51 protein-coding genes (2 of these 51 running past the window's edge) are annotated in these 57,671 nt (G+C 72.5%); 13 read left to right on the forward strand and 38 right to left on the reverse strand.

Features of this window, described 5'->3' with window-relative positions; genetic code table 11:
* The 4 genes in view from ACFY1H_RS25265 to ACFY1H_RS25280 are tightly spaced (each overlapping or abutting the next) and all read right to left on the reverse strand, a layout consistent with a single transcriptional unit that may run on beyond the window.
* Positions 1-544, reverse strand: partial view of an anti-sigma factor gene (locus ACFY1H_RS25265; protein ID WP_366582162.1) — the 5' portion only. 221 nt of this gene lie to the left of the window's left edge; 544 of the gene's 765 nt are visible here — the first part of the coding sequence; its start codon is at positions 542-544; its stop codon lies off the left edge, out of view.
* A complete protein-coding gene (gene sigK / locus ACFY1H_RS25270; RefSeq protein WP_366582163.1) occupies positions 541-1,149 on the reverse strand; it encodes an ECF RNA polymerase sigma factor SigK in 609 nt (202 codons plus the stop codon). Before sigK ends, ACFY1H_RS25265 begins: the two co-directional genes overlap by 4 nt.
* A complete protein-coding gene (locus tag ACFY1H_RS25275) occupies positions 1,142-1,876 on the reverse strand; it encodes a DUF1365 domain-containing protein (protein ID WP_366582322.1) in 735 nt (244 codons plus the stop codon). The genes sigK and ACFY1H_RS25275 overlap by 8 nt, the downstream gene beginning before the upstream one ends.
* Positions 1,870-3,153 (reverse strand): NAD(P)/FAD-dependent oxidoreductase, encoded by a 1,284-nt coding sequence (locus ACFY1H_RS25280; protein ID WP_386950111.1) that lies wholly within the window; start codon positions 3,151-3,153, stop codon positions 1,870-1,872. The genes ACFY1H_RS25275 and ACFY1H_RS25280 overlap by 7 nt, the downstream gene beginning before the upstream one ends.
* A gap of 94 nt (positions 3,154-3,247) precedes the next feature.
* Here ACFY1H_RS25280 and ACFY1H_RS25285 point away from each other — a divergent pair, with 94 nt between their 5' ends.
* Positions 3,248-4,525 (forward strand): class I SAM-dependent methyltransferase, encoded by a 1,278-nt coding sequence (locus ACFY1H_RS25285; RefSeq protein WP_386950114.1) that lies wholly within the window; start codon positions 3,248-3,250, stop codon positions 4,523-4,525.
* Positions 4,525-5,310, forward strand: coding sequence for a DUF1295 domain-containing protein (locus ACFY1H_RS25290; RefSeq protein WP_386950526.1), 786 nt, complete (start codon positions 4,525-4,527; stop codon positions 5,308-5,310). Before ACFY1H_RS25285 ends, ACFY1H_RS25290 begins: the two co-directional genes overlap by 1 nt.
* Here ACFY1H_RS25290 and ACFY1H_RS25295 read toward each other — a convergent pair.
* Positions 5,297-5,806, reverse strand: coding sequence for a DinB family protein (locus tag ACFY1H_RS25295; protein WP_366582166.1), 510 nt, complete (start codon positions 5,804-5,806; stop codon positions 5,297-5,299). The genes ACFY1H_RS25290 and ACFY1H_RS25295 overlap by 14 nt on opposite strands.
* A 134-nt stretch (positions 5,807-5,940) precedes the next feature.
* On the opposite strand from ACFY1H_RS25295, the gene ACFY1H_RS25300 reads away from it, so the two are divergent.
* Both ACFY1H_RS25300 and ACFY1H_RS25305 read left to right on the forward strand, forming a co-directional pair.
* Entirely contained in the window at positions 5,941-6,375 is a 435-nt protein-coding gene (locus ACFY1H_RS25300; RefSeq protein WP_366582167.1) for an OsmC family peroxiredoxin, read from the forward strand.
* Between the two features lie 432 nt (positions 6,376-6,807).
* Positions 6,808-8,016, forward strand: a complete 1,209-nt coding sequence (locus ACFY1H_RS25305; protein ID WP_386950118.1) for an MFS transporter — start codon at positions 6,808-6,810, stop codon at positions 8,014-8,016.
* Here the strand turns inward: ACFY1H_RS25305 and ACFY1H_RS25310 are convergent.
* From ACFY1H_RS25310 to ACFY1H_RS25380, 15 genes are all read right to left on the reverse strand, one after another.
* Entirely contained in the window at positions 8,013-8,846 is an 834-nt protein-coding gene (locus ACFY1H_RS25310; RefSeq protein WP_386950121.1) for an NAD(P)H-binding protein, read from the reverse strand. The genes ACFY1H_RS25305 and ACFY1H_RS25310 overlap by 4 nt on opposite strands.
* An 83-nt stretch (positions 8,847-8,929) precedes the next feature.
* Positions 8,930-9,799 (reverse strand): cell division protein FtsQ/DivIB, encoded by an 870-nt coding sequence (locus ACFY1H_RS25315; RefSeq protein ID WP_386950124.1) that lies wholly within the window; start codon positions 9,797-9,799, stop codon positions 8,930-8,932.
* A complete protein-coding gene (gene murC, locus ACFY1H_RS25320) occupies positions 9,796-11,205 on the reverse strand; it encodes a UDP-N-acetylmuramate--L-alanine ligase (RefSeq protein WP_366582171.1) in 1,410 nt (469 codons plus the stop codon). The genes ACFY1H_RS25315 and murC overlap by 4 nt, the downstream gene beginning before the upstream one ends.
* Entirely contained in the window at positions 11,198-12,322 is a 1,125-nt protein-coding gene (gene murG / locus ACFY1H_RS25325) for an undecaprenyldiphospho-muramoylpentapeptide beta-N-acetylglucosaminyltransferase (protein WP_366582172.1), read from the reverse strand. The genes murC and murG overlap by 8 nt, the downstream gene beginning before the upstream one ends.
* Positions 12,319-13,821 carry a putative lipid II flippase FtsW gene (gene ftsW, locus ACFY1H_RS25330; RefSeq protein WP_366582173.1) on the reverse strand — a complete coding sequence of 501 codons (1,503 nt, stop codon included), beginning with the start codon at positions 13,819-13,821 and terminating at the stop codon, positions 12,319-12,321. Before ftsW ends, murG begins: the two co-directional genes overlap by 4 nt.
* The gene (gene murD / locus ACFY1H_RS25335; protein ID WP_386950529.1) at positions 13,808-15,211 is read right to left on the reverse strand and encodes a UDP-N-acetylmuramoyl-L-alanine--D-glutamate ligase; all 1,404 of its coding nucleotides are present in this window, start codon (positions 15,209-15,211) and stop codon (positions 13,808-13,810) included. Before murD ends, ftsW begins: the two co-directional genes overlap by 14 nt.
* Before the next feature lie 21 nt (positions 15,212-15,232).
* Positions 15,233-16,315: a phospho-N-acetylmuramoyl-pentapeptide-transferase gene (gene mraY / locus ACFY1H_RS25340; RefSeq protein WP_364052315.1), complete on the reverse strand. Its 1,083-nt coding sequence runs from the start codon at positions 16,313-16,315 to the stop codon at positions 15,233-15,235.
* Complete coding sequence (murF, locus tag ACFY1H_RS25345) at positions 16,312-17,868, reverse strand: UDP-N-acetylmuramoyl-tripeptide--D-alanyl-D-alanine ligase (RefSeq protein WP_386950131.1); 1,557 nt, start codon at positions 17,866-17,868, stop codon at positions 16,312-16,314. The genes mraY and murF overlap by 4 nt, the downstream gene beginning before the upstream one ends.
* A complete protein-coding gene (locus tag ACFY1H_RS25350) occupies positions 17,865-19,409 on the reverse strand; it encodes a UDP-N-acetylmuramoyl-L-alanyl-D-glutamate--2,6-diaminopimelate ligase (protein WP_386950532.1) in 1,545 nt (514 codons plus the stop codon). Before ACFY1H_RS25350 ends, murF begins: the two co-directional genes overlap by 4 nt.
* Before the next feature lie 315 nt (positions 19,410-19,724).
* Positions 19,725-21,644: a penicillin-binding protein 2 gene (locus ACFY1H_RS25355; protein ID WP_366582176.1), complete on the reverse strand. Its 1,920-nt coding sequence runs from the start codon at positions 21,642-21,644 to the stop codon at positions 19,725-19,727.
* Complete coding sequence (locus tag ACFY1H_RS25360) at positions 21,644-22,366, reverse strand: hypothetical protein (RefSeq protein ID WP_366582177.1); 723 nt, start codon at positions 22,364-22,366, stop codon at positions 21,644-21,646. Before ACFY1H_RS25360 ends, ACFY1H_RS25355 begins: the two co-directional genes overlap by 1 nt.
* A complete protein-coding gene (gene rsmH / locus ACFY1H_RS25365; protein ID WP_366582178.1) occupies positions 22,363-23,319 on the reverse strand; it encodes a 16S rRNA (cytosine(1402)-N(4))-methyltransferase RsmH in 957 nt (318 codons plus the stop codon). The genes ACFY1H_RS25360 and rsmH overlap by 4 nt, the downstream gene beginning before the upstream one ends.
* A gap of 214 nt (positions 23,320-23,533) precedes the next feature.
* Positions 23,534-23,965: a division/cell wall cluster transcriptional repressor MraZ gene (gene mraZ / locus ACFY1H_RS25370; protein WP_285965701.1), complete on the reverse strand. Its 432-nt coding sequence runs from the start codon at positions 23,963-23,965 to the stop codon at positions 23,534-23,536.
* Between the two features lie 927 nt (positions 23,966-24,892).
* Positions 24,893-25,996, reverse strand: coding sequence for a lysylphosphatidylglycerol synthase transmembrane domain-containing protein (locus ACFY1H_RS25375; RefSeq protein WP_366582179.1), 1,104 nt, complete (start codon positions 25,994-25,996; stop codon positions 24,893-24,895).
* A gap of 99 nt (positions 25,997-26,095) precedes the next feature.
* Positions 26,096-26,881 carry a hypothetical protein gene (locus ACFY1H_RS25380; protein WP_366582180.1) on the reverse strand — a complete coding sequence of 262 codons (786 nt, stop codon included), beginning with the start codon at positions 26,879-26,881 and terminating at the stop codon, positions 26,096-26,098.
* Between the two features lie 18 nt (positions 26,882-26,899).
* Here ACFY1H_RS25380 and ACFY1H_RS25385 point away from each other — a divergent pair, with 18 nt between their 5' ends.
* Entirely contained in the window at positions 26,900-27,454 is a 555-nt protein-coding gene (locus ACFY1H_RS25385) for an Lrp/AsnC family transcriptional regulator (protein ID WP_386950137.1), read from the forward strand.
* A gap of 349 nt (positions 27,455-27,803) precedes the next feature.
* Here ACFY1H_RS25385 and ACFY1H_RS25390 read toward each other — a convergent pair whose 3' ends face one another.
* From ACFY1H_RS25390 to ACFY1H_RS25405, 4 genes are read right to left on the reverse strand one after another with little or no spacing between them, the layout of a single operon-like run.
* On the reverse strand, positions 27,804-28,523 hold the full coding sequence (locus ACFY1H_RS25390) for an ESX secretion-associated protein EspG (protein WP_386950140.1): 720 nt from the start codon (positions 28,521-28,523) through the stop codon (positions 27,804-27,806).
* Complete coding sequence (locus ACFY1H_RS25395; RefSeq protein WP_366582183.1) at positions 28,520-29,086, reverse strand: PPE domain-containing protein; 567 nt, start codon at positions 29,084-29,086, stop codon at positions 28,520-28,522. The genes ACFY1H_RS25390 and ACFY1H_RS25395 overlap by 4 nt, the downstream gene beginning before the upstream one ends.
* Positions 29,087-29,119: 33 nt before the next feature.
* Positions 29,120-29,656 (reverse strand): DUF3558 family protein, encoded by a 537-nt coding sequence (locus tag ACFY1H_RS25400; protein WP_386950144.1) that lies wholly within the window; start codon positions 29,654-29,656, stop codon positions 29,120-29,122.
* On the reverse strand, positions 29,649-30,029 hold the full coding sequence (locus tag ACFY1H_RS25405) for a hypothetical protein (RefSeq protein WP_366582184.1): 381 nt from the start codon (positions 30,027-30,029) through the stop codon (positions 29,649-29,651). The genes ACFY1H_RS25400 and ACFY1H_RS25405 overlap by 8 nt, the downstream gene beginning before the upstream one ends.
* 389 nt (positions 30,030-30,418) lie before the next feature.
* On the opposite strand from ACFY1H_RS25405, the gene ACFY1H_RS25410 reads away from it, so the two are divergent.
* The 3 genes from ACFY1H_RS25410 to ACFY1H_RS25420 are packed head-to-tail and all read left to right on the forward strand — an operon-like array spanning position 30,419 to position 35,250.
* A complete protein-coding gene (locus ACFY1H_RS25410; protein WP_366582185.1) occupies positions 30,419-31,378 on the forward strand; it encodes a MoxR family ATPase in 960 nt (319 codons plus the stop codon).
* Positions 31,379-31,411: 33 nt separating this feature from the next.
* Positions 31,412-32,683: a DUF58 domain-containing protein gene (locus tag ACFY1H_RS25415; protein ID WP_386950149.1), complete on the forward strand. Its 1,272-nt coding sequence runs from the start codon at positions 31,412-31,414 to the stop codon at positions 32,681-32,683.
* Positions 32,680-35,250 (forward strand): DUF3488 and transglutaminase-like domain-containing protein, encoded by a 2,571-nt coding sequence (locus tag ACFY1H_RS25420; protein ID WP_366582187.1) that lies wholly within the window; start codon positions 32,680-32,682, stop codon positions 35,248-35,250. Before ACFY1H_RS25415 ends, ACFY1H_RS25420 begins: the two co-directional genes overlap by 4 nt.
* 275 nt (positions 35,251-35,525) lie before the next feature.
* Here ACFY1H_RS25420 and ACFY1H_RS25425 read toward each other — a convergent pair whose 3' ends face one another.
* From ACFY1H_RS25425 to ACFY1H_RS25435, 3 genes are all read right to left on the reverse strand, one after another.
* Positions 35,526-35,930 carry a DUF3040 domain-containing protein gene (locus tag ACFY1H_RS25425; protein ID WP_366582188.1) on the reverse strand — a complete coding sequence of 135 codons (405 nt, stop codon included), beginning with the start codon at positions 35,928-35,930 and terminating at the stop codon, positions 35,526-35,528.
* Between the two features lie 232 nt (positions 35,931-36,162).
* Positions 36,163-37,380, reverse strand: coding sequence for a DNA polymerase IV (locus ACFY1H_RS25430; protein ID WP_386950535.1), 1,218 nt, complete (start codon positions 37,378-37,380; stop codon positions 36,163-36,165).
* A 103-nt stretch (positions 37,381-37,483) separates the two neighbouring features.
* The gene (locus ACFY1H_RS25435; protein ID WP_386950152.1) at positions 37,484-38,221 is read right to left on the reverse strand and encodes a methyltransferase domain-containing protein; all 738 of its coding nucleotides are present in this window, start codon (positions 38,219-38,221) and stop codon (positions 37,484-37,486) included.
* A 117-nt stretch (positions 38,222-38,338) separates the two neighbouring features.
* Here ACFY1H_RS25435 and ACFY1H_RS25440 point away from each other — a divergent pair, with 117 nt between their 5' ends.
* From ACFY1H_RS25440 to ACFY1H_RS25455, 4 genes are all read left to right on the forward strand, one after another.
* Positions 38,339-39,220, forward strand: a complete 882-nt coding sequence (locus ACFY1H_RS25440; RefSeq protein ID WP_386950155.1) for a ParA family protein — start codon at positions 38,339-38,341, stop codon at positions 39,218-39,220.
* Between the two features lie 3 nt (positions 39,221-39,223).
* Positions 39,224-40,027: a DNA-formamidopyrimidine glycosylase family protein gene (locus ACFY1H_RS25445; RefSeq protein WP_386950157.1), complete on the forward strand. Its 804-nt coding sequence runs from the start codon at positions 39,224-39,226 to the stop codon at positions 40,025-40,027.
* A gap of 527 nt (positions 40,028-40,554) precedes the next feature.
* Complete coding sequence (locus tag ACFY1H_RS25450) at positions 40,555-41,121, forward strand: GNAT family protein (RefSeq protein ID WP_366582192.1); 567 nt, start codon at positions 40,555-40,557, stop codon at positions 41,119-41,121.
* A gap of 83 nt (positions 41,122-41,204) precedes the next feature.
* On the forward strand, positions 41,205-42,236 hold the full coding sequence (locus tag ACFY1H_RS25455; RefSeq protein WP_386950160.1) for a quinone-dependent dihydroorotate dehydrogenase: 1,032 nt from the start codon (positions 41,205-41,207) through the stop codon (positions 42,234-42,236).
* Positions 42,237-42,361: 125 nt separating this feature from the next.
* Here ACFY1H_RS25455 and atzF read toward each other — a convergent pair whose 3' ends face one another.
* The 9 genes from atzF to ACFY1H_RS25500 form a co-directional block, all read right to left on the reverse strand.
* Entirely contained in the window at positions 42,362-44,107 is a 1,746-nt protein-coding gene (atzF, locus tag ACFY1H_RS25460) for an allophanate hydrolase (RefSeq protein ID WP_386950163.1), read from the reverse strand.
* Between the two features lie 348 nt (positions 44,108-44,455).
* Positions 44,456-45,439, reverse strand: a complete 984-nt coding sequence (locus tag ACFY1H_RS25465) for a hypothetical protein (protein WP_366582195.1) — start codon at positions 45,437-45,439, stop codon at positions 44,456-44,458.
* A 35-nt stretch (positions 45,440-45,474) separates the two neighbouring features.
* Positions 45,475-46,320, reverse strand: coding sequence for a PspA/IM30 family protein (locus ACFY1H_RS25470; protein WP_360602562.1), 846 nt, complete (start codon positions 46,318-46,320; stop codon positions 45,475-45,477).
* Positions 46,321-46,560: 240 nt separating this feature from the next.
* The gene (locus ACFY1H_RS25475; protein ID WP_366582196.1) at positions 46,561-47,031 is read right to left on the reverse strand and encodes a helix-turn-helix transcriptional regulator; all 471 of its coding nucleotides are present in this window, start codon (positions 47,029-47,031) and stop codon (positions 46,561-46,563) included.
* A gap of 100 nt (positions 47,032-47,131) precedes the next feature.
* Positions 47,132-47,608: a CinA family protein gene (locus ACFY1H_RS25480; RefSeq protein WP_366582197.1), complete on the reverse strand. Its 477-nt coding sequence runs from the start codon at positions 47,606-47,608 to the stop codon at positions 47,132-47,134.
* Complete coding sequence (gene pgsA, locus ACFY1H_RS25485; protein WP_386950168.1) at positions 47,608-48,318, reverse strand: CDP-diacylglycerol--glycerol-3-phosphate 3-phosphatidyltransferase; 711 nt, start codon at positions 48,316-48,318, stop codon at positions 47,608-47,610. Before pgsA ends, ACFY1H_RS25480 begins: the two co-directional genes overlap by 1 nt.
* Positions 48,315-49,763: a 30S ribosomal protein S12 methylthiotransferase RimO gene (gene rimO / locus ACFY1H_RS25490; RefSeq protein ID WP_386950171.1), complete on the reverse strand. Its 1,449-nt coding sequence runs from the start codon at positions 49,761-49,763 to the stop codon at positions 48,315-48,317. The genes pgsA and rimO overlap by 4 nt, the downstream gene beginning before the upstream one ends.
* Positions 49,764-49,881: 118 nt before the next feature.
* Entirely contained in the window at positions 49,882-52,623 is a 2,742-nt protein-coding gene (locus ACFY1H_RS25495) for an AAA family ATPase (protein WP_386950174.1), read from the reverse strand.
* A 527-nt stretch (positions 52,624-53,150) separates the two neighbouring features.
* Positions 53,151-55,199: an acyltransferase family protein gene (locus tag ACFY1H_RS25500; protein WP_386950177.1), complete on the reverse strand. Its 2,049-nt coding sequence runs from the start codon at positions 55,197-55,199 to the stop codon at positions 53,151-53,153.
* A gap of 167 nt (positions 55,200-55,366) precedes the next feature.
* On the opposite strand from ACFY1H_RS25500, the gene ACFY1H_RS25505 reads away from it, so the two are divergent.
* Positions 55,367-55,891: an amino-acid N-acetyltransferase gene (locus tag ACFY1H_RS25505; protein ID WP_366582201.1), complete on the forward strand. Its 525-nt coding sequence runs from the start codon at positions 55,367-55,369 to the stop codon at positions 55,889-55,891.
* Between the two features lie 96 nt (positions 55,892-55,987).
* Here the strand turns inward: ACFY1H_RS25505 and ACFY1H_RS25510 are convergent, their stop codons facing one another.
* Both ACFY1H_RS25510 and ACFY1H_RS25515 read right to left on the reverse strand, forming a co-directional pair.
* Positions 55,988-56,431, reverse strand: a complete 444-nt coding sequence (locus tag ACFY1H_RS25510) for a hypothetical protein (RefSeq protein WP_386950180.1) — start codon at positions 56,429-56,431, stop codon at positions 55,988-55,990.
* Between the two features lie 47 nt (positions 56,432-56,478).
* Positions 56,479-57,671, reverse strand: the 3' portion of a protein-coding gene (locus tag ACFY1H_RS25515) for a DNA translocase FtsK (RefSeq protein WP_386950183.1). It continues 1,138 nt past the right edge of the window; the window shows 1,193 of its 2,331 coding nt (coding positions 1,139-2,331); its start codon lies off the right edge, out of view — the gene reads right to left on this strand; the stop codon is at positions 56,479-56,481.

Raw genomic sequence — 57,671 nt, forward strand, 5'->3', positions numbered from 1 at the left:
GCAGGTCGGACTCCATGAACATCATGCGGTCGAGCTGCTTCGACACGACGACCGTGCCGCCTCCCCCGCCGGGCGCGGTGCCGTGGATCGCCTGCGCGTCCGGGGCGGCCAGGATCTCCGCGACGGGCTGGTAGCGCACGCGCGCCTGGTCCAGCTGCGACTGCGCGGCGTCGAGGCGCCCCTGCGTGGTCGCGGCGAGTCCGCCGAACACGCCGGCGAGCGCGAGGCCCACCACCGCGGCCGCCGTGGCCAGGATCAGCGGCCAGCGGCGCCGCCCGCGCGAGCGCTCCCCCGGCTCGGGTCCGGACAGCGGCGGCAGCTGCGGCGTCGAGCGCATCTCGGCGAGCACTCGCTGCTTCAGCGACGCGGGCGGCTCCTCGGCCATCGCCGAGCCGAGCCGGCCCGCGGTGGCCCGCAGCTCGCGGACCTCCTGCGCGCAGGCCTCGCACTGCTCGAGGTGCCGGCGGAACAGGGCGCGCTCGGTGTCGGACAGGGCGTCGAGCGCGTACGCACCGGTCAACGTGTGCATCTCCGGCGAGTTCACGCGGTCACCCCCAGGCAGTCGCGCAGCCGGATCAGCCCGTCGCGCACCCTCGTCTTGATCGTCCCCTGCGGGGTCGCCAGCACGTCGGCGACCTCCCGGTAGGTGTAGCCCTGGTAGTAGGCCAGCAGCACCGACTCGCGCTGCAGCTCCGTGAGCGACTTGAGGCAGCGGCGCACCTGCGAGCGCTCCAGCCGGGCGGTGACCGACTCGGCCACCTCGTCGAACGGCCGGCCGCGCGCGGCCTCGAACGTCGCCTTCTGCTCGCGTTCGGTGCCGGCCCGCGCGGAGCGCACCCGGTCGACGGCGCGGCGGTGCGCCAGGGTCATCGCCCAGTTGAGCGCGCTGCCCTTCTCGGGCGAGTAGCGCGTGGCGGTCTTCCAGAGCTCGACGAGCACCTCCTGCGTCACCTCCTCCGACTGCGCGGAGTCGCGCACGATCCGCCGCACGAGGCCGAAGACCGGCCCCGCGAGCCGGTCGTAGAGCAGCTCGAACGCGCGCTCGTCGCCCTTGGCGACCTGGGCCATGAGGTCCTCGGCCGTGGGCGCGGCCTGCTCGTCGCCCGCCGGCACGGCCGCGACCGGGCGCGGGCGGGCGGTCTCATCCATGGCGCGCTCCTGACGAGTTCTGCGGGGTCCGGGTGGCCACCGGGGCCTTGCGCAGCCACAGCGCGACGCCGTGGCGGCGGATCAGTGCGGCCACGCGCTGCGGCTGCAGGGGCCGGCCGAGCACGAGCCGCGCGAGCGAACGCGCGCCGGCCGGTCTCCGGACTCCTCGCAGCGTAGCGAGCAATGGTGTCTTCGCGCCCTGGTGCAACGCGACCGTGAGGTCGAGCAGCGCGTCGGGCCGCGGCAGGCGCATGCGGTACTCCCCCGTCATCTCCTGGAACGGCGACACGTAGAACTCCTTCTCCGCGCGGGACTCGCCCGCCGCGTCGGGACGCAGCAGGTAGGCGTGCCGCCCGCCGTAGGTGTTGTGGACCTCGGCGACGACGCACTCGAGCGCTCCGTCCGGCGTGTGGCACCAGTAGACGGTGATCGGGTTGAACACGTACCCCAGCACGCGCGCCGACGCGAGCATCGTCACCGGCCCGCCGCGCAGGTCCACGCCGCGGTGGGCGAGCCAGCGGTCCAGTTTGGACCGGATGTCGCCCGCGTCTCCGGGCTCGAAGTGGTCGCGGCCGTCGAAGGACGCGAACGGCCGCAGCCACCACGGCAGCCGCGGCGGCGAGCCGAGGTCGGTCAGCCACAGGTACAGCTTGTGCACGAAGGCGTGCGGCGGGTCGGCGCGGCGCACGTGGCCGACCGTGGCGTCGTACAGCGCGGCGGTCACCAGCCCGCCCCGAAGCTCTCGGCCGCGCGGACACCCGACGAGCAGCCGTCCTCGTGGAACCCCCAGCCGTGGTAGGCGCCGGCGTACGCGACGACCCCGTCGTTCAGCGCCGCGAGCTTTCGTTGCGCGGCAACCGATTCGGGCGTGTAGACGGGATGTTCGTAGGTCATCTTCGCGACGACCGACGAAGCGTCGGGCTCGTCACGAGGGTTGAGCGTGACGACGTAGCCGGTGGGTTCGTCGAGGCGCATCAGGCGGTTCATGTCGTAGCTCACCTGCACGGCGTCGCTGCCGGCGCCGCACCCGGGCGTGCGGTAGTTCCAGCCCGACCGCGCGGCCGCGGCGTTCGGCAGCACGCTCGTGTCGGTGTGCAGCCAGGCGTCGTTGCGGGAGTAGCGGAACGCGCCGAGCACCTCGCGCTCGGCGGGCGTCGGGTCGGCCAGCAGCCGCAGCGCCTGGTCGGCGTGGGTGGCGACCACGACGCGGTCGACGCGGTGGCGGGTGTCGGCGTCGTCGCGGATCTCGATGCCGCGCGCGGTCCGCCGCACCGAGCGCACCGGCGTGGACAGGTGCACGGCGGTGAGCTGCTTCGCGGCCAGCTCCACGTACTCGCGCGAGCCGCCCTCGACCGTCCGCCACGTCGGCGAGTTCTTCACCGTGAGCATCCCGTGGTTGCGCAGGAACTCGAACAGGTAGCGCGCCGGGTACTTCAGCGTGTCGGCGCGGTCGGCCGACCAGACGGTGGACACGAGCGGCAGCACGAAGTGGTCCACGAAGTAGCGCGAGTACCCGCCGATCGCGAGGAACGCGCCGAGGCCCACGTCCCCGGCGTCCTCGCGCTGCAGCAGCCGCGCCGCGTGCCGGTGGAAGCGCTTGACCTCGGTGAGCATGCGCAGGTAGCGGTGGTCGGTGGCGTTGCGCCGCTGCGCGAACAGGCCGCGCACGCCCTTGGCGCCGGCGTACTCGAGGCCGCAGCCGTCGCAGCGGATGCTCATCGACATCTCGGTCTCGCGGGTGCGCACGCCGAGCTCGCCGAACAGGCGCAGCAACGTCGGGTAGGTGCGTTCGTTGTGGACGATGAAGCCCGAGTCGACGCCGATCGTGCCGCCGTGGGCGCTGGGCACGTCGTGGGTGTGGGCGTGCCCGCCGAGCCGGGGGTCGGCTTCGAACAGCAGCACCTCGTGACGGCGCTGCAGAAGGTAGGCGGCCGTGAGGCCGGCGACCCCGCTGCCGATGACGGCGATCCGGTGTCCTGTGGGGTGTCCCGTGGTCTGGTGCACGACAGGGATTCGGGACCGGTGCCGCCTTGGATTGGTGGCGGGCGGATCGAAAACCGGGACCCATCCGCGCCGCCGGGGGCTCCGAACCCCGGGTATGCCGAACAGCATCGCGAACCGCTTGGCCACCTTCGTCGAACGCCTCCTCGGCGCACCGCTGCCGCTCGCCGTCCGCGCGTGGGACGGCGAGCGCGTGGGCCCCGAGGGCCCGACCGTCGTCCTGAAGAACCGCCGGGCGCTGCGCCGGCTGCTCTACGCACCGGGCGAGCTGGGCCTGGCGCGCGCGTACGTGTCGGGCGACCTCGACGTGGAGGGAGACCTCGCCGAGGGGTTCCGGCGGATCTGGGCCCTGACCCGCTCGGGCGAGCTGAGGAGGGTGCAGCTCGCCCCGCGGGACTGGGCCGGCGCGGCCGGGCTCGCCGCGCGCCTGGGCGTGCTGGGCCTGCCGCCGAAACCGCCGGCGGAGGAGGCGAGGCTGACCGGCGTGCTGCACAGCCTGCGGCGCGACCGGTCGGCCATCGCCCACCACTACGACCTGTCCAACGCCTTCTACCAGCTGCTGCTCGACGACTCGATGGCCTACTCGTCGGGCTACTGGACCTCGGACGAGCCCGGTTACGGCCTGGCGCAGGCACAGCACGACAAGCTGGAGCTGATCTGCCGCAAGCTCGGCCTGCGCCCCGGCATGCGGCTGCTCGACGTCGGCTGCGGCTGGGGTTCGCTGCTGGTGCACGCGGCCAAGCACCACGGCGTGCACGCGGTGGGCGTGACGCTCTCGGCCCAGCAGGTGCAGCACGTGCGGGGGCGCCTGAAGCAGCACGACCTCGAAGACCGCGTCGAGGTGCGGCAGCAGGACTACCGGGAGCTGACCGACGCGCCGTTCGACGCCGTCGCGTCCGTCGAGATGGGCGAGCACGTCGGCGAGGAGAACTATCCGACGTACGCGAATACGCTGTTCCGCATGCTCAACCCGGCCGGGCGGCTCGTGCTGCAGCAGATGTCGCGTGGGCGCGCCGGGGACACCGCGCCCGGCGGCGGCGCGTTCATCGAGCGCTACATCGCGCCGGACATGACGATGCGGCCGCTGAGCCGCACGCTCGGGCACCTCGAGACGGCCGGGTTCGAGATCCGCGACGTGCACGCACTGCGCGAGCACTACGTGACGACCGTGCGCGAGTGGGCCGAGACGCTGGAGTTCCACTGGGCCGAGGCCGTCGCGCTGGTCGGCGAGGCCGAGGCCCGTGTGTGGCGGCTCTACCTCGTGGGCGGCGCGCTGGCGTTCGAGGAGAACCGCATGGGCGTGGACCAGGTCCTGGCCGTGCGGCCCCTGGACACCGGCGGCTCCGGGATGCCGGCCACGCGGGAGTGGGCGTGATCGGCGTCGGCCCGCTCGTCGCGATCACCGCCGGCGTGGTGCTGGTGGCAGTGACCGTCACGTTCGGGATCGCCCGGCTGCGCGGCCGCTACGACACCATCGACACGTTCTGGGGGCTCGGTTTCGCGCTCGTCGCGCTGGTCGCGTTCCCCCTGGGCAGCGGGCCGCTCGTGCTGCGGCTGGTCACGGCGGCGCTCACGGTGATCTGGGGTGTGCGGCTCGCCGTCCACCTGCACCTGCGCAACCGCGGCGGGCCCGAGGACCCGCGCTACCAGCGGATGGTCGAGCGCGCCGGCGACAACCCGGGCGCGCGGATCTTCGTCCGGGTGTACCTCGTGCAGGCCGCGATCCTGTGGTTCGTCTCCCTGCCGGTGCAGTTCGCGATGTACGGCACCGGCCTCGGCATGCTCGGCTGGATCGGGGTCGCGGTGTGGGTGCTCGGCTTCGCCTTCGAGTCCGTCGGCGACGCCCAGCTGAGCCGGTTCCGCGCGGACCCCGGCAACCGCGGCAAGGTGCTCGACACCGGGCTGTGGCGCTACACGCGGCACCCGAACTACTTCGGCGACGCCTGCGTGTGGTGGGGCCTGTACCTGCTGGCGTGCTCGACGTGGCCCGGCGCGGCGATGATCCTCTCGCCGATCGCCATGACGTTCACCCTCGCGCGCGGCACCGGGAAACCGATGCTGGAGAAGAGCCTGGCGCGCACACGGCCGGGCTACGCGACGTACGTGGAGCGCACCAGCGGGTTCGTCCCGTTGCCGCCGAAGAAGCTCACTCGCCGGTGAGGCCGTCGGTCAGTTCGCGCAGCAGGTCGAGGTGGCCGAGGTGGCGGGCGGTCTCCTCGATCATGTGCGTCACGACCCAGCGCACGCTGACCCGGCGGTCTCCCTTGTACGGCGCGGTGTCGGTGAACTCGCGCGCCGCCACGACCGCGCGGCAGCGCGCGACCTCGGCTTCGTACCCGGCCACGAGCTGCTCGATCGGGGTCGTCAGCGCCGCGCGGAACTCGGCGTCGCGGTCGAGCTCCAGGGCCGCCTCCCACTCGTCGGGCTGACCGTCGAGCACCACGCGGAACCAGTAGTTCTCGACGAGCGTGAGGTGCCCGAGCAGGCCGGCGATGGTGGTCAGCTCGCTGGGCAGGTGGCGGCGGCGGGCCTGCTCGTCGGTGAGCCCGCCGGTCTTCCACACGACGCTCGCGCGCAGGAAGTCGAGGAAGCCGGTGAGCTGGGTGCGTTCGTCGGCGTCCAGGGGCGGATCGGGGCGTTCCGGAGGCGTGGTCACGAGGTGCAGCCTTCCGCACCGGGCAATCTTTTTTCGCCAGATAGGTTGCGCGCAATCTGATTGCGCACTATGTTCATGACAGACGAACAACAGCGATCCCCCGCCCCGGGGGATCCGGCACCGAGGAGGCAGCTGTGCCCAGCCGCGACGCGACGACCCACTGGACCGGCGGATTGCAGAAGGGCAAGGGCGAGGTCACGCTCGACTCGTCCAACGCCGGCACGTTCGAGGTGTCGTTCCCCACCCGTGCGGGCAACCCCGACGGCCAGACCAGCCCCGAAGAGCTCATCGCCGCCGCGCACTCCTCGTGCCTCGCGATGAACCTGTCGGGCGTGCTGGAGTCCCAGAAGCTCGAGGCGGAGTCCATCGACGTCTCCGCCGAGGTCACCCTCGGCCCGGCCCAGGGCGGCGGCTTCGAGATCAGCGGCATCGCCATCACCCTGCGCGCCAAGCTCGACGGCGTGACGCCGGAACAGTTCGCGGAACTGGCCGAGACCGCCGAGAAGACCTGCCCGGTCACCAAGGCCCTCGCCGGCACCACGATCACGATGGACGCGGCGCTCGCCTGATTCACCACGCGGTGAAAGCCCCTCCGGCCGGAGGGGCTTTCACCGCGCTGTCCGGTCGAGGAGGCGCGGACCGGTTCGCTTGACGCCAGGTCGGCCGGGTTTCGCCCTCTCTCTTCAGGAAGGCACGACGACTCGCCCCACGCCGGCTCGATTCACCCGGCAACCCAGCGCCGGCTCGCAGGCGGCGCGGCAGCCCGCAGGCCACCGGCGACTCGCCCCACCGCGGTACCCGCATCTGCGCGCAGCCACAGTGGTCGGCCCCCTCCGGCCACCGTCCACAGTGGCCGGAGCGGGCTCCGGGTAACCCGGACACGCCGGGCGGAAACCGGCGGCCCGCAAGCGCTTCCGGGTCGCGAAGATCACCCTGGGGGGCCGGTTACCGGCTGTTAGACTCGGGAACCGGTTGTTCCGGTTGTCGAGAACGAGGTGCCCGTGGCCCAGCCCGAAGCCGAGACCACGTCCCCCGCGGCGCCCCGGCAGGCGCCACCCTCGTGGCTCGTCCTGCTGCTCGCCGTCTCTTGTGGACTGACGGTCGCGAACCTCTACTACGCGCAGCCGTTGCTCAACGAGCTGCGGACCACGTTCGGCGTCGGCGAGGCCGCGGCCGGCGGTGTGGTCACCGCCACCCAGATCGGCTACGCGGCGGGCATGCTGCTGATCGTCCCGCTCGGCGACCGCGTGGAGAACCGCAGCCTGGTGTCGCTGCTGCTGGCCATCGCGTGCGCCGCGCTCGTGGCCACCGGCCTGGCGCCGCAGTTCTCCGTGCTGCTGATCGCGTCGCTCATCGCCGGCTCGACGTCGGTGGTGGTGCAGATCCTGATCCCGCTCACGGCCGACCTCACGCCCGACGCCGTACGCGGGCGCATCGTCGGGCGCGTGATGAGCGGGCTGCTGTTCGGCATCCTGCTCTCCCGCGTAGCCGCGAGCCTGCTGGCCGAGGTCACGACCTGGCGGGTCGTGTTCCTCATCTCGGCCGGGCTGATGGCGATCCTCGCCGTGGCGCTGCGCTTCAGCCTGCCGCGGCGCGCGCCGAAGACGTCCGTCCACTATGGAGAGCTGCTGCGCTCGACCCTGCGGCTCGCCCGCGACCACCCGGCGCTGCGCCGCCGCGCGCTGTACCAGGCGGCGCTCTACTCGGTGTTCAGCGCCTTCTGGACCACGATCGCGTTCGTGCTCACCTCCGCGCCGTTCCACTACACGCAGCTGGGCGTCGGGCTGTTCGCGCTCGTCGGCGCGGCCGGAGCCGCGATCGCGCCGCTGGCCGGGCGCTGGGCGGACCACGGCCACGGCCGCGTGGCCACCGGCGCGTCCTTCCTGCTCTGCGCGGTGGCGTTCGGCGTCGGCGGGTTCGGCGCGCACAGCGTGATCCTGCTCGCCGTGGCGGCGATCGCCCTCGACATGGCCGTGCAGACCACGATGGTTTCGGGCCAGCACGTGATCTACCAGCTCGACCCGAACGCCCGCGCCCGCGTGAACAGCATCTACCTGGCCACGTTCTTCGTGGGCGGGGCGATCGGGTCGGAGATCGGCTCGGTCCTCTACCACCTGGACGGCTGGACGGCCGTGTCGATCTTCGGCGCCGTCATCCCGCTGATCGCGCTGGCCTGGTGGACGACTGAACGACGCGCTGCGGACAACTAGGAGAACGCCCCAGCGTGGTGCGCGGCCCACTCCGCGTAGGTCACCCCTCGGCGGTCCAGCAGCTCCTCGACCACCCCGGTCGGCACCTGCGGCCGCGCCACCACGGCGGCGAAGCCGTCGAGCAGCCAGTCGGCGATCTCCCCCGGGATCCCCAGCCCGACCCACTCGGCGTACTGCTGCTCCCGCGTCAGCTCCACGAACGGCACGTCACGCCCCATGGCCACGGCGATTTTCCCGGCCATTTCCCGCAACGTCAGCGCCTCCGGTCCACTGAGGACATACGTCCGCCCGTCGTGGCCCTCGGTGGTGAGCACGTGCGCGGCGACGGCCGCGATGTCGGCCAGGTCGATCGGCGTCTGCGTCGCTTCCGCATACGCGGTGCGGATTTCCCCGTGCGTGTGCACGGAATGCGCCCAGCCGAGCGAGTTCGCCATGAACACCCCCGGCCGCAGGAACGTCCGGGCGAACCCGGCCTTCGTCACCGCCGCCTCCACCGCCGCGAACTCCGGCCCGCTCGACCCGGCCTGCTCGTCCCCGACGCTGCTGCCCGACAGCGCGACCACCCGCCGCACGCCGGCCTCGGCGGCGAGCTCGCAGAACCGCGTGACGGTGCGCGCCATCGGCGCGAGGTACACATCTTCGACCCCCTCCAGCGCCGGCGGCAGCGTCGACGGCCGCGCGAGCGACCCCACGACCACCTCGACGCCGGCCGGCAACGCCGCCTGCGCGGGGTCCTTCGTCAACGCGCGCACCGCCGCGCCGCGGGCCAGGAGTTCGTCGACCACGAGCCGCCCGACGTTTCCGGTGGCACCCGTCACCAAGATCGGCATGGTTCCCCACTTCCCTCGTATGCCGTACGGAATAAAACAGCGTACAGCATACGGAGAAGGGGATGCCAGCGAAAAAGACGAGGTCAGGACGTGATGGTCGGCAGCTCGGGCGCCGAGACGTCGTAGACCTTGCCCTTCTGCGTGAGCAGGGCGGCCAGGACCTTCGCCTTGCGGTCGGTCTTGCCGGCGTCGCCCCAGCGGACGGTCTTGCCGTCGGTGAGGGTGAACTGGACGCTGGCCGGGGTCTGCGCCGTGGCCGTGGTGACCTGCTTGAGCAGCGCCTGCGGGATCACGCCGAGCACCGCGGTCACCGCACGCGTCACCGGGTCGTCGGCCGAGACCTTCGGCAGCTTCAGCTCCGGCAGGCCCGCCGGACGGGCCTTCACGGTCTTGAACACGACCCCGCCGCCGTCGACGAGGTGCACCCCGTCGCCGCCCGGGCCGCTGTCGAAGAACGCGATGGCCGTGCGCTCGGTCACCGAGATCTCCACGGTGTTGGGCCACGAACGCGACACGTCCACGGTCGCGACGCCCGGCATCTCCGCCACGCGGTCCCGGATCCCGTCGACGTCGACGAGCACCATCGGTTTGTCGACCGGCACGGCGGCGATGGCCCGGATCTGCTCCGCCGACACCGTTTTCGCACCCTGCACCGTCACGTCCTTCACCCCGAGCATCGAGCTGAAGAACACCAGGTACCCCAGCGCGACGAGCGTGACGACCACGAGCAGCGCGACCCAGCGGCGCCGGATCTCCTTCTTCCGCGTCGGACGCGCACGCAGGCTCTCCGCGCGAGCCGCCCGGCCCGAGCGTGGCGCCGACGAGCGGCTCGAGCGGGTGCGGCGGCGCTCCTCTTCCGAGCGCCGCCCCCGCCGGGCGCGGGCCAGGGCAGCGCGATCCCGCTCGTCCTCTTCGGACGAGGACGGATTGCGGCGCTCCCTGGTCGACGTCATGCGCCCGCGGTCCTCCGGTCGAGCTCGGCCAGGATCTCCGGGCCCAGCTGCGTCACGTCACCCGCGCCCATGGTCACCACGAGGTCACCCGGCTTCACGAGGTCGGCCACCAGCTTCGCCGCGACGTCGAACGCGGGCTGGTAGTGCACCGGGCTCGTCACGCGGTCGGCGATCAGCGCACCCGTCACACCCGGCACCGGCTCCTCGCGAGCGCCGTACACGTCGAGCACCACGACCTCGTCGGCCAGCGAGAGCGCTTCGGCGAACTCCGCCGCGAACGTCTGCGTGCGCGAGTACAGGTGCGGCTGGAACACCACCAGCACCCGGCCGAGCCCCGCCGCCGTGCGCACGGCCTTGAGCTGCGCGGCCACCTCGGTCGGGTGGTGGGCGTAGTCGTCGTAGACGCGGACGTCGCCGGAGCGGCCCTTGAACTCGAAGCGGCGGCGCACCCCGCCGAACGCGGCGAGTCCCTCGGCCAGGCCGGCGACGGGCGCGCCCAGCTCGAGCCCGGCCAGCAGGGCCGCGACCGCGTTGAGCGCCATGTGCTCGCCCGGCACGGCCACGCGCAGGTCGAGCTCCTCGCCGTCGAGCGCCAGGCGCACCTGGCCGCCGTCCGGGGCGGGCTTGTAGTCGAGCACGCGCACGTCGCCCTCGCCGGTGGCGGTGCGGCCGTAGCGGCGCACGCGCACGCCCTCGGCGGCCGCCTCGTCGCCCAGCTTCGCGGCACCCGGGTCGTCGGCGCACACCACGAGCAGGCCGCCCGGCTGCAGGCGCCCGACGAACTCCGTGAACACCTTCACGTAGGCCTCGGCGGTGCCGTGGTGGTCCAGGTGGTCGGGCTCGACGTTGGTGACCACGGCGACCGACGGCGAGTACGTGAGGAACGAGCCGTCGCTCTCGTCGGCCTCCGCGATGAAAACGCCGCCCTCGCCGTGGTGCGCGTTGGCACCCGACTCGTTGAGGTCGCCGCCGATCGCGAACGACGGGTCGAGCCGGCAGTGCTGCAGCGCCACGGTGAGCATCGACGTGGTCGAGGTCTTGCCGTGCGTGCCGGCGATACAGGCCACGCGGTGGCCCTCCATCAGCCCGGCGAGCGCCTGCGCGCGGTGCAGCACGGGGATGTTGCGCGCACGGGCCGCGGCCAGCTCCGGGTTGGACTCCTTGATCGCAGTGGACACCACGACGGCCGACGGGGCTTCGGCGAGCGCGTCGAGGTTCTCCGCACGCTGGCCCACGAACAGCTCGGCGCCCTGGGCGCGCAGCGACAGCAGCGCGCGCGACTCCTTGGCGTCCGAACCGGACACGGCCGCCCCGCGGGCGAGCAGGATCCGGGCGATGCCGGACATGCCGGCCCCGCCGATGCCGATCAGGTGCGCGCGGCGCAGTTCTTCGGGCAACTCAGGCACCTGCGGCCTCCAGCACGATCTTGGCGAGCGTCTCGTCGGCCTCGCGGTGTCCCATCCCCACGGCGGCCTCGCTCATCTTCGCGACGCGCGCGGCGTCGGTGACCAGCGGCACCACCAGCTCGGCCACCTTGGCCGGGGTGAGCTCCCCGTCGGGCACCAGGAAGGCGGCACCCGCGTCGACGGCGGGCTGGGCGTTCACGGCCTGCTCGCCGTTGCCGTGCGGCAGCGGCACGAACACCGCCGGCAGCCCGACGGCCGACACCTCGGCCGCCGTCATCGCGCCCGAACGGCACAGCACCACGTCGGCGGCGGCGTAGGCGAGGTCCATGCGCTCCAGGTAGGGCACCGGCACGTACGCCGGCTTGCCCGGGAACTCCTGCACCACCAGGGTGTTCTTCGGGCCGTGGGCGTGCAGCACGCCGACGCCGGCCTCGGCCAGCTCCTTCGCGGCACCGGACACGGCGCTGTTGATCGACTGCGCGCCCTGGGAGCCGCCGAACACCAGCAGCGTCGGGGCGTCCGGGTCGAGGTCGAAGAACTTGCGGGCCTCGGCGCGCAGCGCGGCGCGGTCGAGCGACGTGATCGACCGGCGCAGCGGGATCCCGACGACCTCGGCCTTCGGCAGCGGCGTGCCCGGCACGGCCACGGCGACGCGCGCGGCGAAGCGGGCGCCCACCTTGTTGGCCAGGCCCGGCGACTTGTTGGCCTCGTGGACCACGATCGGCGTGCGGCCCCGCGCGGCGAGGTACGCGGGCAGCGCGACGTAGCCGCCGAAACCCACCACCACGTCGGCGCCGACGCGCTCCAGCACGTCGCGGGTCCGGCGCACGGAGTCGCGGACCTTCAGCGGGAGCCGCAGCAGCTCCGGGGTCGGCTTGCGCGGCAACGGCACCGGCGGGATCAGCTCCAGCGGGTAACCGCGAGCCGGTACGAGCTTGTTCTCCAGGCCGCGCGCCGTGCCCAGCGCGATCACCTTCGCGTCGGGGCGCAGCCGCATGACGGCGTCGGCCAGGGCGAGGGCGGGTTCGATGTGTCCTGCGGTGCCACCTCCGGCGACGACCACCACGGGCACCTTGCCCGAGGGGGATCGCTCGGCTCCCTTGACGGGGTTACTCACCAATGACCTCTCCGGTTCGCGGTACCCCTGGCACCGCGGTTCGCTGTTGTCCGCGCCGCGTTCGTCCGTGCGGCAGTGCTGCGCCGCGTCGGCTGCCGGACCGACCTGCGGCGCTCCTGCGCCGGTGCGGGCCGGGCCGCGCGTGGCGCCGGCCGGGCCGCCTTGGCCCCCGAACCGGTCCCCCGCCCGGCCAGTCCCCTGCGGGTGGTCGTGGGCGGGCGGTACGGGTCGGGCGCGGGCAGCCTCAGCAGGCGTCCGAATTTACCCGGGCCCTGCGAACGCAGTGCGGCCACCGCCTCCGGTTCGTGCCGGGCGGCGTTGGCGAGCACCCCCATGATGAGCATCGTGATGAGCAGCGACGTGCCGCCGTACGAGATCAGCGGCAGCGTGACACCGGTTACGGGCAGCAGGCCCACGACGTAGCCGATGTTGATGGCGGCCTGCGCGACCAGGAACATCGTGAGCGTGCCGGCCACGATCCGGATCCACGGGTCGATGTTGCGCGTCGCGATCCGCAGCCCCACCACGGCCACAAGAGCGAACAGGGCGAGCACCACGGCGCAGCCCACGAAGCCGAGCTCCTCGCCGACGAGGGCGAAGATGAAGTCGTTCTGCACGTTCGGCAGGTAGCCCCAGTTGGAGGCACCCTGGCCGAGACCCTTGCCGAACAGGCCGCCGTCGGCGAGCGCGAGCTTGGCCTGGTTGGCCTGGTAGCCGGCCGAGCTGAGATCGGTGTCCGGTGAAAGGAACGACAGCACCCGGGTGAGCCGGTACGGCGCGATGATCGCCAGCACCAGGACACCGGCGAGACCACCCGCCAGGATCACTCCGAACAGCCGCTTCGGCGCGCCGGCGAACCACAGCAGCGCCAGCAGCACCACGGCGAGCGTGATCGTGCCGCCCAGGTCGGGCTGCAGCATGACCAGGGCGAACATCACGAGCGCGACCGGCACGACCGGCACGAGCAGGTGGCGCCACTGGTGGATCACGTTGTACTTGATCACCAGGATGTGCGCGCCCCAGAACGCCAGCGCGACCTTCGCGGCCTCAACCGGCTGGAACGTGAACACGCCCAGCTTGAACCAGCCCTGCGAGCCGTTCACCGTCGAGCCCAGCGGCGTGAGTACCAGCATCAGCAGGCCGAGGCAGATCACGACCATGGTCGCCGACATGCGCCGGATGCGTTCGAGCTTGATCCGCAGGCCGACCCAGAACACGACCGAGCCGATCGCCACGAACAGGACCTGCCGGTAGAACAGCGAGTACACGCTGCTGCCGGTGCTCGGGTCGTAGGAGGCGACCGACGACGCGGACAGCACCATGACGACACCGATCACGGTGAGCACCCCGGTCAGGGCCAGCACCAGGTGGAACGACGCCAGTGGCCGCGAGAGCCACGCCGTGAGCGCCGTCCGGAACGCCACGAACGGGCTTACCTTGCGCTCCCGCCGTGGCCGCTCGGGCCGATCCTGGGTCCGCTTCTCGTCAACTACCGTCATTCGCCGCCCCCGCCGCACCGCCCGCGAGGACACGCACCGCCGCGACGAACGCGTCGCCGCGCTCGCCGTAGTTGCGGAACATGTCCAACGAGGCGGCGGCGGGCGCGAGCAGCACCACGTCACCAGGGTGAGCCATCGCGCTGGCCGCATCCACCGCCGCAGTCATGGGTTCATGGTCACCCGGACGGAGGCGGTTCACCGGGACATCCGGCGCGTGTCGCGCAACAGCGGCTGCGATCACGGGTGAATCCACGCCGAGTAGCACAACTCCGCGCAGCCGGCCAGCGATCGAGGCCACGAGTTCGTCGACCGCGGCGCCCTTGAGCTGGCCCCCGGCGATCCACACGATGCTCTCGTGGGCCCGCAGCGAGCCGCTCGCGGCGTGCGGGTTGGTGGCCTTCGAGTCGTTCACGTAGCGCACGCCGCCGATCTCGGCGACCTCCTGCGCGCGGTGCGGCGCCGGCTGGTACTCGCGCAGGCCCTTGAGCACGGCCTCGGTCGACACGCCGTGGGCGCGCGCGAGCGCGGCGGCCGCCAGTGCGTTGGCGACGTTGTGCGGTCCGGCCGGGCGGACGTCGGCGATCGTCGCCAGCTCTTCCGCGCTCGTGGCGGGATCGGCGACGAACGCGCGGTCCACCAGCAGGTCCTCGACCAGGCCCAGCTCGCCGGCGTGCGGCGTGTCCAGGCGGAACCCGACGCGGCGGGCGCTCTCGGGCGCGTGCTCCTCGGCGAGACGGGTGGACCACTCGTCGTCGGCGTTGTGCACGACCACGCGCGAGCGTTCGTGGGCCCGGCCCTTCGCGGCGCCGTACTCCGCCATCGAGCCGTGCCAGTCGATGTGGTCCTCGGCGAGGTTGAGCACCACCGACGCGTCGGGCGCGAGCGTCGAGGACCAGTGCAGCTGGAAGCTGGAGAGCTCCACGGCGAGCACGGCGTGACCGGCCCGCACGGCGTCGAGCACCGCATAACCGACGTTCCCGCAGGCCACGGCGTCGACCCCGCCCGCGCGCAGCATCGACTCGAGCATGCCGACGGTGGTGGTCTTGCCGTTGGTGCCGGTGATCACCAGCCACGACGGCGGCCGCTCACGCAGCTGCCCGATGCGCCAGGCCAGCTCGACGTCGCCGATCACCTCGACACCGGCCGCGGCCGCGGCGGCCAGCAGCGGCGACGTGGGCCGCCAGCCCGGGCTCGTCACCACGAGCACGGTGCCCGGCGGCGGTTCGCTCAGACCCGGCACCAGCTCGGCGCCGAGGCCGGCCAGCTCTTCCAGCCGCTCGGCGTTCCCGTCGGTGACCGTCACGTGAGCGCCCAGCTCCCGCAGGACCGGCACCACCGACTTCCCGGTGACGCCGGCGCCCGCCACGAGCACGTTCTTGCCTTCGAGCAGGAGCTCCCTGTCGGTCAAGACCTAGCTCCCGACGCCCAGCTGTTCGCTGTAGAACAGCCCCAGTCCGAACATGCAGCAGATGGCCGAGAGCAGCCAGAACCGGATGATCACCGTGGTTTCCGCCCACCCGGCGAGCTCGAAGTGGTGGTGGAAGGGCGCCATCCGGAACAGCCTTCGCCGGGTCGTGCGGAAGACCGCGATCTGGGTGACCACCGAGATCATCTCGACCATGAACAGGCCACCGATCACGATCGCGAGCAGCTCCGTGCGGGTGGTCATCGACAGACCGGCCACGAGCCCGCCGAGCGCCAGCGAACCGGTGTCGCCCATGAAGATCTTGGCGGGCGCGGCGTTCCACCACAGGAAGCCGACGCACGCGCCGGTCGCCGCCGCGGCGACCACCGCGAGGTCCAGCGGGTCGCGCACGTCGTAGCAGGCGGTCGTGGGCCCGTCGGCGCACGAGAGGCGGGCCTGCCAGAAGGAGATGACCACGTAGGTGGCCAGCACCATCGCGGCGGCGCCGCCGGCCAGGCCGTCGAGGCCGTCGGTGAAGTTCACCGCGTTCGACCAGCCGGAGATGACCACGTAACAGAAGATCACGAACACGATCCACGGGAACGTGATCAGCGCCAGGTCACGCACGTAGGAGAGGCTCTGCGACGCGGGCGTGAGGCCGTGCTCGTCGGCGAACTGCAGCGACAGCACCGCGAACAGGATCGTGACCACGAGCTGGCCGACCAGCTTCGCGGTCTTGTTCAGGCCGAGGTTGCGCTGCTTGCGGATCTTGATGAAGTCGTCGAGGAACCCGACGATGCCGAGCCCCACGGCCAGCATGAGCACCAGCAGGCCGGACGCCGAGGGCGCCGAGCTGTGGGAGTTGCCGAGCCAGCTGATCAGGTGTGCGACGAAGTAGCCGACGACCATCGCGATGATGATCGCGACGCCACCCATCGTCGGGGTGCCGCGCTTCGACTTGTGGCCCTGGGGCCCTTCTTCGCGGATCTCCTGCCCGAAGCCCTGCCGGGAGAAGACCCGGATCAGGTAGGGCGTGAGCAGGATGGAGACCAGCAGACCCGCCGCGGCCGCGATCAGGATGTTGATCACGCGTGACCACCGTTCGAGCGTTCAGAGGACGGGGAGAGGGAAACGGATTGTGCAGCGTCTTCGGAGTCTTCGGAGTTCTCGGAGTCTTCCGAGGGGGCGAGCAACGCCTCGGCCACGTGCCACAGGCCGGCGGCGTTGGAGGCCTTGACCAGCACCACGTCTCCGGGACGGAGCTGATCATGCAGCAGGGCCACGGCGGCGTCGCCATCGGGTACCAGCACCGACTCCTCGTTCCAGGAGCCCTCCTGCGAGGCCCCCTGGTGCATCGGCGCGGCCTCGTCACCGACGACCACGAGCTTGTCGATGTTGAGGCGCACCACGAGGCGGCCGATGGAGTCGTGCTCGGTCACGGAGTCGGCGCCGAGCTCGCCCATCACGCCGAGCACCGCCCACGCGCGACGGCCGGTCCGGCGCATCGACGCGAGGGCCTTCAGCGCGGCTCGCACTGATTCGGGGTTGGCGTTGTACGCGTCGTTGAGGACGGTGACGCCGTCGGCGCGCGTGGTCACCGCCATGCGGTGGGCCGAGCGGCGTTCGAGGGCGGACAGCCGCTGCGCGACCTCGGCCGGCGTCGCGCCGAGCTCCAGCGCGATCGCGGCGGCCGAGAGCGCGTTGCCGACGTGGTGCTCGCCGTGCAGCGGCAGCGTCACCGGCGCCTCGCCGTCGGGGGTGATCAGCCGGAACGACGCACAGGCCTCGGCGTCGAGCGTGATGTCGGCGGCGCGGACCTGCGCGGACGCGGTCTCGCCGACGCCGACCACGCGGGCGCTGGTGCGGCTCGCCATGGCGGCCACCAGCGGGTCGTCGAGGTTCAGCACGGCGACGCCGCCCGCTTCGGCACTCGGCAGCGCCTCCACGAGCTCGCCCTTGGCCTTCGCGATGGCTTCGCGCGAGCCGAACTCGCCGACGTGCGCGCTGCCGACGTTGAGCACGGCGCCGATGCGCGGCGGCGTGATCGCGGCCGCGTCGGCGATGTGCCCCGTCCCGCGCGCGGACATCTCCAGCACCAGGTACTTCGTGTCGTGGTCGGCGCGCAGCGCGGTCCACGGGTGGCCGAGCTCGCTGTTGAACGACCCGGGCGGCGCGACCGTGGGGCCCATCGGCTCCAGCAGCTGCGCGATGACATCCTTGGTCGAGGTCTTGCCCGACGAGCCGGTCAGCGCCACGACCGTGAGGCCTTCGGCGGCGAGCCGGCCGACGACGTGGCCGGCCAGCTTCGCGAGCGCGGCCAGCACGGCGGCGCCGGAGCCGTCGGTGTCGCCGGCCAGCGCGACCGAACGCTCGTGGGCCTGGCCCTCGGGCAGCGGCGGCACCACGATCGCGGGCGCGTCGACCTCGCGGCCGGCCAGCACCGCGACGGCGCCGGCCGCCACGGCCTTCGCGGCGAAGTCGTGCCCGTCCACGCGCTCGCCGGGCAGGGCGACGAAGAGGCCACCGGGACCGATCTTGCGCGTGTCGAACTCGACACTCCCCGTGACGGCCGACGAGCCGTCGGCTCCGTGCAGCCGGCCGCCGACCACGTCGGCGATCTCGGCCAGGCTGAGCTCGATCACGCACTCACCTCGAGATGCTTGCGAATGGCGGCCTCGAGCTCGTCGCGGTCGGAGAACGGGTGCACGACACCCTGGACCTCCTGGCCGGTCTCGTGGCCCTTGCCGGCGATGAAGACGATGTCGCCCGTGCGAGCGAGCGACACGGCGTGGGCGATGGCCTCGCGGCGGTCGCCGATCTCCACGATCTCGCCGCCGTGGGACGGCCCGACGCCCCGCGCACCGGCGAGCATCGCGGCGCGGATCATTGCCGGGTCCTCGGACCGCGGGTTGTCGTCGGTCACGATCAGCACGTCGCTGCGGCGCACGGCTTCCTCGCCCATCATCGGGCGCTTGGCCGTGTCGCGGTCGCCGCCGCAGCCGAGCACCGTGACGATGCGGCCGTCGGTGCGGGCGCGCAGCGCGTCGAGCCCCTGCGCGACGGCCGCTGGCTTGTGCGCGTAGTCGACGACGGCGGTGAAGTCCTGGCCCAGGTACACCCGCTCCATCCGGCCCGGCACCTCCACGGCGCCGAGACCCGCGACGATGGCCGCCGGGTCCACGCCGGCGCTGCCCAGGATCGCGGCGGCGAGCACGGCGTTGGCCACGTTGAACGTGCCCGGCAGCGGGATCTTCGCGGCGAGCGTGAGCCCGTCCGGGCCGTGCAGGGTGAAGGTCTGCTCCCCCGCCGCCGTGGGCTCGATGTCGGAGGCGCGCCACGCGGCGTCGACGCCCTGCTCGATCGACACGGTCACCGTCTGCGGCGTGAGCAGAGCCCGCCCCCACGCGGTGTCCACGACCACGACCTCGGTGGTCGAGCGGCCGTCGAACAGCAGCGACTTGGCGGCGAAGTACTCCTCCATGTCGTGGTGGAAGTCGAGGTGGTCCTGCGAGAGGTTCGTGAACGCGCCGACCGCGAAGCGCGTGCCGTTGACGCGGCCGAGCGACAGCGCGTGACTCGAGACCTCCATCGGCACGTGGGTCACGCCGCGCTCCAGCATCACCGCGAGCAGCGCCTGCAGGTCCGGCGCCTCCGGCGTGGTGAAGCCGCTGACCAGGCGTTCGCCCGCGATGCGCGTCTCGACCGTGCCGATCAGGCCCGTGGTGAGGCCGGCGGCGCGCAGCCCGGAGTCGACGAGGTAGGAGGTGGTGGTCTTGCCCGACGTGCCGGTGACCCCCAGCACGGACAGGTGCAGCGACGGCTCCCCGTAGATCCACGCGGCCATCTCGCCGAGCGCGGCACGCGGGTCGGGGTGCACGAGGATCGGGATGCCGGCGTCGCGCAACGCGGGGCGCTCGGCGCCCTCGGCGTCGGTGAGCACCGCCGCCGCGCCGGCGGCCACGGCCTGGTCGCTGAAGTCGGCGCCGTGGGCGCGCGCACCGGGCAGGCCGGCGAACAGGTCGCCTGGCAGCACGTGCTGCGCACGCAGCGTGGTCCCGGTGACGGTGAGGTCGGCGGCCTCGGGGCTCTCGGCGATCAGCCGGGCGCCCGCGCGGGCGAGGAGGGTGGCCAGCGGGACCGGGTCGATCCGGGCCGGGCGGGGCGGGGCGGCGACCGCCTTCACCGGGCTTTCCGGCAGCGACGACGCAGCCGGCCCGCTCTGGGGCTTGGACGAGGACACGGACACGCCCGAGAGGTTACCGAGAGCGCGATCGGGTGACCCAAGGCGGTACGGCGAACGCGCCGGCGTGCACCGGGTGTGCTATGCGGCGCGCGAAACGTCGTTGCGGGGCAAGCGTTTCCGCCCGCCGCCACCAGCCGATGTGGACTATCGCAGGCGGAAACACACGGGAAAGGGCCGCCTCGCGAGACGCGAAGCGGCCCTCGGCCGAGTGTTGCAAAGACATTCCGGTCGTGTCCCGGGAACGTCGCGGGCGCGTCACGGGATGATGAGCGGGACCTCCGGCGACGGACCGTCGGACAGCGGAATCTGGTAGCGCTGCGTAAGGTACGAGGCGATGGAGTGGAACAGCGGGCCCGCCGAATGCCCGGCCGGCAGCGTGGTGTCGGGCGCGTCGAGGCGGATGCCGACGACGAACCGCGGGTGGTCGGCGGGCAGGATCCCGGCGAAGGTGATGTTGGCCAGGCTCTGGCTGTAGGCCTTCGTGCGCGGGTCGACCTGCTGGCCGGTGCCCGTCTTGCCCGAGATCTGGTAGCCCTCCAGCGCGGCCGACGGCGCCGTGCCCGCGTTGGGGCTCTTGGCGTTCTGCACCACCGCGCGCAGCATGTCGCGCACCGTCGTCGCGGTCTGCGGGCTGACCACCTGCACCGGCTTCGGCGCCGGCTCGGGCACGACCGTGCCGTCCGGGTTCTTCTTCGCCTTCACGATCCGCGGCGGCACGCGCAGGCCGTTGTTGGCGATCGCCTGGTACATCCCGGCCATCTGGACCACGGTCATCGACAGGCCCTGGCCGATCGGCAGGTTGCCGAACGTACTGGCCGACCACTGGCTGCGCGGCGGCACGTAACCCGGGCTCTCACCGGGCAGGCCGAGGCCGGTGCGCTGGCCGATGCCGAACTTCTTCAGCAGGTCCGAGTAGCGGTCCGGGCCGATCTTCTGCGCCAGCTCCAGCGTGCCGACGTTGGAGGACTTGGCGAAGATGCCGGTGGTGGTGAAGTTCTGCGTGCCGTGCACCCAAGCGTCGTGCACCGTGCGGTCGGCGATCTTGATCTCGCCCGGGACCGCGATCGTCGACTGCGGCGTGGCGATGCCCTCGTCGATGGCCGCGGTGGCGGTGACGATCTTGTTCACCGAGCCCGGTTCGTACGGTGTGGTCACCGCGCGGTCGTTGAGCAGTTCGTCCTGGAAGGTCGACTGGTCGTTCGGGTTGAACGTCTTGTCGTCGGCCAGCGCGTAGATCTCGCCGGTCCGCGAGTCCATGATCACGGCCTGGCCGCCCTTGGCGTGCGACTGCGCGACGTAGTCGCTCAGCTGCCGCTGCAGCTCGTACTGCAGATCCGAGTCGATGGTCAGTTCGAGGTCCGAACCGGGGATCGCCGCCTGCAGCACGTGCTCGGAGCCCGGCAGGTACAGGTTGTCGTTGCCGTTCTGGGTGTTCACGATCTCGCGGCCCGGCGTGCCCGCCAGGTCGTTGTCGCGCGACTGCTCCAGCCCGACCACGCCGTGGAGGTTGTGCTTGGACACGTCGGGGTCCTCCATGCGCCAGTTGGCGAGGCCGACGATGTTCGACGCGAGCGTGTCGCCCGGGTACTCGCGCATGGCGCGGTTCTCGACGCCGATCCACGCGAACTGCTTGACGATGTCGGCGGCCACGGAGGGCTCGACGTTGTCCACGAGGTAGGTGAACGACTGCGGCTTGTTCAGCTTCGTCAGCAGTTCCTGCTCGGTCGTCAGGTTGGGCACCTTCGCGGCGATGTACTTGGCCGCGCGGGTGACCTCGGATTCGAAGGTGACGCCCTTGGCGGGGTTCTTCTTCGCGTAGTCGTCCATCGTCTTGTGCAGCACGCGCAGGTTCACCGACAGCGTGCGGGTTTCCACGCTGAAGGCGAGCTTGTTGCCATTGCGGTCCACAATGGACCCGCGCTGCGCGGGGATGTCGATGGTGAGGCTGCGCTGCCGCTCGGCCGCGGCCGAGAGCGTGGGCGCTTCGAACCACTGCACCTGCACGAGCTTCACGCCCGCGATGACCATGAGCGCCACCAGCAGGATGCGCACGGCCGAGAAGCGGCTGCGCTGCCCGCCGTTGCCGCGCTTGGCCACCGCGCGGCGCGTGCCCGCGGCGTACGTGCGCCGGGCGCTGCCCGCGGCGCGCGCCCGGCTCGCCCCCGAAGCCACCATCACTGCCCCGCCGGGGTGGCCGGCAGGTCGCCCTCGATGCCGCCCTCCTGCTGACCGGAGGCGGGCTGCCCGGCCGGCGCGCCCGGCTGCTGCGGCGGCGTCTCGGCCGTCGAGCCGGCGGCGGGCTGGGCCTTCGTCGGCTCGCCGACGACGGTGGTCTTGCCGTCCGGCCCCACGACGATGCGGGCCGGGTCGCCGCCGGGCACCATGCCCAGCTGCTTCGCGGCCGGCGCCAGCGACGCGGGCGACTGCGCCTTCGCGACGTCACGCTCGAGCCGGTCCTTCGCCTCGGCCAGGCTCGCGTTGGTCGTGCGCAGCTGCTCGAGGCGGTAGGAGTCGGCGATGGCCTGGGTGGTCAGCCACAGCGTCGAGGCGACGCCGACGGCCAGCAGCCCCATCATGACCAGCACGAACGAGGCGCGCGAACGCGGCCAGCGCAGCAGCAGGCGCTTCTGCTTCGGCTTGGCCTCGGTCTCGGTGCGTTGAAGCTGGGGCTTCTTCGGCTCGCGCTGCTGCAGCAGGTCGGCCCGCTGCGCGCGGCGCGCGTACGCCCGCTCGGCGGCCGTGGTGCGGCCGCGCGAGGACCGGCGCGGCGTGGTTTCCGGCTGCGCGGTGGTGCGGCCGGTGGTCTGCGGTTCCTGCTCGACCGTGGTCCCCGCTTGCGCGCTCCGGCGCGTCGCCGGCGCGCCGGAGCGGCGGCGGGACTTCGTGGGTGCGGTCATCGCGGCTCTCCGATCCTCTGTGCTGCCCGCAGCCGCACGGAGGCGGCCCTGGGGTTGTGCTCGATCTCGCCTTCGCCTGCCTTCTCGGCTCCTCGGGTCAGGAGTTTCAGCTCGGGGCCGTGCCCGGGCAGTTCGACCGGGAGCCCCTCCGGGGTCCGCGACTTCGCGAGCTCCGCGAACGCCTGCTTCACCAGGCGGTCTTCGAGCGACTGGTAGGACTCCACGACGATGCGGCCGTCCATGGCGAGCGCCGAGAGCGCGGCCGGCATCGCCCGTCGCAGCACTTCCAGCTCGCCGTTGACCTCGATCCGCAGTGCCTGGAACGTGCGCTTGGCCGGGTGCCCGCCGGTGCGGCGGCTCGCGGCGGGCACGGCGTCGTAGAGCAGTTCGACGAGCCGCGCGCTGCGCGTGAACGGTTCCTTCTCGCGCGCGGCGACGACGGCTTTGACGATCCGCTGCGCGAAGCGCTCTTCGCCGTAGTCGCGCAGGATCCGGATCAGCTCGCCCGGCGCGTAGGTGTTGAGCACGTCGGCGGCGGTGAAGCCGGTGGTCGGGTCCATCCGCATGTCGAGCGGGGAGTCCTTCGAGTACGCGAAGCCGCGTTCGGCGCGGTCCAGCTGCATCGAGGACACGCCGAGGTCGAAGAGGATGCCGTCCACACGGGACAGTCCGAGGCTCTCGATGGCTTCGGGGAGTCCGTCGTAGACGGTGTGGACGAGGTCGACGCGGTCACCGTGCCGCGCGAGCCGCTCGGCCGAGCGCTCGAGCGCGGCGGGGTCGCGGTCCAGCGCGACGAGCCGCAGGCGCGGGAAGGCTTCGAGCAGTGCGTCGGAGTGGCCGCCGAGGCCGACGGTCGCGTCGACCAGCACCGCGTCGCGGTCGGCGAAGGCGGGGGTGAACAGTTCGACGATGCGGTCCAGCAGCACCGGAACGTGCTCGTGCTCGGTCGCCATGCCCCTCCCCCTTCCGCGCTCCGTACTCCCGGGGAAGATGCGGCGGATGCCGTCAGGTCCCTGCCCGCCCGCGGTCCGACCTGGCACCGGGGAAGGTGCGCCAGGGCCAAAGAGCGGACAGAGGCCTCACGGCATCCGCGGGGACGTTTCCGGTTCCACGATCCCGGCGGACCCGCGTCCCCCGACGACGCAGGTGCTCCGGTGCCCGTGTCCCCTAGAAGACGCCCGGTAGAACTTCCTCTCGAGCCTTCGCGTAGCTGTCCTCGTGTTCGTCCAGGTAGCCCTGCCACGCCTGGGCGTCCCAGATCTCCAGCCTGGTGATCGCGCCGATCACCACGCACTCCTTGTTCAGCCCGGCGTAGCGCCGGAGCTCGGACGCGATGGTGATGCGCCCCTGCCCGTCCGGGCGTTGTTCGTCCGTTCCGGCGAACAGGTAACGCTGGTAGGCCCGAACCGCCTCGTTCGTGAACGGGGCTTCGGCGACCTTCCGTGCCATCTGCTCGAACTCGGCGCGGGGGAAGACGAAGAGGCAGTGGTCCTGCCCCTTGGTGACCATCAGCCCGCCGGCCAAGGCGTCGCGGAACTTCGCGGGCAGCGCGAGCCGCCCTTTGTCGTCCAGCTTCGGGGTGTGAGTGCCGAGGAACACCGGCCCCCACCTCCCTACCGGCCCCGGCTGGCGAACCACCCGGCTCCGGCCACGGGGCTCCCTTCCGCCCCACTGGTCACCACCGTACCCCACTTTTCACCACAGTCAACGCGACTTGCTCCCCGTTAACTCCGTCGTGTCACGCGTTTACGCAGGTCAGCGCTGTGGGGCCTGGTGGGGGCCGCGTGGGGGCCGTGGTCAAGATCCCCCGCGCCGGGGTCCCGGAGCAACCCGGACCGGCTGCCGAACGTCCGCTGAACGGCAGCGTGAAGACCAGGAACCCCCTGGGTGGGGCCCGGTGGGGAACCCGGGTGGGGGCCGGTGGGGATCGCGGTGGGGTGAGGTGGGGGCGCTGGTGGGGAACGGTGGTGCCGCGCGTGGGGTGTGGTGGAGAGACCGGTGGGGCCGACGGTGGCGCGCTGTGGGGAATCGGGGGAACGTCTGGTCGCCGGGCGCCCGCAGTCATCGGGCGCTGGGGTAGGGGCGGATCAGGACCTGGGGCGCGGCGGCAGCCGGTGTCGACTTGTTCCCATTCGCAGACGCCGTGGGTGCTCAGTCACGAGGCGCGCAACCGCTGGGCGCTAGCCGATCAGGCCCGCGGCCGAGGGCAGCCGCGGTCTGGCGCCTGAGCACCCGGCCACGAGCCGACTCGATCACCAGGAACGGGCGCAGGGTTTGGCCTGGCGCAGAGCGGCAGCCGCACTCGGGTCGTACCCGTGGGCGGCGTCGCGCGCGCCCGGCCACGAGGCGTCAGCCGCGGGACACGGCCGCGCAAGCCGAACAGGCCGGAGCAGGAGCCGGACCTAGACATCGAGCCGATCAGGTCCGCGACCGAGCAGCCGCTGCGGTCCAGTCATGGCCGTGGGCCCTCGCCGCGGCGCCCGATCGCGAGGCGGCCCAACCACCGCACCCGGGCCTCCGAGCCGATCAGGCCTGCGGCAGTGCCGCAGCGGCGGTGCGCTCGTGGCCGTGGGCCGGTGTCGCGTGAGGTTGGAGGGCGTAGACGACCCAGCCGACGAGGGAGAGGCCCGCCCAGCTGATCGCGCGGTAGATCAGCACGGTGGCAGCGGCCGGGGCGGCGGGGACGCCCGCGGCGACGAGCACGCCGAGCAGTCCGGCTTCGGCGAGGCCGGCGCCGCCGGGGAGGATCTGGAGGGCGATGCTGGCCTGGACGACCAGGAAGCCCACGGCGAGGACGTCCCAGCGGATGTGGGTGCCCGTGCCTTCGGCGCTGGCGATGAGGGCGAAGAAGTCGAACCCCCAGCTGGCGAGCGCGAGGACCAGCAGGACGCTCCAGCGGGTGCCGCCGGGGCGCAGCCGTGCGACGCGTTCCGAGAGCTGGAGCGCGGCGGCGTCGGCTTTCTCGAGCCAGGTCTTGCGGCAGGTGGTGCACGTGCCCGGGGTGCGGCCGAAGACCCGCAGCAGTGAGGTGAGCCCGCGTTGCAGGACGGTCGGGTGCGTCAGCAGCGCCCACACCCCCGCGGAGCCCGCCGCGACCACGATGGCTGCGGGCACGGCCAGCCGGAACGGCACCCGGCCGGCCCAGGCCAGGGCGAGAAAGCCGAGGACGATGAGCAGCACGGTGGTGATCACGCCGGCGAGCAGGACCGCCCAGGCCGACAGGGCACTGTCGACGCCGCGTCGGCGCAGCTGGTTGATCGCGTACGCGAGCGAGCCGGCCCCGCCCACCACGGGCACCGTGGTCGAGACGGCGTTCTGCGCGAAGGTGATGCCCTGCACGGCCGAGGGCGGCACGTGCGCTCCCCCGACCAGCAGCAGCTGGCGGTGCACTTCGCCGTAGACGGCCAGCGCCGCGAGCCCGGCGAGCCCGGCCGCCACGACCCAGCCCCACTGGATGCGGTCGAGCTGTGCGAACTCCCTGGCCAGCTCGGGCACACGCCACACGAGGTACCCGAGCGCGGCGGCCACGACGGCCCAGTGGAGCACCGGCCGCCAGGGCAGCCGACGGCGCGCCGCCGCGCGGTGCTCGACCGCTCCGGACTCCGTGTCCGCCATCTCGAGGCTCGTCACGCCGGCCTCCTCCCACACTGTTTCTCAATGGCGACAACCCCAGTGTGCGGCCGAGCATTCCGCCCACCGCGGCGTGAAGTATCACGCCACGAATGGGGGTCAGCGGGATTGACCGGCCCCGACCGGCTGCCGTGCGGCCGGCAACCGGCCGACGAGGTGGTCGGCCGCCACCAGCCCGGCCCCCGCCAGAGCGAACGCCGCCACCGGCCCGAGCGGCACCACGCACCACGCGGTGACCACGGCGAACACCAGCGTCCCGGGCAGCGAGCGCAAAGCGGAACGCACCAGGGTTTCGGCGGCGGCGAAGCCGGACCCGCCGTGGGTGGTCGGGGTGAGGATCGCCAGGACGACCGGAGTGCAGGCGAGCACGCCGGCCAGGTGCGGGCCGAGCATCCTCGACAGGACGGCCAGCGCCGTCACGACGGCCGCAGCGGCCGCGACGCGCACGGGCAGCTCCCAGCGTGGAGCCGGGCCGACGACGTCGATCGGCGGCGCCGGCGGCCAGGTCACCAGCCCGGTGAGCACGACGGCGCCGGTCACCGCCGCCGCGACCCACGGCGACCCCACCTCGGCCACCAGCGACAACGCCCCGGCGGCGACGGCCAGCGCCACCGTGGCCGCGACGGCCGGGCGCCGCACCCGGCGGGCGACCCGGCCATAGCCGAGGCAGAAAGCCGCCACCACCAGCTGGCCGGCGATCATCCCGCGCGCCGCGTCGGCCACGGTGGCTGCACCGTCACGCGCCAGGAGGACGAGCAGGAACGGAAAGGTCGTCGTCGGGAAGCCCGCGAGCCGGCCGCCGAGCCGCGGCCCGTAGCGGCGCTGGACGACGGTCACGAGCAGGACGCTGAACACGGGCAACAGGGGCGGTAGCAGGACATCCATGCCCGGAACGGTTCCAGGATGTCCGCCGAAGGTGGCTCGGAAATCACGGGCTGCGTCGGCTATTCACCGAGTTTTCCTCGGCACTCGCCCGACCTCGCCGAGTTCTGCACAATCACGCCTGTGGACGCCATCGACCGCTCACTCGTCCGGCTCCTCGAAGAGGACGGCCGCCGCACCTACAACGAGCTCAGCGCCCAGGTGTGCCTTTCCGCCAACACCGTCGCGGACCGCGTGCGCCGCCTCCGCGCCGCCGGCGTCATCCGCGGCTTCCGCGCCGACCTGGACCCCGCCGCCCTCGGCCGCGGCCTGACCATGGTCAGCGACGTGCGCCTGCGCGAAGACGTCGACCGCACCCACTTCGAACGCGAACTGCACCGAGTCCCGCAGGTCGTGTCCGGCGCCCGCATGACCGGCGAGTACGACTACCAGCTCCGCCTCGCCTGCCTGGACCCCGCGGAGTTCGAAACGGTCGTCGACCGCCTCAAACGCGAACACGGCGTCCGCGAGCTGCGCAGCCGCCTGGTGCTCCACGAACTCGACGTCAGCGCGACCGGCCTGCTCGACCTCGCCTGAGCCGCCCGGCACAGCTTCCGCCGGGCCCACAGCACCTGACCCAGCTCGAACGAACCATGGCCGCGCAGCGGTCCCACGCCTCGGCCGGCGGCTGCAGCCGCCCGACTCGATGTCAGCGCGACCGGCTCGCTGAATCCGCGTGAGCTGTCGGCGCTCAGCCGAACAACGCCAGGGCCCGCTCTACCAACCGCGGCCCGGGACCGGTGACCAGCTCCGGCATCACTGCAGTGCATTGCACGTGGCCCCAGCTCGAACGCGCACCGATCGAACACCTCGGGCCGGCGAATGCACAGCCGCCCGGCTCGACGTCAGCGCGACCGCCCTGCTCGACCCCGCCTAAGCCGGCAGCTCAGCCGAACAGCGCCAGAACCCGCTCGACCAGCCGCGGCCCGTCGACCGGGGCGACGGTCACCCAGTCCTGCCCGCCGCGGCCGGCGGACACGCCGGCGGAGTAGGCGCCCGCGTCGGTGTCGAACCAGGTCAGGCCGCCGCGGCGGTCGATGCGGCCGCTGCTGGTGCGGGTGTAGGCGCCGAACTGGCCCGCGGCGAAGACCGGCCGGGCCTGGATCGCGGCGATCTCCTCGGCCTGGCGGGCCGTCGAAGCGGAAGCCGCGGACGAAGTCGAGTCCCATCCCGAGGCAGGCAGGCTGACGCCGAACCCGGGGCCCGGCGACAGCCGCGGCAGCACCTCGACGAGCGCCGAAACGAGCTCGCCCTCGCGGATTCCGCTGAGTCCCACCGTCCGTTCGGGCTGAACCGCGAGCACCCCGCTGCGGCCGCGCACGGCGGTCACGGCGCGGAACGGCGTGTCGGCGGTCATGTCCACCAGGGTTTCGCACGCGACGTAGCGCGAGCCGCTGTCGAGCAGCCGCAGCCGGTTCTCCAGCTCGGGGGCGAGCCGTCCGTCGAAGAGGCCGCGGCCGGTGAGGCCGCGGTAGACCTCGGCGCGCACGGCCGCGCGTTCGGCCTCGGTCGCGCCGACGCTGGGCACCGCCAGGGGCACCGGAACGGGGCCGAGCCCGAGGTCGTGCCACACCACGTCGAAGGCCGACGCGGAGAGCCGGATCAAGCCGGCCCCGCGCCGAGGGCCGGGGTGTCCGGGAACGCGACGCCCGGCACCAGCCCGTGCAGCGCGGTGTCGCGGGTTCGTACGACGTCGATCGCCTTCTGCCGCGCCGCTTCGGCTTCCGCGCGGCGCGCGTCCATCGCGAACGACAGCCCGGCGAGCTCCAGGACGTTGCCGCTCGCGGCGGCCGAGCGGATCATCGCCGCCGGGTCGAACTCGACCGGCGGCGGCATCTCGGCCCGCGCCCGCGCCGCCACGTCGGCCTGCCCCGCCACGGCGTCACCGACCACAGTGGACACCGCCGCGGACTCCCCCAGCCAGCCGGCCGCCCGCGCGAGCACCGCGCGCATCGCGTCGCCCGCTTCGCCTTCCCACGTCTCCTGGCTGGCCGCCGACAGCGCGGCCAGCGACGCGGTCGAATCCTCGAACTTGCGCGCGAGCTCGGTCCAGCGCGCCCCGGCCTGGCCGGCGGCGACGGGGTCGTTGTCCTGTTCGACCTGCGCGGCCAGCGCTTCGTGGCTGAAGGACTCGTAACGGGCCGTCGGCTCGGGCACGGCTGCGGACACGGCACACCTTCCGGTAAACGGGATCGGGAAAGCTCAGGGCAGCTTCGGCTCCACCAGCCCGGCGACGGTCGTCGCGCGGGAGCACGCAAGCGTGGTGTCGGAGAAGCTCGCGTTGCTCACGTCCACCTGCACGCTCGCGGAGTCGCCGACCCCCAGCAGCACGGCGCACGTGCCGGCCGCGGCCTTCTTGTCCGCCACCTGCAGCGCCTGGTGCGCGCCCACCTTCTTCTTGGTGCGCGTGCCGTGGGAGACGTCGAGGTTGGCGAGCCCGGCGGTCTCGTCGAGCGTGACCGTGACGCCGAACGTCGAGGGCACCGTCCAGTCGCACGCGCGCGCCTCGCCGATCGTCTTCGGCTTGCCCAGCTCGGTGAGCCCGGCGCTCGAGCGGTCGCTCGGCGAGAGCAGCGCGCACGGATCCAGCTCGGCCAGCGCCGGACGGGCCGAGCTCGACGGCGCGGGTTCCGGTCCGCCGTCGGCCGCGACCGCCTTCGGGGTCACGGGGCGCCCGCACGCGGCGAGCACGAGGAGGGCAGAGACCAGCAGCAGGAGCTTGCGCACGGGCTCAGCCACCGGCACAGTCCACGCCGTCGGCCGCGGCGTCGTCCTCACGCCGGTACTTTTTCAGCGCGCTCTCGATGCGTTCCTTGAGGTCTTCGATCTGCTTGCCGAACGCGGTCAGCTGCGCGACCGCCGACCCGTCGCGGCCGAAGCCGTACTGCGCCATGAACGCGCCGACCTCGCCGGCGTACCCGCTGCCCAGCGGCACCGAGCGGCCCAGCACGTTGGCTTCGCGGACCATCTCGCCCACCACGTCCTGCAGCTCGCCGAGCTTCGTGTAGGTGGCCGTCGCCAGCTCCGGCGCCACCGCGAACCGGCCGGAGCCGGATCCCGAGCTCGTCAGGCCCGGCACGTCGGGCAGCGGTGCGGCCCCCACCTCGCTCATGAGCGGTTACGCCTCTCCGTAGTCGAGCGACCTCGGTTTCGGAGCATACGTGAGAGCCCTCCGTCAGCGGGAGCACCCGAAAACGCGGCTCCGTACACCCGAACGGCGGACCGAGGGCATTACCGGAGAGTCATCGGCGGCCGTTCGCGGGGTTCCGGCGCCGAGTTCGCCCGAGTTTGACACACTGGATGGAACGCTGATCGCTGCGCGGACAGCGAGCGACCCGGCGGAGCCGGTGAAAGCCGCACAGGCATGCGCCACCAGGAGGACGAGTGACGTCGAGAATCCAGTCCGCCACCCCTGCCGGACCGCAGGGCGGCGGGGCCGGGCAGCCGCCCTACCCCTCGGCGGATGCCCCGAACGGGCGAGGCAACGGGTACGCCCCGAGAGTGTCCCTCGACGAGCTGCACGACACGGCCCGCCGGATCGCCGCCAACGTCGAACGCGTGCTGGTCGGGAAGCCCGACGTCATCCGGATCGCGCTGGTGACCCTCCTCGCCGAGGGTCACCTGCTCGTGGAGGACGTGCCGGGCGTCGGCAAGACCTCGCTGGCCAAGGCGCTCGCGCGGTCGATCGACTGCACCGTGAGCCGCGTGCAGTTCACGCCCGACCTGCTGCCGAGCGACGTCACCGGCGTGTCGATCTACAACCGCCAGACCGGCGAGTTCGAGTTCCGGCCCGGCCCGGTGTTCGCGAACATCGTGGTGGGCGACGAGATCAACCGCGCCTCGCCGAAGACGCAGTCGGCGCTGCTCGAGTGCATGGAAGAGCACCAGGTCACGGTCGACACGAGCACGTACCTGCTCGGCGCGCCGTTCATGGTGATCGCCACGCAGAACCCGATCGAGATGGAGGGCACCTACGCCCTGCCCGAGGCCCAGCGCGACCGCTTCACCGCGCGGGTGTCGATCGGCTACCCCGACCAGCAGGCCGAGCTGGCCATGGTCGACGAGCACGCGGGCCACAACCCGCTGGCCGAGCTTTCGGCGGTGTCCGACGGCGCGACCGTGCAGCGCCTCATCGAGACCGTGCGCGCGGTGCACATCGCGCCGGAGGTCCGGCGCTACGCCGTGGACCTGGTGTCGGCGACCCGGCAGGTGCCGGAGATCCGGCTGGGCGCCTCCCCGCGCGCGACGCTGCACCTGGTCCGTGCCGCGCGGGCTCAGGCGGCGCTGTCGGGCCGCGAGTACGTGGTGCCGGACGACCTGCACACGGTCGCCGTGCCCGTGCTGGCGCACCGGCTCGTGCTCACCACCGAGGCGCACGCCGCCCGCCGCTCGGCGACCGACGTGGTCCGCGCTGTTCTGCACCGCGTCCCCGTCCCCCAGGGCTCCACCGGCACCCGCTGACCGGCGATCCCCTTACGCGAATCCGAGAACCGCATGCTGCGCGCACTCTCCGGCCTCACCACCCGCGGCCGCTGCCTCCTGGCCGCGGGGATCGCCGCGGCCGTGTGCTCGCTGGTGCTCAACGAGCGTGACCTGCTGCGTGTCGCCATCTTCGTGGTGGCGCTGCCGCTGCTGGTCGCCGCGTTCATCTCGGCGACCCGGCTCCGACTCGGTGCCACGCGGGCGCTGCGGCCGGAGCGTGTGGCCGTCGGCGCGAGCGGCGAGGTGCACCTCGAGCTGTGGCGCAGCGGCCGGCTCCCGGGCGGCGAGGTGCTGCTCGAGGACGGCGTGCCGTACGCGCTGGGCTCGAAGCCGCGGTTCGTGGTCGAGCGGCTGCCGCACGACCGCCGGGTGCTGCTGCGCTACCCGCTGCAGCCGTTGCTGCGCGGGATCCAGCAGGTGGGGCCGCTGCGCGCGACGATCACCGACCCGTTCGGGCTGTGCGAGTTCGAACGCGAGCTGATCGGGCACTCCCGGCTCGTGGTGGTGCCGCGCGTCGTCGGGCTGTGGGGCCTGCCGGGCGGCGCCGGCGTCGGCGCGGGCGACGACGGCACGGTCCGCCTGCACGCCGGGCAGGGTGAGCCCGATGTGATCGTGCGCCACTACCGCACCGGCGACGACATGCGGAAGGTCCACTGGCGCTCCACCGCGCGCCGCGACGAGGTCATGGTGCGCGTCGAAGAACGGCCGTGGCGGGGCGGCACGACCGTGCTGGTCGACCACCGCGCCGCCGCCCACCACGGCACGGGTCCCACGGCGAGCCTCGAGTGGGCGGTGTCGTTCGCCGCTTCCGTGGCGCTGCACCTGCGCCGCTCCGGCCACCGCGTCCGACTGGTCACCGAACACGGCATCACGCTCGCCGACACCCCGGGTGAAGGCGGCGAAGGCTACGACAACGTGGTGCTCGACGCGCTGGCCGGGCTGCAGCCCGCGCACCAGCGCGACGTGACGCTCGGGCACGACCCGGCCGAAGGACAGGAGCTCATCGCGGTGCTCGGCACGGTCAGCGCGGAGTCGGTGCACGAGCTGGCCCGCTACCGCCCGCGCGGCGTCCGCAGCCTCGCGGTGCTGCTGGACACGCCGAGCTGGGCCGGGTCCGGATCGTCCGACCACCAGGCCGCGGCCACGAAGGACGCCGCCGAGCTGCTGCGCGCGAACGGCTGGGGCGTCGTGGTCGCCGGCCCGCAGACGCCGATGCCGCAGGCGTGGGCCGAGCTGTGCCGCACGGGTGCCCACCGCGGCGCCCTGATCGGCGGTGCGCGATGACCACGACGGCACCCCGTCCGCCCGTTTCCCAGGCTCCCCCGCCGATCCCCCACACGCCGACCCCGCAGCCGGCCGCCCAGCCGCCGGTGTGGTCGAGCGGAATCCTGCCGCCCGTCGCCGCCGGCATCGCGACGCTGTGCGCGGCCACGTCGCTGACCGGCGTGGTCTCCGGGTGGGCGTGGTTCGGCTACTTGTTCGTGGCGGTCATCCTGATCGCGTCGACCGGCCTGGCGCTGCGCTCACTGCGCGCGCCGACGGTGCTCGTCGGTCTGGGCCAGCTCCTGGTGCTGCTGTTCCTGGTCACGGGCGCGTTCACCACGCAAGGCATCCTCAAGATCATCCCCGGCCCCACGGCGTTCGGCGAGCTGCAGGCGACGCTCGCGGCGTCGGCCGAGCAGATCCGCACCGGGCTGCCGCCGGTCGAGGGCACGCAGCCGATCCTGTGCCTGGTGACGATCGCGATCGGGCTGGTCGCGGTGCTCGTCGACACGCTCGCGGTGGCCGCCGCGGCGCCGGCGGCGACTGGTCTGGTCCTGCTGTGCGTGTACGCGGTGCCCGCTGCGCTGTCCGACGAAATGCTGCCGTGGTGGACGTTCCTGCTCGGCGCGGCCGCGTTCGCGTGCCTGCTCGCCCTCGACGGCAACCACCGGCACCGGCGCTGGCGCAACCGTGAGGCGCCCGGTTCGGGCGGGCGCGCGCGCGTGATGCAGGCGCCCGTGGCCGTGGTCAGCGCGGCGATCGTGCTCGGTCTGCTCGGCGGCGGGATCACGTGGGTGGGCACCGTCGGGAAGATCCCGTTCGGCGCCGGCTCCGGCGCGGGCGGCGACGGCAGCGGCGGGTTCGGCGTCGCGCCGTTCACGCAGCTGCGCGGCCTGCTCGACCAGGGTCAGAACACCGAGCTGTTCCAGGTCCGCGGCCTCGGCAACGACCGCCGGTACCTGCGGGCGTTCACGCTCGACACGTATACGCCGAACCAGGGCTGGGGCCTGCGCGGCGGCGGCCAGGCGCAGACGGGTGTGCTCGCCAACAGCACTCTGCCCGCCGCGCCCGGCGACGACGGCACCGGCGTGTCGCGGCAGATCCAGATCCAGCCCACGCAGTGGGTGGACAATTGGCTGCCCGTCTACGGTGCGCCGCGCGCGCTGCGCGGGCTTTCGCCGCAGTGGCTGTACGACCGGGTCAGCGGCGCCGTGTTCACCACGAAGAGCGAGTCCGCGCCGACGTACACCGAGGTGGCGTCGCTGAAGGAACCGACGGCTGCCGAGCTGCGCGCGGCCGACCCGAAGTCCGACGAGGTCCCGGCGTTCTACTCGCAGATCGGCCGCGTGGACCCGCGGGTGGTCGCGAAGACGAACCAGCTCATCGCCGGCAAGACCGACAACTTCGACAAGGCCACCGCGCTGTGGCAGTTCTTCAGCGCGCAGAACGGTTTCGTGTACGACACGAAGACCGCGGACGCCACCGACGCCGACGCGCTGGCCGACTTCATCCTCAACGGCAAGCGCGGCTACTGCGAGCAGTACGCGTCGGCGATGGCCGTGATGCTGCGCGTCGCCCACATCCCCGCGCGGGTGGCCATCGGCTTCACGCCGGGCGTGCCGAAGGGCGACTACCAGTCGATCAGCTCGCAGGACGCGCACGCGTGGGTCGAGGCGTACTTCGGCGACAAGGGCTGGGTCAGCTTCGACCCGACGCCGCTCGCCGACGGCCGCGGCATCGTCCCGTCGTACCTGCAGCAGAAGAACTCCAACGCCCAGCAGCCCGACGCCACCGACGACCTGCCCACCGCGCCGCACTCCAGCGCCCCGACGGCGGACTCGCCGCTCGACAAGGGCCAGAACGAGGCCACCCCGGCCACCACGGCCACGCCCGAATCGCACGACGGCTGGCTCGCGATCCTCGCCGCCGTGCTCGCGGTCCTGGGCGCCGCGGCGGTGGTCACGGCGTACGTCCTGCGGCGGCGGCCGCCCGCCCCGGGTGCGGCGACTCCGGATCTGCCGCCCGGGGCCGTACCCGACGGCGACGTCCTCGTCCACGCGCCCGCTCCCCCGGCCGCGCGGACCAGCCAGGCCGCCCTGTGGCTGCCGCTGGCGGGCGGCGTGCTCCTCGTTGCGGCGCTGGGATTCCTGGCCGGCCTCGTGGCTTGGTGGTTCGCCGTGATCGTCGTGCTGCTCCTGGTCGGGCTCGGCGGCCCGGCCGCGCTGCGCGACTTCGCCCGCCGCCGGCGGCTACAGGCGATCGTCACCCACGCCCCCGGCTCCGCCGACGCGGCGTGGCGCGAGCTCAAGGCCGAGTGCGCCGACCGTGGCCTGCCCCTGGCCGACAGCGACACGGTCCGCGTGGCCGGCCAGAAGATCGCCGAGCGCCACCACCTCGACGACTCCGGCCGCGACAGCCTGCGCACGGTGATCGGCGCCGTCGAGCGCACCTGGTACAGCGGCGCGACCACGGCTGATCCGGAGCTGGCCCCGGCCTTCGACCGCCTCCGCCACAGCCTGCGCACCACGGCCCCGCTGTCCTTGCGCGGGCGGCTGTTCCCGAAGTCGATCCTGCGGCGCCGCTCCTGACCCACGTGGTTCCCCGGCCCCGGCTCGCTCTGGCGACCGGGGCCGGCGCTTGTCCTGGGTGGGTCGGCCGGGGCCGGACGAACCGGGCCGCAGCACGCGCGGCGGGGCCCGAAGAGAATCACGATCGAGGCAGCCGGGACCGAAGAGTCACGATCGGGCGGGCCTGGGCAACGGCCGCGCCGGGCTGCGAAGGGGCGACCGGACCTGAGCACACGAGAATCCGCGCTCCACCCCTACCGGGTGAAGCGCGGATCCCACGATGTGACCGAAGGGAGCTACTGCTCCTCGAAGCGCTGGCGGAAGCGCTCTTCCATGCGTTGCGTGAACGAGCTCTTGCCGCCCGATCCCTTGCCACCGCCGCCGCGGCCGGAGTCTTTGCCGCCTCCGCCGCTGTCGCCGTGGCGTATCGACGTGACCGCCATCATGACCCCGAAGAACATCACGAGGAACCCCAGCACGCTGATCAACGGGATGTCGGCGACCCGCAGGACGGGCACCACCACGCCGAGCACCAGGAGCGCTACCCCCACCACGAACAGCGCGATCCCTTGGATGCGCCGTCGACGGGCGGGGCGGCGCAACCGGGTGCCACGCACCGTGGATGCGAACTTGGGGTCCTCGGCATAGAGCTCGCGCTCGATCTGATCGAGCAGCCGCTGCTCATGCTCGGAGAGTGGCATCTTTCCTCCTCCGGCACAGCTGTCGCGGGCGCCGGGCCGCGCAACGTTCTGGACCCAACTGCCGGCCCCAGGCGGGGCGGCACTGTCCAGGATACGAGCCCCGCGCGCGTCCGACTACCCGATCCCGCATCCAGAAGGGATCGAATTGGGGGAAATCACGACTGACGTGGGTTGACAGTGGGTCACGACGGCCCGGTGACGGTACAACGGACGACACAATGGGCGACACAGCTCACGTCTCCCGGGGCGTCAGCAACGACGCCGGGCGCACCGCGGCCGACCCGAATTTCGACCGCGCCACGTCGGCCGCCACTTCCGCGTCGCGCCAGCGCGGCTCGGCGGAGGCGAACTGGAGCTGCTCACCGCCCTCGCCCGTGTCCAGGCCCTCCACGCGCACGCCGATCAGCCGCACGGCCCCGGTGGGCGCGTGCTCGGCCAGCAGCTCGACGGCGGTCCGGTGGATGTCGCGCGCGACGTCCGTCGCCGTGTACAGCGTGCGCGCCCGGGTGATCGTGGTGAAGTCGGCGAAGCGGACCTTGATCGACACCGTGCGCCCGCGCAGCCCGCGGGCCCGCAGGGTCGCGCCGACCCGTTCGGACAGCCGCAGCAGCTCGAGCCCGAGCTCGGCGCGGCTGTGCAGGTCGATCTCGAACGTGCGCTCCGCCCCGATCGACTTCTCCGCCGTCTCGGGGACCACGGCTCGGTCATCGTGCCCGTTGGCGAGCGCCCACAGGTGGTCGCCCATCGCGTTGCCCAGCGATCGCCGCAACCGCGCGGGCGGCGCCGCGGCCACGTCGGCGATCGTGTGCAGCGCCTGCCCCCGCAGCTGCTCCTCCGTGCGCTTCCCCACGCCCCACAGCGCCGAGACCGGCAACGGGTGCAGGAACGCCAGCGTCTCGGCCGCCGGCACCACGACCATCCCGTCGGGCTTCGCCATCCCCGACGCGAGCTTCGCGACGAACTTGACCTTCGCCACGCCCACCGAGCACGTGATCCCGTGCTCCGCCTCCACGCGCGAACGGATCCGCGCGCCCAGTTGCGCGGGCGTGGCCCCCAGCCGCCGCAGCGCCCCGCTCACGTCCAGGAAGGCCTCGTCGAGGCTCAGCGGCTCCACGAGCGGTGTGAGCTCGCGGAAGATGTCCATCACCTGCCGCGAGACCTCGCCGTAGAGCCCCGAGGTGGGGGTGATGCAGATCAGGTGCGGGCACAGTCGCCTCGCCGTGGAGAACGGCATCGCGGAGTGCACGCCGTACTTGCGCGCCGGGTAGTTCGCCGCGGACACCACCGACCGCGGCCCGCCGCCGGACACGACGACGGGTTTGTCCACCAGCTCGGGCCGCGTCCGCAGCTCGCACGACACGAAGAACGCGTCCATGTCCACGTGCAGGATCCCGCAGCCGGTGTCGTCCGGCAGCGTCCCGGCACCCGTGGTGACGCGGTAGCGGGCCATGCCGCTGGGCAGTTCGGCGTTTCTGCTCCCCACGGGGACCGACGCTACCGGGGACCCCCGACAATTCCGGGCAAGCCCGGCTCAGCGCCGCAGGAGCGCAGGTTCAGACCTGCGCGGGCCGCGCCATCGCGTGCAGCCGCCCGGCCACGTCGCGCAACGCAGGCACCGCGGCCGCCGCCAGCTCGAAGTCCGCCAGCTCGTCCTCACGCACCTCACCGGGCACGACGTCGGCGATCACGCGGTCGCCCTGCAGCAGCGTCACCTCGAGGCCCGCGGCCACCAGCAGCTCGGTCAGGCCGGCGCTGTCGAAGCGGCGCAGCACGGTGTCGCGCCCGCCGGGCACCACGCCGTCGGCGCCGTCGAGCAGCCGCTGGGCCTCGGCGATCCGGCCGGCCAGCGCGCGGTGCAGCACGGCCGCGTTGCGGTTGGCCACCAGCACGGACAGCGCCCCGCCGGGGGCGACGGCCGCGGCCAGCGCGGCGAGTGCCACCGCCGGGTCGTCGACGACCTCCAGCAGGCCGTGGGCGAGCACGAGATCGGCCGAGCCGGCCTCGACGTGGGCGCCGAGGGCGTCGGAGTCGTCCGCGATCACCGTGATCCGGTGCGAGACACCCTCCTCCTCGGCCCGGCGCCGCAGCGTCGCCAGCGCGTTGGGATTGGGCTCGACCACCGTCACGAGGCAGCCCGCCGAAGCGAACGGCACCGCCCAGCCGCCACTGCCGCCGCCGACGTCGACGACGGAGGGCTGCTCCACGCCACGGGCGCGGGCAGCCCGCAGCTCCGCTTCGAGCGCCCGGCGAACGGCGCCCGAACCCCGGGCGGCCACGGTGTCCGTCTTCATAGTCGGACAGGGTAGTGCCCGCCCACCGGTCACCCGCCGTCACCCGGGCCTGCCCGGAAGAGGTGTTCGGCACCTTCCTCGCGACCCGGCCCACCCGCGGCCCGTAGGCTGTGCCGAGTGCACACGGTCGCCGTTCTCAGCCTCAAGGGTGGCGTCGGTAAAACGACGGTCGCGCTCGGTATCGCGTCGGCCGCTCTGCGTAGGGGTACCCGCACACTCGTGGCCGACCTCGACCCGCAGGGCAACGCCACGACCTCGCTCGACCCGCCCTACACCGACGCGACGCTCGCCGACGTCCTCGAGACCCCCGCGCGGGCCGTCCTCGAACGCGCGATCGCGCCCAGCGTGTGGAGTGACGAGGTCGACGTGCTGGTCGGCGCCGAGGAGCTGGAGCTGCTCAACGAGCCCGACTCCGACGGCCGGCGCCTGGAGAACCTCTCGCGCGCCCTCGACGAGCTGCACCAGAACCCGTTGCGCGAAGAGCCGTACGAGCTCGTGGTCATCGACTGCCCGCCGTCACTCGGCCGGCTGACGAAGTCGGCGCTGGTGGCGGCCGACAGCGCACTGATCGTCACCGAGCCTACGATGTACGCCGTGGCGGGCGCCCAGCGCGCGCTGGAGGCCATCGAGCGCATCCGCGAGGAGAGCAACCCGGGCCTGCGCCCGATCGGCGTGCTGGTCAACAAGCTGCGCGTGCGCTCCTACGAGCACCAGTTCCGCGTCGCCGAGCTGCGCGAGAACTTCGGTTCGCTGGTGATGCCCACGGCGATCCCCGACCGGCTGGCCGTGCAGCAGGCGCAGGGCGCGTGCAGCCCGATCCACGAGTGGCACTCCCCCGGCGCCCAGGAGATCGCGCTGACGTTCAACATGGTGCTGGCGAAGATCCTGCGGTCCAACCGCGCCGGGCGCCACCGCGTGCGCGGCGACGAGGACGAGGCCCTCGAGACCGCCGACACCACCGCCGAATCGCCGGCGACCGTGTCCGACGCCGCGGGCTGAGCCGTGCCCGAGGGCGACACCGTCTTCTTGGCCGGCAAGCTGCTCGACAAGGCGCTGGCCGGGAAGACGCTGGTACGCGGGGAGTTCCGCCACCCCGCACTGGCCACTGTGGACCTTTCCGGCCGTGACGTGCTCGGGGTCGACACGGTCGGCAAGCACCTGTTCACGCGCTTCTCCGGCGACCTCACGCTCCACAGCCATCTGCGCATGGACGGCAGCTGGGACATCTACCCCGCCGGCGGCCGCTGGCGCACCCCGGCCCACCACGCGCGGGTGATCCTGGCGACCGCCGACGTGCAGGCGATCGGTTTCCGTCTCCACGACCTGAAACTCGTGCCCACGGCAGGGGAACACGACCTCGTCGCACACCTCGGCCCCGACCTGCTCGATCCACAGTGGAGCGACGAGCACGCGGACCGGGCCGCGGCCGCGCTGGCCGCGCAGCCGGATCGGGAACTGGGTGACGCGCTGCTCGACCAGCGCGTGCTGGCCGGTGTCGGCAACCTGTACAAGGTCGAGATCTGCCACCTGCTCAGGGTGTCGCCGTGGACGCCGGTGTCCGAAGTGGACACCCGGAAGGCCGTGGCACTGGCCCGGAAGCTGCTGGTGGCCAACGCGTGGCGCCACGAGCAGGTGACCACCGGCGATCTCGCGCGCGGCCGGCGCAACTGGGTCTACGAGCGCACGCGCCAGGGCTGTTTCCGCTGCGGCGGCCGGGTCGAAGTCCACGACCAGGGCGAAGGCGTCTACCGGCGGCCCACGTGGTTCTGCCCGCGCTGCCAGCCCGGTCCGCACCCGGTGGACTGAACCGCCGAGGGCTGGGCGACGGCGTGCCCGCGGGCCCCGGTTCGGCGCCCCCTGTTCGCGTCGGGCGAACGGATTCGGACATCCCAGGCAGGCAACCGTGAGTTCGCCCAAATGATGTTGCCGCGCACCGGCATTCGCGGTTAGCGTGGTCTTACACGAGAGAGGAGGTGGTCCTAAGTTGTATTCTCACAGGACTCGTGAGGTGGCTGTCCGCTAGCGGATGGCACGCGTAGGGACTTTGAGCAGCGATACAACCTGAGCCACCTTCGGCTCATCGCCTGCTTCGCGTGTTTGCCTGATAGCGAATACCAGGCAGTCACCGGGCTCCCGGGGCTTTCGAGCACCGGTCCGGCTTGGACTCGGACGTTTGACGGCGTCCGAGAGGCGCCCCGGGAGCACCCCTTCATATACGAGATCTCGCCGTCGGGCCCCGCTGGGCTACCGTCCGGCGATCGATCCCCCTTTTTCGCCGATCAATCGGCCCGGGCGCATACCCCGAACGGCCGTATGTGGCTAGCCTGAACGGCATGCTGAGGCCCGATTACCCGATCACGACGGAACGGTTGCTCCTGCGCCCGTTCACGCTGGCGGACCTCGACGCGCTGAACTCCTTCCAGTCCCGGGCCGACGTCGCCCGCTACCTCTACTGGGGACCACGCAGCCGGGCCGAATCCGCCGCCGCGCTCGCGAAGCGCGTGCACAGCTCCACGCTGACGCAGGAGGGCCAATTCCTCGCCGTCGCGGTGGAGCTCGCCGAAACCGGGCAGCTGATCGGCGACCTCAACCTCGAGTACCTCAGCTCCGAGCACCGCCAGGGCGAGATCGGGTTCGTCTTCCACCCCGACCACCACGGCCGCGGCCTCGCGCTGGAGGCGACGAAAGAGCTGCTGCGTCTCGGGTTCGAAGATCTGGGCCTGCACCGCATCGTCGGGCGCTGCGACGGGCGCAACAGCGCGTCGAGCGCGTTGATGGAACGCCTCGGGATGCGCAAGGAAGCACACCTGAAGGAGAACGAGATCGTCAAGGGCGAGTGGACCGACGAACTGGTCTACGCGATGCTCGAAGACGAGTGGAAGGAAACCGTCGCCGGCTGAGCGGCGCCCGCGCACGGCGACCGGCGCCACAAGCGGCCCGGGTTCCGAAGGCCGCCGCGGAGCCGATGAGGCAGCATGGGCGCGTGCTCTTCGAGAAGATCGCCCGCCCCGGGCTGTACCGGCTGGCCTACCACGACCCCGAGCTGGTGCACGAGCGCACCGTGCGGCTGCTGAGCCGCGTGGGACCCGCGCTCGGGCCGCTCGCGCGGGTCTACGGCACCGACGACCCCGTCACCGTGCTGGGGCTGCGCTTCCCGAACCGGGTCGGGCTGGCCGCGGGCATGGACAAGAACGGCCGCGCGCTCACGGCGTGGCCGGCGCTGGGGTTCGGGTTCGTCGAGGTCGGCACCGTCACGCGGCACGCGCAGCCGGGCAACCCGAAGCCGCGGCTGTTCAGCCTCCCCGAGAGCGACGCCGTGATCAACCGGATGGGCTTCAACAACGACGGCGCCGAAGCCCTCGCCCGCCGCCTCGCCGCGCAGGGCAAACCCCGCGTGCCGCTCGGGATCAGCATCGGCAAGTCCAAAGTCACGCCCCTCGACGAGGCCGTGGCCGACTACCGCTTCTCGCTGCGCGCGCTGCACCCGTACGCCGACTACTTCGCCGTCAACGTCAGCTCGCCCAACACCCCCGGGCTGCGCGCGCTGCAGGACAAGGCCGCGCTGGGCGAGCTGCTCGCCGAGCTGCGCCGCACGTCGAGCGAACTCGGCGGCAGCACGCCGCTGCTGGTGAAGGTCGCGCCGGACCTCACCGACTCCGCGCTGGCGGAACTCCTGGAGGTCTGCCTCGACCACGGCGTGGCGGGTCTGATCGCCACCAACACCACCCTCTCGCGCGACGGCATCGCCCCGGCCGAAGCCCACCTCGCCACCGAGTCCGGCGGCCTCTCCGGCCGCCCCCTCACCGCCCGCGCGCTCGACGTCGTCCGCTTCGTCCACGACCACACCGACGGCAAGCTCCCCATCATCGGCGTCGGCGGCATCCTCGGCCCCGACGACGCCCACCGCCTCCTCGACGCGGGCGCCAGCCTCGTGCAGCTCTACACCGGCTTCGCCCTCCACGGCCCGGCACTGGTGCGCCGCGTCAGCCGGGGAATTGCGGGCCGGCCGGCCTGACCGATCCGGAGTCGGCGCGCTCTTAGCCGGAGCCCACAGACCCGGCGGACAGACCGACGACGCCCGCCGCCGTCGGTCTGTCCGTGCAACTTCGCTTTGCACGGGTGCGATCCCGTGCAGTCTCGTCAGCTGACGGAGCGGGCGCCGGCCGTGCTGATGAAGCGCAGGTAGCCGCGCCAGGAGGCGTAGCGGTCGAGGGTGGGGCCGCCGCCGGTGGCGGATGGGGGGCAGAGCACCGCGAGGGGCGTGGTGCCGTCCTCGAGTTCGACGTGGCCGAGGACGAAGGGTTCCGGCAGTGCGGCGGCGAACCGGCCGAACGCGGCCGGCGAGAGGCGCCAGAGTTCGCCGTCGAGGGTGGCGCTGCCGGGGATCACGCCGGGCTGCGGCGGGTCGGTGTCGAGCAGGACCATGCGGTAGCGCTCGGCGGTCTGGACCGGGGTGACGAACCGGGCGCCCCGCAGCTGGTCGTGCAGGGGCTGGCCACGCAGGTGCGCGCCGAACACGACCAGGTCGACGCCTTCGGCCGGGTAGGGCTCGCGAGCCTGCTCCCCGGTGAGGATCGCGGCGAGGTCGAGCGCGATCTGGTCCTCGAACGCCCGCACGGCGATCGTGACGCCGAACGGCCGCTGGTCCCCCGGCGCGACCGGCACGGTCACGGCGGCGAGGTCGAGCACGTTCACGCACGCGCTGTACGTCCCCAGCCGCGCGCTCACCCCGAGCGGGTCGGCCAGCGCCTCGTCGAGGTCCGGGTGGTCGGGCACAGTGGGCAGCAGCAACGCGTCGCACTCGCCGAGCGCTTCGCGGGCCGCCGCGCGCAGCCGGGCGACCTGGCCCTGCACCTCGGCGAGCTCGTGGGCCAGATGCGTGCCGGCCGCGGCGACGATGCCGGTGACCGTCGGATCCGCACCCTCAGGCTTTCCGGCGAGGACGTCTCCGGCCGACGCGTAGCGCTCGGCCACCAGCGCGCTGCCGTAGAGCAGTTGCCCTGCTTCGAAGAACACCCCGAGTTCGATCGGCTCGATCACCGCCCCGGACGCCTCCAGCGAAGACACCGCCACGCCGAACGCGCGCCGGGCCGGTCCGGACAACGCGGCGAGCCCGGCGTCGTCGGGGACGGCGACGCGGGGCCGCTCCCCCGCGCCGAGCCGGGCGTCCGCGGGCCACCGGCGCACGGACGCGTCCTGGCCGTCCGGGCCGGTCAGCACGGCGAGGGCGCGCTGGCCGAGCGTGAGGCTGCTCGCGAACACCGAAACGCAGTCGAACGACGGCGACGCCGGGAAAACGCCGGTCTTCGGCACGAGCCCGAGCGTCGGCTTGAGGCCGACGACCGCGTTCAGCGCCGCGGGCACCCGCCCGGAGCCGGCGGTGTCAGTGCCGAGTGCGAGATCGGCGATCCCGAGCGCGACGGCCACGGCAGAACCGCTGCTGGACCCACCCGCGACCTTCTGGGGGTCGCCGGCCGAAGCCACCGCGCCGTACGGGCTGCGCGTGCCGGCCAGCCCGGAGGCGAACTGGTCGAGGTTCGTCTTGCCCAGCACCACGGCACCCGCGCCGGTGAGCCGCGTGACCGCCGTGGCGCTGGTCACGGGCACGCGCGAAAAACCCGGGCACCCCGCGGTGGTGGGCAGCCCGGCGACGTCGACGACGTCCGTGACCGCGAGGACGGTCCCGGCCAGCGGGAGGTTCTCGCCGGCGCGGACGCGCTCGTCGACGGCCTTCGCGTCGACCAGCACTTCTTCCAATGTGCGGAGGCTGATCCAGAGTTCGGGCCGGTCGACCTGGGCGAGGCGTTCGAACGCGGCCACCACCCGCTGGTGCGAGCTGGGCGGCGGGACGGGCACGGGTTCCGGTTCGGGCGGGAGCGTGGTCACGGGGGGTCCTTTCCTCGACGGAACGGATGAGTCCACTGTGTACGTCCGGCGCCACGGAACCTCAGGCCACGGCGCCGATCCTGGCGGATGCCACCACTGACTTCATGAGAAAAACGTTAAACCGCACGCGTTTCCGTAACCAGCTGTTTCGGATTACGCCATTGTTTCGGTATTCGGGGAGACTCACCCACCGTCGGCGCGAAGTGACGACCACTAGGCCGACCGGAAACCGAAACTGCGCCATCCGGCTCGTTCCGGTGCCGTACACAGCACCCGGTCACCGCACGGGAATCCGCACGCGCGGGAAAATCACCCGCGGAAAAATCCGCCGGCCGGCGTGGCGAACCGCTAGGACAGGTCCCGCAACGCCAGCGCGAGCCCCGCGAGGTGGTCGGTCGCGTCGGTCAGCGCCTGCTTGGACGTGCCCATGCCGTCGCTGCTGGCCGCGACCGCGCGTCCCGCCGCGGCAACGAGGCTGCCGAAGCCCTCGATGCCGTCGTCCAGCTGTTCGCGCAGCTTCGCCACGGCCGCGTCCAGCGCACCGCGCTCGCGTTCGGGAGCGGAGTTGCGGCCGCGTTCGATGGCCTGGATGCGGGCGGCCAGCCCCCGCAGGGCGCGGGCCGCTTCCTGGGCCGTGGCCCGGGCGTCGGCCACGGAGACCTCGGGGACGGCGGTGGTGCCCAGCGAGGTGGGCACGGACAGCTGCCGCAGCAGCTCACCGAGGGAGGCTTCGGACTCCGCCAGGCGCTCCATCGGTTCGCGCGCGGCCGAGGCGGCCGGGGGCAGCGGCGGCGGGGCCGCGCTGCTCGCCGCCGGCAGTTCGAGTTTCTTCAGCTCACGCAGCTTCAGGCCGGTCCGCACGCTGAACGTGCCGAACACGACCGTGCCGAAGCCCGCGAGCACGGTCTGGGCCACGTCGGTGCCGCCGGCGCCCATCAGGCCCGTGCCGGCGAGCACCGTCAGGACGCCGAGGAAAATCGTGATGAGCAGCCACAGCGTCAGCACCCGTGAGGTGCGGGTGATGCGGCGCCGGTGCTTGGCCGCGGGTTCGTTCCACCGCTGCCACTTCGCACGCGCCTCGGCGACGGCCGGGACCTGCCCGGCCACCTGCGCGAACGCGGTGGGCACGGTGGTCCGGCGCACCACGGGCGGCGCGGGACGCTTCGGCGGAGACGGCCTCGCGGCGGGCTTCCCGCCAGCCTCGTCGGCCGGCGGGAAGTACCGCTGCAGCTTCTCCTGGGCACGCTGGGCGTACTCCGGCAGCTTTTCGATGTGCTTCTCGAGCTTGGCGTTGAACTCGTTGAAGTCCCGCCGTCCACCGCTGCCGGCCATGCCCTACCCCCGGGAGTCGTCCTCGCGCCCGGCGGTCAGGCCGGGTTCTTGCCCTGTTCGGCCTGCACGCGGGCCTGGATCTCACGCTGGATGTCCGCGGTGCCCGCCGTGCCGGCCGACTTCGCGGCGCCGCCACCGTCGGTGACCTGCGCGACGGAGTCACCGCGCATCGACGCGCGGATCTGCTCCAGACGCGAGTGGCCCGCCATCTGCGTGGCGGACTCCTGCACCTCGAGCATGCGGCCCTGCACCGAGTTCTGCGCCAGCTCGGCCTGGCCCAGCGCGGTGGTGTAGCGCTTCTCGATCTTGTCGCGGACCTCTTCCAGCGACGGCGTGTTGCCCGGCGCGGCCAGCTGGCTCATCTGGTTCAGCGAAGCGGAGACCTGCTCCTGCATCTTCGCCTGCTCCAGCTGCGAGAGCAGCTTGGTACGCTCGGCCAGCTTCTGCTGCAGCATCGTGGCGTTGCGCTCCACGGCCTTCTTGGCCTGGGCCGCGGCCTGCAGCGACTGGTCGTGCAGCGTCTTGAGGTCTTCGATGCTCTGCTCGGCCGTGACCAGCTGCGCGGCGAAGCTCTCCGCCGCCGTCTCGAACTCGGTCGCCTTCTGCTCGTCGCCCTTGCCGCGGGCCTCGTCGGCGAGCACCAGGGCCTGCCGGGTCGACGCCTGCAGCTTCTCGACCTCGCCGAGCTGCCGGTTGAGCTTCATCTCCAGCTGGCGCTGGTTGCCGATCACGGAGGCGGCCTGCTGCGTCAGCGCCTGGTGGTTGCGCTGTGCCTCCTCGATGGCCTGCTGGATCTGCACCTTCGGGTCGGCGTGCTCGTCGATTTTCGACGAGAACGACGCCATGAGGTACTTCCAGAACTTCACGAACGGGTTGGCCATCTCCTCCGCCTGCCTTCTTGCGTCCCACGGGCCCTGAGTTGTCTCGAGGTGGGGCGTCGCTCCCCTAGTTCACAACGTCCCGACCCCGGCGTTGGGTTCCATCGTGTCAGGTCAGCCCCTGCCGTTCCAGGCGACCCCGGGGGAATTCAGGGACGACCCTGATCGATCCTGTGAATACGCGTACGGCCCCGGGGTCACTACCCGGGGCCGTACGCGTACGAAGCGTTTCTCCGCGTGTTCCTAAGCCGCGATCGTGGACGCGAGCTTCGGCGCGCCGATCGTGGTCCGCAGCTGGGTGCTCATCCGCGGACCGGGCGAAAGCCGCAGGTCGGACAAGTCGTCGCCGACCAGCTCGCCCACCAGGCGGCCGCCTTCGAACCCGCTCGCCGACGCGGTGGCTTCCCGCTCCGCCGGCACGGTCTCCCGCGGGGCGCCGTCGACCACACGCTCGTCGACCGGGGCCACTTCCACCGACTCGAGGGCCGACACATCGGCCGCGACCTTGTGGAGCAGCTCGCCGAGCGGAAGGTCCAGGGCGTCGCAGATGGACGCCAGCAGCTCGCTGGAGGCCTCCTTCTGACCGCGCTCGACCTCGGACAGGTAACCGAGGCTCACCCTGGCGGCGCGGGAGATGTCACGCAGCGTTCGACGCTGGTTGGTGCGGGCATGACGGAGCCGATCACCGATCGCCTCACGCAACAGCACGGTCATCACGCGCCTCCCTTCCCGAACTGGTGCCTCCTACGTTACCCAGAGCGGTGCCCCGAGCGCAGGACTTGACACGTACGTCCGCCAAGGGCGAACGCCGCTTTCAGTGTAGATGTTCCCCGAGCAGGGAAAACGCCGAGCGCACCGAAGCGGTCCTGATCATGTCCCGGTCACCGGTCTCCACCAGGGTACGGACGATCCGTGTCGAAGGCCCGCTGAGCCCGATGTGCACGGTGCCCGGCGGCACTCCGTCCTGGGCGGTCGGTCCCGCGACTCCGGTCAGCCCCAGGCCCCACGTGGCCCCGCAGCGCTCCCGCGCGCCGTCGGCCAGCTGCGCCGCCACCTCGGGGTTCACGGCGCCGTGCTCGGCCAGCAGCTTCTCGTCGACGCCCGCCAGCACGGCCTTCAGCTCCGTGGCGTAGACGACGAGCCCGCCGCGCAGCACCACGCTCGCGCCCGGGATGCGGGCGACGGTGGCGCACACCAGCCCGGCGGTCAGCGACTCGGCCGTGGCCACGGTCTCCCCGCGCCGGGTCAGGACGGCCACCAGCTCCGCGGCCGCCGCGTCGAGCTCCGCCATCAAGCGCCCGTCGCTCGGCGGCCGGCCGCGCGCAGGCGGATCGCGCGGACCAGGTAGTCGACGCCGGTGACCACGGTGAGCAGCACGGCGAGCCCCATCAGCACCCAGCGCACCGGGTCGGCCCCGGCCGGCAGCGGCAGCAGGTACACGACGATCGCCAGGATCTGCGTCATCGTCTTCGCCTTGCCGCCGCGGCTCGCGGGGATCACACCGTGACGAATCACCCAGAAGCGTAGAAGTGTGACACCTATCTCCCGGACCGCGATCACGATCGTGACCCACCACGGCAGCTCGCCCAGCACGCTGAGGCCGACGAGCGCGGCGCCGATGAGCGCCTTGTCCGCGATGGGGTCGGCGATCTTGCCGAAGTCGGTGATCAGGCCGTACTTGCGGGCGACCCAGCCGTCGACCTGGTCGGTGGCCGAGGCGATGACGAACAGGCCGGTGGCGATCGCGCGCCACGTGGTGTCCACGCCGTCGCCGGCGAAGAGCGCGAGGACGAACAGCGGCACCAGCACCAGCCGCGAGAGCGTGAGCAGGTTCGCGACGTTCAGCGTCGGGACGGGCGTCGGTTCGGGTACGGCTGGCTCGGGCATGCGGGCGGCCCCCGTTTCAGCAGGCACCTCGTGGGTCTGGGGGGTCGCGCCCGGGGACGACACCTTCGCGGCGCGGGTCATGCCCTCGCCGGCGTCGCTGGGTGCGGCACTCACCGGTCCGCGTCCAGCACCGGGCGGACGATCAGGTCGACCCCGGCGGAGTCGACGACCTCGCAGCGCACCAGATCGCCCACCTCGACGGCGGCGCGGTCCGGGTCTTCGAGGATCACGCACTCGCCGTCGACCTCGGGCGCCTGGTGGGCGGCGCGGCCGACGGCGTCGTCGCCGTCCTCGGCCGCCTGCTCCACCAGGACGTCCACGAACGTGCCGATGCGATCCTCGGCCCGCTGGGCGGTGAGCTCCTCGACCAGTGCCGAGATCCGGGTGACGCGCTCGGTGACCACGGCGGGGTCGAGCTTGCCGTCGAAGGTCTCGGCCTCCGTGCCGTCCTCGTCGGAGTAGCCGAACACGCCCACGGCGTCGAGGCGCGCGCCGGTGAGGAAGCGTTCGAGCTCCGCGAGGTCGTCCTCGGTCTCGCCGGGGAACCCGACGATCACGTTGGTGCGGATCCCGGCCTCCGGCGCGTACTCGCGGATCTGCTCGGTGAGCGCGAGGAACGAGTCGGTGGACCCGAACCGGCGCATCCGGCGCAGCACCTGCTCGCTCGAGTGCTGGAAGGACAGGTCGAAGTAGTCGGCGACGCCCGGCGTGGTCGCGATGGCCTTGACCAGCTGCGGCCGCGTCTCGGCGGGCTGCAGGTAGGACACGCGCACGCGGTCGATGCCATCGATGTCGGCCAGGCGCGGCAGCAGCAGCTCGAGGGCCCGCGTGCCGTCGCGGCCGAAGTCCTTGCCGTAGGAGGTGGAGTTCTCGCTGACGAGGAACAGCTCCTTCACGCCGTTCTCGGCGAGCCACTGCGCCTCGGCGACGATCTCCTCCGGCTGACGCGAGACGAACGAGCCGCGGAACGACGGGATGGCGCAGAACGAGCAGCGCCGGTCGCAGCCGGACGCGATCTTCAGCGCGGCCACGGGCGAGTCGTCGAGCCGGGTGCGCAGCACGCGGGGGCCCCAGCCGTGCTGGGCGTGCCCGGGAACCTCCACGGCTTCCGCGGCGGCGGGCCGCTGCACCGGGCTGATCGGCAGCAGCTTGCGCCGGTCCGACGGGGTGTGCGACGCGACCGTGCGGCCCGCCACGACGTCGTCGAGGCGGTCGGACAGCTCGGCGTAGTGGTCGAACCCGAGCACTGCGTCGGATTCGGGCAGGCTCTCGGCCAGCTCCGTGCCGTAGCGCTCGGCCATGCACCCGACGGCCACGACCTTGCGGCCGGTGTCGGACGCGGCCAGCAGCGTGTCGACCGAGTCCTTCTTCGCCGACTCCACGAAGCCGCACGTGTTGACCACGACCACGTCGGAGTCCTCGGGGTCCGCCGCCAGCTCCCAGCCTCCGGCCGCGAGCCGTCCGGCCAGCTCCTCGGAGTCGACCTCATTGCGGGCGCAGCCCAGGGTCACGAGGGAGACACGACGGCTGCGGGCTGGCTCAGTGGTGGGAGAAGGCACGACGTTCAGGGTAGCCGCCGCACCCGCGCCGGTCGGCGACGGCGTCACCCAGTGCGGTGGCCCGGCCCCGCCGGTGGGCGGGCTTTCCCGCTCCCCCACCGGCGGCGCGCGGCGAACCTCACCCGTGCGAGGGCAGATCCGCCGGTGTCAGGAGCGTCAGTTCGGCGTCGTCCACGGACTCCAGGTCGACGTCCGGGCCCGCCAGGCGCAGCGCCTGCGCGGCGATCGCCTGCTCCAGCAAGCCGCGGGCCGAGCGCCCGTTGGCGAAGCCGCTGCCGCGGTCGAGCCCGGCCATGACGGCGGGCAGCGCGGCGGTGAGCTCGGGCGCGAGCCGGTAGCCGCGCTGCGCGGTCATCGCCGTGAAGATCGCCGCGAGCTGCTCGTCGGTGTAGTCCGCGAACTCGACGGTGCCGCCGAAGCGCGAGCGCAGGCCGGCGTTGGCGTCGAGGAAGCGGTCCATGTCGGCGGGGTAGCCGGCGGCGATGACGATCAGGTCGTCGCGGTGGTTCTCCATCTGCACCAGCAGCTCGGCGACGGCCTCGTCGCCGTAGTCCGCGCCGCCGCTGCCGTAGCTCTGCACGAGGTTGTAGGCCTCGTCGATGAACAGCACGCCGCCGAGCGCGCGTTCGCACACCTCGCGCGTCTTGGGCGCGGTCTGGCCGAGGTACTCCCCGACCAGGTCCGGCCGCGCCACCTCCACCAGGTGCCCGGACGACAGCAGCCCCAGCTCCCGGTACAGCCGCCCCATGAGCCGCGCGACGGTCGTCTTCGCGGTGCCCGGGTTGCCCGTGAAGACGAGGTGGCGGCTGCTCGCCCCGACCGGCAGGCCGGCCTTGCGCCGCCGCGCGTCCATCCGCGCCCCGGCGACGAGCGCGCGCACGCGCTCCTTCACCGCGTCGAGGCCGATCATGCCGTCGAGCTCGGCGAGCAGGTCGTCGAGACCACGGCGGGGGCCGGCGTCGTCCGTGACGGCGACGCCGGATTCGCCGACGCCCGGCAGGTCCGCGGCGACCAAAGTGGACAGTGCCGACGCCGGGGTGTCCGGCTGGGCCGCGAGCCGGGCCGACTGCTTGCCGATCGTCGACTCAAGCACGCCGCGGGCGGAGCGGCCGTTGGCGAAGCCGCGCCCGCGCGGGATGCGGCGCATGGCCTCGGGCAGTTCCGCGAGGAGGTCGTCGGCGAGCTCGTAGCCCTGGCCCTGCGCGAGGACGCGGTAGATCCCGGCCAGCTCGTCGGCGGTGTAGTCGGGGAACTCGATCCGCGTGGCGAACCGCGAGCGCAGGCCCGGGTTCGTCTCGAGGAACGCGTCCATCTCCTTCGGGTAGCCGGCGGCGAAGACGATGAGGTCGTCGCGGTGGTTCTCCATCTGGAGCAGGAGCTCGGTGACGGCCTCGCGGCCGTAGTCGTCGTCCTTGTCCAGTGCGAGGCTGTAGGCCTCGTCGATGAAGAGCACGCCGCCGGACGCGCGTTCGCACACGGCGCGGGTCTTCTTCGACGTCTCGCCGACGTACTCGCCCACCAGGTCCGGCCGCGCGACCTCGACGACGTGACCCTTCGGCAGTGTCCCCAGCGCCTGGTAGATCTTCCCGACCAGCCGCGCGACGGTCGTCTTCGCCGTGCCCGGGTTGCCCGTGAGCACGAGGTGCCGGCTGCGGGTCGCGATGGGCAGGCCCGCTTCGCGGCGCCGGGCGTCGATCTGCGCCTCGGCGACGAGCGCGCGCACGCGCTGCTTCACCGAGTCGAGCCCGATCATCCCGTCCAGCTCGGCGAGCAGCTCCTCGATCGGGCGCCCGCCCCGCTGCTCGGCCGCGGCGACGAGCGGTGCGAGGTGGTGCAGCGCCAGGTGGATCCGGCCGTCCGTCGACGGACCGCTCGCGACGGCTTCACGGCCGGCCGCATCGAGCAGGCCTTCGACGCCGCGCGCACCCGCGGAGAGGTTCGCCAGCTGAGCCAGCCGGTCGCGGACCTCCGGGGGCAGGACGAAGGACCGTTCGGCCGCGACGACGTCCAGCAGCGCGGCCGCGTGCGCGGGCTGCGTGAACCGCGGCATCCGGTACTGCAGCACGGCGGACAGCAGGTCCGGCGCCTCGGTGCGCAGCCGCTCGACCACCCGCTCGGTGCCCGCGAGCACGAGCAGGCGGCAGCTGCTCTGGTCGTGCGCGTAGTCCCGCAGTGCGCGTTGCGTCCCCGCGGAATCCTTGTCGAAGAGCGCGTCGACGTCTTCGACGAGGATCATCGCCGGGTCGGTGCGCTGCGAGACGTACCCGCGCAGCGCGTCGCCGGCGGAGTCGTCGCCCAGCACCTCGGCCGCGCCGACCGTGGCGAAGTCCTCGAAACCGACCTCGGCCGCGCCGAGCCCGTCGCGCACCGATCGCCACAGCCGCCGCTGCCCGGTGTGCGGCTCGCCGACGAGCAGCACGAGCGGGTTCGGCTGGCGGGTGCCGGCATCGTTGCGGCGCTCCCATTCCCGGTACGCGACGGTCCACTCGGCGTACGCCTTCTCGTACCGCTCCTGCTCTTTCCGGCCCCAGACCCGGTTGCCGGCGGCGAGCAGGTCGAAGGTCATCGAGCGGGTGTTGCGGGCGAGGTCGTCGATCAGCCCGCCCTGCTTGCCCTTGGGCCGCTCCGGTTCCGGCGGCGGCGGTTCACCCGAGCCGCCCTGGCCGTGCCGCGTGCGGTCGGCCCACGAGACGACCTGCACCACCCGGCTCACGAACTCGGCCGCCGACTCGTCGCCGGAGACGAACGACCCGCTGCCGAGGTTCTCCACCCGGACGGGTTTTTCGGCCGGACGCGCGGGCACCGGCGGCGCGGCGGGACCCGCCGGACGGCTCTGCTGCGGCGCGGATTGACCCGGCACCGGCGCGGACTGGACCGGCGGTGGCGTGGCTGGGCCCGGCCACGGCTGCGCGGGCACCGGCCCGGACGGAACCGGGGGCGCGGGCGGAAAACCGGTCTGGACCGGCGAAGGCCCGGATCGCATCGGCGGCGCAGGCGGTGGCCCGGACGGCATCGGCCGTCCGCCTTGCCCACCCGGAGCACCAGGGCCGGCGGGCACGAACGGACCACCACGACCCGATCGCCCCGGACCCTGACCCGGCGGCCCGCCGGCGTTCGGCGGCACCATCCGCGTGCCGGCCCGGTACGCCGGATCCGGCGGCACCACCCCGAACTGCCACGCACCACCCGGTCGTGACCACTGCCACGGCTGTCCCGGCACCAGCAGCCACGAAGTGCCGTCCGGTCCGGTCAGCATCGTCGTCCGGCCCGCCGCCGCCTCGGCCTGGGCGGCCTGGAACGCGTCCCACCCCGCGCGCGTCATGTCCCCCGCTTCCCCCTGTCGATCTTCCGGTGCCGCAGCATACGGGGATCAGGGATCCGGGGCGATCACCACTTCAGCGCGGCCTTCACCTGTTTGTCGGCGATGGGGGCCAGCGTGGTCAGGAACGTGGCGGTGAGGTGGTTGTCGTCCATGTACACCAGCACGTTGCCGACCACAGGCGGGCAGGTGTCCTTGTCGCAGAAGTAATCCGTGAAGTCCAGGAACGACACGTTGTCCGGCACGCCGTTCGTGTTGGTGTACGACGGAGTGGCCGGCTGCACGGCATCTCGGTCGAGCACGCACGCCGGGTTGGTCGGTCCCTGCTGGGCGACGCAGGCGGCCATGTTGAACGCGAACCGCGGGTTGTCGCGCAGGGCCACCACGGGAATGCCGGCCTTGTCCATCGCCGACCACTGGTCCACGAAGCCCGGCGGGGTCGTCTCGGGCACGCCCGCGTGGGTGTTCACGCTCGCCAGCGTGACCACGGCGTCGGGGTGCATCGCGACGATCTCGTCGGCCGCGGCCTTGTTCCAGTCCATGCAGGGCTGGTCGCCGGGCATCAGGTCGGCGTTGCTGGAGAACGGGCACGCGCCCTTCAGCATCGACGTCACGGCCCAGCCCTCGGTCTGCACCATCGGCAGGAACGCGGCGAGGTACTGCTGCATGTGCGAGTCGCCGACGAGGACCACGCGCTTCTTCGGCGGTCCGTCGGGATTCTGCGTGCAGACCTTCAGTTCCTCGTTGCGCGGCGACATCGTGCACTTGTCGTCGGTGATGCCGGCCCAGTCTTCGGGCAGCTTCAGCGTCGGCGGCACGATCGAGGGCTCAGCCGAACCGCGGTAGACGAACCCGGGCGCGTGCGCGGCGGCGCCGGGGTGGTCGGCGTCCGCGAGCGAGATCGTGTAGTTGGCCTGCGCCGAGGTGTAGGTGCCCCACACGCCGGCCGCGATCAGCACCGGCGCCAGCGCGAGGATGCCGAACCGGTAGGCGCCCCAGCGCTTGACCGTGCCGATCTTCGACAGCCGGATCGGGTTCTCGATGAAGTGGTAGGTGAGGATCGAGAGCACGAACGACGCGCCGATCACCACCGCGCCGCCGAGCAGCCCGACGGCCACGCGGTCGCGCACGACCAGGTAGAACACCAGCACCGGCCAGTGCCACAGGTACAGCGAGAAGCTCAGGTTGCCGAGGTAGCCCAGCGGTTTCGAGCTGAGCCAGCGATCGGCGCCGAAGACGGTGTCCGTCTGGCCGGCCACGAGCACGAGCCCGGCCGAGAGCGTCGGCCACAGGGCGATCCAGCCGGGGAACACGGAGTCGACGCGCAGCACGATGCCGCACAGCACCAGCCCGGCCACGCCGATCCAGCCGAGCACCACGCGCAGGCCGCGCGGCAGCGTGAACGCGTCGAGGAACATCACCATCAGCCCGCCGAGCGCGAACTCCCACACGCGGGTGAGGCCGTGGAAGTAGGCCAGCGGCTGGTCGACCGCGGTGAGGTAGACCGAGTACGCCAGCGAGGCGACGAACAGCGTGATGAGCAGCGTGTTCACCGTGTGGCGCAGCGACAACCCGAGGCGGCGGACGAGGAAGCCGAGCGCGACGAAGACCAGCGGCCACAGCAGGTAGAACTGGCCCTGGATCGACAGCGACCAGAAGTGCTGGACCAGGCTCGCGCTGTTGTGCTGGGCGAAGTAGTCGACCGAGTCGGCGGCCAACTGCCAGTTCTCGTAGAACAACGCGGAGGCGAAGACCTCGCGAATGGTCTGGAACCAGCGGTCCTCGGGCAGCAGCAGCGTGGAGACGACCACCACCGTCAGCAGCACCGTCATCGCGGCCGGGAACAGCCGCTTGATCATCCGGCCCCACATCGGCCGCAGCTCGATCTTCCCGCGCAGCAGCGCGCGGTAGAGCTGGCCCGTGATGAGGAAGCCCGAGACGAGGAAGAAGACGTCGACGCCGCCGGAGATCCGGTCGAGCCACACGTGGTAGACCACGACCAGCAGCGAGGCGAGGGCTCGCACGCCCTGCAGCTCGGGCCGGAAGCGGCTCTGCGCCGCGGCGGGCGCCGGACGCTTACCGGGTCGTTCGGGGGCGACCACGGTGGTCCCGGACATGCACTTCCTCCCCAAGAGGCCACGCGCGGCGGCCTGATGTTCTGAGCGGCTACTGATCGGTCGGGGCGTGCAATAGCTATACGTGAACGCTCTGTCGCTCACGCATCCGGGGTACCTCGATCGAGCCGTCCGGGGCGCCGGGCACCGCGATCGATATCTTGGACCGTGTGCCCCCTGACTCCGTCCGACCCACCGTCCGCCGCGCTCGCATAGCCGACGTCCGCAAGATCAAAGCACTGGTCGACGCCGACGCCGGCCGCGTGCTCCTCGAGAAAGACCTGGTCACGCTCTACGAGGCGATCCAGGAGTTCTGGGTGGCGGTGGACGAGGACGGCACCGGCGACGAGGACGTGCTCGGCGCCGCCGCGCTGCACGTGCTGTGGGAGGACATCGCCGAGCTGCGCACGGTCGTGGTCGACAAGGCCGCCCGCGGCCGGGGCATCGGTCACGCGCTGGTGGGCCGCCTCGTCGACGAGGCACGCGACCTGGGCCTCAAGCGCCTGTTCGTGCTGACGTTCGAGACGGAGTTCTTCACCCGCCACGGCTTCGTCGAGATCGACGGCACGCCCGTGTCGCACGAGGTCTACGAGGAGATGCGCCACTCGCTCGACCCGGGCGTCGCGGAGTTCCTGGACCTGCCCTACGTCAAGCCGAACACGCTGGGCAACTCGCGCATGCTGCTGGAGTTCTAGCCCGGCAGTCCCAGCCCGGCCTCGCTCGCTACCGGCCGGGTGCCGTTGACCCGCGTGCGCCGCCGCACGAAGCCGAAGGGCAGGTCGCCCGGGTGATCAGCTCACCCGCAGCGTGATCCGCTCGCCCGCCCGGCTCACGTCGACGAGCTCGACGTGAGCCGCCGCGTAGGTCAGCTCGTGCGGCCCGCGCCGGCCGGTGTGCAGCTGCGCCGCCGTCTGCTCCCCGCGCCCCGGCTGGCTCAGCGTCACGGCCACGACCGCGTCACCGGGCCACACGCACGTGACGTTCGCCGGGCACCGCGAGTCGTCGACCAGGCGGGTGTAGCGCACGGTCAGGTCCTTGGTGCCCAGCTGCGCCTCCTGGCCCACCCCGAGCGTCACGTCGCGACCGGCCTCCGCCGGCACGGTCCCCACCGCCGCGGCCGGCTGCGGCAGCGGCGCCGCCCCGTCGAGCGTGTGCGCGAGCGCCACCGAACCCCCCGCGCCCACCGCGAGCACGGCGACGGTCCCGATGGCCAGAGCGAGCTTGTGCGCGTCCATGTGATCAGGACGGAAGGATCACCGGTCCCGGTTGCACGAGGACCCGATCAGAAGTCCTCGTCGTCCGAGTCGCCCGCCGGGGCGTCGCCGCCGCGGATCATGAAGAGGACGCCCTCCAGTTCTTCCGGCTTGATGAGGACGTCGCGGGCCTTCGAGCCTTCCGAGGGGCCGACCACGCCGCGGCTTTCGAGGAGGTCCATGAGGCGGCCGGCCTTGGCGAAGCCGACGCGGAGCTTGCGCTGGAGCATCGAGGTGGAGCCGAACTGCGACGTGACGATGAGCTCGGCCGCCTGGAGCAGCACGTCGAGGTCGTCGCCGATGTCGGGGTCGATCTCCTTCTTCTCGCCCGCCTTGGCGGCCGTGACGCCGTCGGTGTAGTCGGGCTGGGCCTGGTCCTTGGCGAACGCGACGACGGCCGCGATCTCCTCGTCGCCCACGAACGCGCCCTGGATGCGCACCGGCTTGCCCGCGCCCATCGGCAGGTAAAGGGCGTCGCCCATGCCGATGAGCTTCTCGGCGCCCGGCTGGTCGAGGATGACCCGCGAGTCGGTGAGCGACGACGTGGCGAACGCCAGCCGCGAGGGCACGTTGGTCTTGATCAGGCCGGTCACGACGTCGACCGAGGGCCGCTGCGTGGCCAGCACCAGGTGGATGCCCGCGGCGCGCGCCTTCTGCGTGATGCGCACGATCGCGTCTTCCACGTCGCGCGGCGCGGTCATCATGAGGTCGGCCAGCTCGTCGACGATCGCCATGATGTACGGGTACGGCCGGTACTCGCGCTCGCTGCCCGGCGGCGCGGTGATCTCGCCCGAGCGCACCTTGCGGTTGTAGTCGTCGATGTGCCGGACCTTGTTGACCTGCATGTCCTGGTAGCGCTGCTCCATCTCCTCCACCAGCCAGGCCAGCGCGGCGGCGGCCTTCTTCGGCTGGGTGATGATGGGCGTGATCAGGTGCGGGATGCCTTCGTACGGCGTGAGCTCGACCATCTTCGGGTCGATGAGGATCATGCGGCACTCGTCGGGCGTCGCGCGGGCGAGCAGCGACACCAGCATCGAGTTGACGAAGCTCGACTTACCGGAACCCGTCGACCCCGCCACCAGCAGGTGGGGCATCTTCGTGAGGTTCGCCGTGACGAAGTGGCCCTCGATGTCCTTGCCGAGCCCGATCACCATCGGGTGGTTGTCCTTGACCGTGGACGGCGCGCGCAGCACGTCGCCCAGGCGCACCATCTCGCGGTCGG

It is taken from the genome of Amycolatopsis sp. NPDC001319 (genome assembly GCF_042896185.1).
Classification (GTDB): Bacteria; Actinomycetota; Actinomycetes; order Mycobacteriales; family Pseudonocardiaceae; genus Amycolatopsis.

What these genes read in the sequence shown, in the direction of transcription:
- sigK (WP_366582163.1), bottom strand. Translation starts at nt 1,149, where the DNA reads ATGGATGAGACCGCCCGCCCGCGCCCGGTCGCGGCCGTGCCGGCGGGC.
- ACFY1H_RS25285 (WP_386950114.1), top strand. Translation starts at nt 3,248, where the DNA reads ATGCCGAACAGCATCGCGAACCGCTTGGCCACCTTCGTCGAACGCCTC.
- ACFY1H_RS25310 (WP_386950121.1), bottom strand. Translation starts at nt 8,846, where the DNA reads ATGCCGATCTTGGTGACGGGTGCCACCGGAAACGTCGGGCGGCTCGTG.
- ACFY1H_RS25315 (WP_386950124.1), bottom strand. Translation starts at nt 9,799, where the DNA reads ATGACGTCGACCAGGGAGCGCCGCAATCCGTCCTCGTCCGAAGAGGAC.
- ftsW (WP_366582173.1), bottom strand. Translation starts at nt 13,821, where the DNA reads ATGACGGTAGTTGACGAGAAGCGGACCCAGGATCGGCCCGAGCGGCCA.
- ACFY1H_RS25355 (WP_366582176.1), bottom strand. Translation starts at nt 21,644, where the DNA reads ATGGTGGCTTCGGGGGCGAGCCGGGCGCGCGCCGCGGGCAGCGCCCGG.
- ACFY1H_RS25360 (WP_366582177.1), bottom strand. Translation starts at nt 22,366, where the DNA reads ATGACCGCACCCACGAAGTCCCGCCGCCGCTCCGGCGCGCCGGCGACG.
- rsmH (WP_366582178.1), bottom strand. Translation starts at nt 23,319, where the DNA reads ATGGCGACCGAGCACGAGCACGTTCCGGTGCTGCTGGACCGCATCGTC.
- ACFY1H_RS25380 (WP_366582180.1), bottom strand. Translation starts at nt 26,881, where the DNA reads ATGGATGTCCTGCTACCGCCCCTGTTGCCCGTGTTCAGCGTCCTGCTC.
- ACFY1H_RS25385 (WP_386950137.1), top strand. Translation starts at nt 26,900, where the DNA reads ATGTCCGCCGAAGGTGGCTCGGAAATCACGGGCTGCGTCGGCTATTCA.
- ACFY1H_RS25405 (WP_366582184.1), bottom strand. Translation starts at nt 30,029, where the DNA reads ATGAGCGAGGTGGGGGCCGCACCGCTGCCCGACGTGCCGGGCCTGACG.
- ACFY1H_RS25415 (WP_386950149.1), top strand. Translation starts at nt 31,412, where the DNA reads ATGCTGCGCGCACTCTCCGGCCTCACCACCCGCGGCCGCTGCCTCCTG.
- ACFY1H_RS25420 (WP_366582187.1), top strand. Translation starts at nt 32,680, where the DNA reads ATGACCACGACGGCACCCCGTCCGCCCGTTTCCCAGGCTCCCCCGCCG.
- ACFY1H_RS25425 (WP_366582188.1), bottom strand. Translation starts at nt 35,930, where the DNA reads ATGCCACTCTCCGAGCATGAGCAGCGGCTGCTCGATCAGATCGAGCGC.
- ACFY1H_RS25430 (WP_386950535.1), bottom strand. Translation starts at nt 37,380, where the DNA reads ATGGCCCGCTACCGCGTCACCACGGGTGCCGGGACGCTGCCGGACGAC.
- ACFY1H_RS25435 (WP_386950152.1), bottom strand. Translation starts at nt 38,221, where the DNA reads ATGAAGACGGACACCGTGGCCGCCCGGGGTTCGGGCGCCGTTCGCCGG.
- ACFY1H_RS25450 (WP_366582192.1), top strand. Translation starts at nt 40,555, where the DNA reads ATGCTGAGGCCCGATTACCCGATCACGACGGAACGGTTGCTCCTGCGC.
- ACFY1H_RS25465 (WP_366582195.1), bottom strand. Translation starts at nt 45,439, where the DNA reads ATGGCCGGCAGCGGTGGACGGCGGGACTTCAACGAGTTCAACGCCAAG.
- ACFY1H_RS25470 (WP_360602562.1), bottom strand. Translation starts at nt 46,320, where the DNA reads ATGGCCAACCCGTTCGTGAAGTTCTGGAAGTACCTCATGGCGTCGTTC.
- ACFY1H_RS25475 (WP_366582196.1), bottom strand. Translation starts at nt 47,031, where the DNA reads ATGACCGTGCTGTTGCGTGAGGCGATCGGTGATCGGCTCCGTCATGCC.
- ACFY1H_RS25480 (WP_366582197.1), bottom strand. Translation starts at nt 47,608, where the DNA reads ATGGCGGAGCTCGACGCGGCGGCCGCGGAGCTGGTGGCCGTCCTGACC.
- ACFY1H_RS25500 (WP_386950177.1), bottom strand. Translation starts at nt 55,199, where the DNA reads ATGTCCGGGACCACCGTGGTCGCCCCCGAACGACCCGGTAAGCGTCCG.
- ACFY1H_RS25510 (WP_386950180.1), bottom strand. Translation starts at nt 56,431, where the DNA reads ATGGACGCGCACAAGCTCGCTCTGGCCATCGGGACCGTCGCCGTGCTC.